Origin of the sequence: Streptomyces sp. NPDC047917 (assembly GCF_043204345.1) — a bacterium.
Lineage (GTDB): Bacteria > Actinomycetota > Actinomycetes > Streptomycetales > Streptomycetaceae > Streptomyces > Streptomyces sanglieri.
In genome coordinates this window covers 659,683-715,741 of the sequence record NZ_JBIDCA010000001.1, presented here as the reverse complement: position 1 = coordinate 715,741, position 56,059 = coordinate 659,683, and the positions used below count along the sequence as shown (strand labels likewise).

Annotated in this window: 51 protein-coding genes and 1 tRNA gene (2 of these 52 running past the window's edge); 27 read left to right on the top strand and 25 right to left on the bottom strand. The window is 70.2% G+C overall.

Going from position 1 to position 56,059, the window contains the following annotated elements; all coding sequences use genetic code 11:
- The 3 genes in view from ACGF8B_RS03190 to ssd are tightly spaced (at most 14 nt apart) and all read right to left on the bottom strand, a layout consistent with a single transcriptional unit that may run on beyond the window.
- On the bottom strand, positions 1-435 hold the 5' portion of the coding sequence (locus ACGF8B_RS03190) for a type II secretion system F family protein (protein ID WP_392734234.1). It extends 429 nt beyond the left edge of the window; 435 of the gene's 864 nt are visible here — the first part of the coding sequence; the start codon lies at positions 433-435; its stop codon lies beyond the left edge, outside the window.
- A 14-nt stretch (positions 436-449) separates the two neighbouring features.
- Positions 450-1,598, bottom strand: a complete 1,149-nt coding sequence (locus tag ACGF8B_RS03185) for a TadA family conjugal transfer-associated ATPase (RefSeq protein WP_392734232.1) — start codon at positions 1,596-1,598, stop codon at positions 450-452.
- A complete protein-coding gene (gene ssd, locus ACGF8B_RS03180; protein WP_392734470.1) occupies positions 1,595-2,656 on the bottom strand; it encodes a septum site-determining protein Ssd in 1,062 nt (353 codons plus the stop codon). Before ssd ends, ACGF8B_RS03185 begins: the two co-directional genes overlap by 4 nt.
- Before the next feature lie 566 nt (positions 2,657-3,222).
- Here ssd and ACGF8B_RS03175 point away from each other — a divergent pair.
- A complete protein-coding gene (locus tag ACGF8B_RS03175; protein WP_392734230.1) occupies positions 3,223-4,059 on the top strand; it encodes an HAD family hydrolase in 837 nt (278 codons plus the stop codon).
- A gap of 634 nt (positions 4,060-4,693) precedes the next feature.
- Here the strand turns inward: ACGF8B_RS03175 and ACGF8B_RS03170 are convergent.
- The gene (locus tag ACGF8B_RS03170) at positions 4,694-5,518 is read right to left on the bottom strand and encodes an oxidoreductase (protein WP_392734228.1); all 825 of its coding nucleotides are present in this window, start codon (positions 5,516-5,518) and stop codon (positions 4,694-4,696) included.
- A 102-nt stretch (positions 5,519-5,620) separates the two neighbouring features.
- Here ACGF8B_RS03170 and ACGF8B_RS03165 point away from each other — a divergent pair, with 102 nt between their 5' ends.
- Positions 5,621-6,616 (top strand): ATP-binding protein, encoded by a 996-nt coding sequence (locus tag ACGF8B_RS03165; protein ID WP_392734226.1) that lies wholly within the window; start codon positions 5,621-5,623, stop codon positions 6,614-6,616.
- Positions 6,617-6,796: 180 nt separating this feature from the next.
- On the opposite strand, the gene ACGF8B_RS03160 is transcribed toward ACGF8B_RS03165, so the two are convergent.
- Positions 6,797-8,272, bottom strand: coding sequence for a hypothetical protein (locus ACGF8B_RS03160; protein ID WP_392734225.1), 1,476 nt, complete (start codon positions 8,270-8,272; stop codon positions 6,797-6,799).
- Between the two features lie 283 nt (positions 8,273-8,555).
- On the opposite strand from ACGF8B_RS03160, the gene ACGF8B_RS03155 reads away from it, so the two are divergent.
- From ACGF8B_RS03155 to ACGF8B_RS03130, 6 genes are all read left to right on the top strand, one after another.
- Positions 8,556-11,441, top strand: a complete 2,886-nt coding sequence (locus tag ACGF8B_RS03155; protein ID WP_392734223.1) for a SulP family inorganic anion transporter — start codon at positions 8,556-8,558, stop codon at positions 11,439-11,441.
- A 255-nt stretch (positions 11,442-11,696) separates the two neighbouring features.
- Positions 11,697-13,664 (top strand): acetate--CoA ligase, encoded by a 1,968-nt coding sequence (gene acs, locus ACGF8B_RS03150; protein ID WP_392734221.1) that lies wholly within the window; start codon positions 11,697-11,699, stop codon positions 13,662-13,664.
- A gap of 223 nt (positions 13,665-13,887) precedes the next feature.
- Positions 13,888-15,294 (top strand): Na+/H+ antiporter NhaA, encoded by a 1,407-nt coding sequence (gene nhaA / locus ACGF8B_RS03145; RefSeq protein WP_392734219.1) that lies wholly within the window; start codon positions 13,888-13,890, stop codon positions 15,292-15,294.
- A gap of 47 nt (positions 15,295-15,341) precedes the next feature.
- Positions 15,342-15,875, top strand: a complete 534-nt coding sequence (locus tag ACGF8B_RS03140) for a phage holin family protein (protein WP_392734217.1) — start codon at positions 15,342-15,344, stop codon at positions 15,873-15,875.
- A complete protein-coding gene (locus tag ACGF8B_RS03135; RefSeq protein WP_392734215.1) occupies positions 15,872-16,999 on the top strand; it encodes an alpha/beta fold hydrolase in 1,128 nt (375 codons plus the stop codon). The genes ACGF8B_RS03140 and ACGF8B_RS03135 overlap by 4 nt, the downstream gene beginning before the upstream one ends.
- Positions 17,000-17,105: 106 nt before the next feature.
- Positions 17,106-17,309 (top strand): hypothetical protein, encoded by a 204-nt coding sequence (locus ACGF8B_RS03130; protein ID WP_266690092.1) that lies wholly within the window; start codon positions 17,106-17,108, stop codon positions 17,307-17,309.
- A 155-nt stretch (positions 17,310-17,464) separates the two neighbouring features.
- On the opposite strand, the gene ACGF8B_RS03125 is transcribed toward ACGF8B_RS03130, so the two are convergent.
- The 3 genes from ACGF8B_RS03125 to nth all read right to left on the bottom strand — a co-directional run bounded on the left by ACGF8B_RS03125 (position 17,465) and on the right by nth (position 20,548).
- Positions 17,465-18,670 (bottom strand): MarP family serine protease, encoded by a 1,206-nt coding sequence (locus ACGF8B_RS03125; protein ID WP_392734213.1) that lies wholly within the window; start codon positions 18,668-18,670, stop codon positions 17,465-17,467.
- Between the two features lie 88 nt (positions 18,671-18,758).
- The gene (locus tag ACGF8B_RS03120) at positions 18,759-19,646 is read right to left on the bottom strand and encodes an NUDIX hydrolase (protein WP_392734211.1); all 888 of its coding nucleotides are present in this window, start codon (positions 19,644-19,646) and stop codon (positions 18,759-18,761) included.
- A 107-nt stretch (positions 19,647-19,753) separates the two neighbouring features.
- Positions 19,754-20,548, bottom strand: a complete 795-nt coding sequence (gene nth / locus ACGF8B_RS03115; protein WP_392734208.1) for an endonuclease III — start codon at positions 20,546-20,548, stop codon at positions 19,754-19,756.
- Between the two features lie 361 nt (positions 20,549-20,909).
- On the opposite strand from nth, the gene ACGF8B_RS03110 reads away from it, so the two are divergent.
- Positions 20,910-21,584: a Crp/Fnr family transcriptional regulator gene (locus ACGF8B_RS03110; RefSeq protein WP_014046869.1), complete on the top strand. Its 675-nt coding sequence runs from the start codon at positions 20,910-20,912 to the stop codon at positions 21,582-21,584.
- A 123-nt stretch (positions 21,585-21,707) separates the two neighbouring features.
- Here the strand turns inward: ACGF8B_RS03110 and ACGF8B_RS03105 are convergent, their stop codons facing one another.
- The 4 genes from ACGF8B_RS03105 to ACGF8B_RS03090 all read right to left on the bottom strand — a co-directional run bounded on the left by ACGF8B_RS03105 (position 21,708) and on the right by ACGF8B_RS03090 (position 24,318).
- Positions 21,708-22,538 (bottom strand): MBL fold metallo-hydrolase, encoded by an 831-nt coding sequence (locus ACGF8B_RS03105; protein ID WP_392734207.1) that lies wholly within the window; start codon positions 22,536-22,538, stop codon positions 21,708-21,710.
- Positions 22,535-23,473, bottom strand: coding sequence for an NUDIX hydrolase (locus ACGF8B_RS03100; RefSeq protein WP_392734205.1), 939 nt, complete (start codon positions 23,471-23,473; stop codon positions 22,535-22,537). The genes ACGF8B_RS03105 and ACGF8B_RS03100 overlap by 4 nt, the downstream gene beginning before the upstream one ends.
- Positions 23,474-23,689: 216 nt before the next feature.
- Positions 23,690-24,160: a RidA family protein gene (locus tag ACGF8B_RS03095; protein ID WP_093900512.1), complete on the bottom strand. Its 471-nt coding sequence runs from the start codon at positions 24,158-24,160 to the stop codon at positions 23,690-23,692.
- Positions 24,160-24,318 (bottom strand): DUF4177 domain-containing protein, encoded by a 159-nt coding sequence (locus ACGF8B_RS03090; protein WP_003967454.1) that lies wholly within the window; start codon positions 24,316-24,318, stop codon positions 24,160-24,162. The genes ACGF8B_RS03095 and ACGF8B_RS03090 overlap by 1 nt, the downstream gene beginning before the upstream one ends.
- A gap of 83 nt (positions 24,319-24,401) precedes the next feature.
- On the opposite strand from ACGF8B_RS03090, the gene ACGF8B_RS03085 reads away from it, so the two are divergent.
- Positions 24,402-25,388 carry an ArsA-related P-loop ATPase gene (locus ACGF8B_RS03085; RefSeq protein WP_124719561.1) on the top strand — a complete coding sequence of 329 codons (987 nt, stop codon included), beginning with the start codon at positions 24,402-24,404 and terminating at the stop codon, positions 25,386-25,388.
- Positions 25,385-26,926, top strand: coding sequence for an ArsA-related P-loop ATPase (locus tag ACGF8B_RS03080; protein ID WP_392734202.1), 1,542 nt, complete (start codon positions 25,385-25,387; stop codon positions 26,924-26,926). The genes ACGF8B_RS03085 and ACGF8B_RS03080 overlap by 4 nt, the downstream gene beginning before the upstream one ends.
- 13 nt (positions 26,927-26,939) lie before the next feature.
- Here ACGF8B_RS03080 and ACGF8B_RS03075 read toward each other — a convergent pair whose 3' ends face one another.
- Positions 26,940-27,290 carry a WhiB family transcriptional regulator gene (locus ACGF8B_RS03075; protein WP_176740522.1) on the bottom strand — a complete coding sequence of 117 codons (351 nt, stop codon included), beginning with the start codon at positions 27,288-27,290 and terminating at the stop codon, positions 26,940-26,942.
- 387 nt (positions 27,291-27,677) lie between these two features.
- On the opposite strand from ACGF8B_RS03075, the gene ACGF8B_RS03070 reads away from it, so the two are divergent.
- Positions 27,678-29,924 (top strand): transglycosylase domain-containing protein, encoded by a 2,247-nt coding sequence (locus ACGF8B_RS03070; RefSeq protein ID WP_392734200.1) that lies wholly within the window; start codon positions 27,678-27,680, stop codon positions 29,922-29,924.
- A 113-nt stretch (positions 29,925-30,037) separates the two neighbouring features.
- Here ACGF8B_RS03070 and ACGF8B_RS03065 read toward each other — a convergent pair whose 3' ends face one another.
- Positions 30,038-30,502, bottom strand: a complete 465-nt coding sequence (locus ACGF8B_RS03065) for a GatB/YqeY domain-containing protein (RefSeq protein ID WP_124719564.1) — start codon at positions 30,500-30,502, stop codon at positions 30,038-30,040.
- Between the two features lie 79 nt (positions 30,503-30,581).
- Here ACGF8B_RS03065 and ACGF8B_RS03060 point away from each other — a divergent pair, with 79 nt between their 5' ends.
- The 10 genes from ACGF8B_RS03060 to ACGF8B_RS03015 all read left to right on the top strand — a co-directional run bounded on the left by ACGF8B_RS03060 (position 30,582) and on the right by ACGF8B_RS03015 (position 41,057).
- Complete coding sequence (locus ACGF8B_RS03060) at positions 30,582-31,520, top strand: metallophosphoesterase (protein WP_392734198.1); 939 nt, start codon at positions 30,582-30,584, stop codon at positions 31,518-31,520.
- A gap of 123 nt (positions 31,521-31,643) precedes the next feature.
- Positions 31,644-31,717: transfer RNA gene (locus tag ACGF8B_RS03055), tRNA-Pro, on the top strand.
- A gap of 872 nt (positions 31,718-32,589) precedes the next feature.
- Positions 32,590-32,940, top strand: coding sequence for an urease subunit gamma (gene ureA / locus ACGF8B_RS03050; RefSeq protein WP_342286028.1), 351 nt, complete (start codon positions 32,590-32,592; stop codon positions 32,938-32,940).
- Positions 32,941-32,949: 9 nt separating this feature from the next.
- Positions 32,950-33,564: an urease subunit beta gene (locus ACGF8B_RS03045; protein ID WP_392734196.1), complete on the top strand. Its 615-nt coding sequence runs from the start codon at positions 32,950-32,952 to the stop codon at positions 33,562-33,564.
- A gap of 30 nt (positions 33,565-33,594) precedes the next feature.
- The gene (ureC, locus tag ACGF8B_RS03040; protein WP_392734194.1) at positions 33,595-35,493 is read left to right on the top strand and encodes an urease subunit alpha; all 1,899 of its coding nucleotides are present in this window, start codon (positions 33,595-33,597) and stop codon (positions 35,491-35,493) included.
- Between the two features lie 8 nt (positions 35,494-35,501).
- Positions 35,502-36,155 carry an urease accessory protein UreF gene (locus tag ACGF8B_RS03035; protein ID WP_392734192.1) on the top strand — a complete coding sequence of 218 codons (654 nt, stop codon included), beginning with the start codon at positions 35,502-35,504 and terminating at the stop codon, positions 36,153-36,155.
- A gap of 25 nt (positions 36,156-36,180) precedes the next feature.
- On the top strand, positions 36,181-36,924 hold the full coding sequence (gene ureG, locus ACGF8B_RS03030) for an urease accessory protein UreG (RefSeq protein ID WP_392734467.1): 744 nt from the start codon (positions 36,181-36,183) through the stop codon (positions 36,922-36,924).
- Positions 36,921-37,802, top strand: a complete 882-nt coding sequence (locus ACGF8B_RS03025; RefSeq protein ID WP_392734190.1) for an urease accessory protein UreD — start codon at positions 36,921-36,923, stop codon at positions 37,800-37,802. Before ureG ends, ACGF8B_RS03025 begins: the two co-directional genes overlap by 4 nt.
- Before the next feature lie 359 nt (positions 37,803-38,161).
- Complete coding sequence (locus ACGF8B_RS03020; RefSeq protein ID WP_392734188.1) at positions 38,162-38,656, top strand: hypothetical protein; 495 nt, start codon at positions 38,162-38,164, stop codon at positions 38,654-38,656.
- 1,594 nt (positions 38,657-40,250) lie between these two features.
- A complete protein-coding gene (locus ACGF8B_RS03015) occupies positions 40,251-41,057 on the top strand; it encodes an SGNH/GDSL hydrolase family protein (protein WP_392734186.1) in 807 nt (268 codons plus the stop codon).
- On the opposite strand, the gene ACGF8B_RS03010 is transcribed toward ACGF8B_RS03015, so the two are convergent.
- Both ACGF8B_RS03010 and ACGF8B_RS03005 read right to left on the bottom strand, forming a co-directional pair.
- Positions 41,027-41,881: an MFS transporter gene (locus tag ACGF8B_RS03010; protein WP_392734466.1), complete on the bottom strand. Its 855-nt coding sequence runs from the start codon at positions 41,879-41,881 to the stop codon at positions 41,027-41,029. The two genes, ACGF8B_RS03015 and ACGF8B_RS03010, sit on opposite strands and share 31 nt — an antisense overlap.
- Positions 41,827-42,570: an MFS transporter gene (locus ACGF8B_RS03005; RefSeq protein WP_392734184.1), complete on the bottom strand. Its 744-nt coding sequence runs from the start codon at positions 42,568-42,570 to the stop codon at positions 41,827-41,829. Before ACGF8B_RS03005 ends, ACGF8B_RS03010 begins: the two co-directional genes overlap by 55 nt.
- Positions 42,571-42,648: 78 nt before the next feature.
- Here ACGF8B_RS03005 and ACGF8B_RS03000 point away from each other — a divergent pair, with 78 nt between their 5' ends.
- A complete protein-coding gene (locus ACGF8B_RS03000; RefSeq protein WP_392734183.1) occupies positions 42,649-43,209 on the top strand; it encodes a winged helix-turn-helix transcriptional regulator in 561 nt (186 codons plus the stop codon).
- A gap of 217 nt (positions 43,210-43,426) precedes the next feature.
- Here the strand turns inward: ACGF8B_RS03000 and ACGF8B_RS02995 are convergent, their stop codons facing one another.
- Positions 43,427-43,816 carry a nuclear transport factor 2 family protein gene (locus tag ACGF8B_RS02995; RefSeq protein WP_392734181.1) on the bottom strand — a complete coding sequence of 130 codons (390 nt, stop codon included), beginning with the start codon at positions 43,814-43,816 and terminating at the stop codon, positions 43,427-43,429.
- A gap of 41 nt (positions 43,817-43,857) precedes the next feature.
- Positions 43,858-44,694, bottom strand: coding sequence for a class I SAM-dependent methyltransferase (locus tag ACGF8B_RS02990; RefSeq protein WP_259927911.1), 837 nt, complete (start codon positions 44,692-44,694; stop codon positions 43,858-43,860).
- 70 nt (positions 44,695-44,764) lie between these two features.
- Between ACGF8B_RS02990 and ACGF8B_RS02985 the strand changes: the two genes are divergently transcribed.
- Both ACGF8B_RS02985 and ACGF8B_RS02980 read left to right on the top strand, forming a co-directional pair.
- Positions 44,765-46,648, top strand: coding sequence for a S9 family peptidase (locus ACGF8B_RS02985; protein WP_392734179.1), 1,884 nt, complete (start codon positions 44,765-44,767; stop codon positions 46,646-46,648).
- A gap of 146 nt (positions 46,649-46,794) precedes the next feature.
- Positions 46,795-47,631 carry an SURF1 family protein gene (locus ACGF8B_RS02980; protein ID WP_392734177.1) on the top strand — a complete coding sequence of 279 codons (837 nt, stop codon included), beginning with the start codon at positions 46,795-46,797 and terminating at the stop codon, positions 47,629-47,631.
- A gap of 158 nt (positions 47,632-47,789) precedes the next feature.
- Here ACGF8B_RS02980 and ACGF8B_RS02975 read toward each other — a convergent pair whose 3' ends face one another.
- The 4 genes from ACGF8B_RS02975 to ACGF8B_RS02960 form a co-directional block, all read right to left on the bottom strand.
- Positions 47,790-48,785: a hypothetical protein gene (locus tag ACGF8B_RS02975; protein WP_392734175.1), complete on the bottom strand. Its 996-nt coding sequence runs from the start codon at positions 48,783-48,785 to the stop codon at positions 47,790-47,792.
- Positions 48,786-49,252: 467 nt separating this feature from the next.
- Positions 49,253-49,828, bottom strand: coding sequence for a SigE family RNA polymerase sigma factor (locus tag ACGF8B_RS02970; RefSeq protein ID WP_392734173.1), 576 nt, complete (start codon positions 49,826-49,828; stop codon positions 49,253-49,255).
- 368 nt (positions 49,829-50,196) lie between these two features.
- Entirely contained in the window at positions 50,197-51,261 is a 1,065-nt protein-coding gene (locus ACGF8B_RS02965) for an aspartate-semialdehyde dehydrogenase (RefSeq protein WP_392734170.1), read from the bottom strand.
- Positions 51,258-52,529, bottom strand: coding sequence for an aspartate kinase (locus ACGF8B_RS02960; protein ID WP_266915004.1), 1,272 nt, complete (start codon positions 52,527-52,529; stop codon positions 51,258-51,260). The genes ACGF8B_RS02965 and ACGF8B_RS02960 overlap by 4 nt, the downstream gene beginning before the upstream one ends.
- Positions 52,530-52,802: 273 nt before the next feature.
- On the opposite strand from ACGF8B_RS02960, the gene ACGF8B_RS02955 reads away from it, so the two are divergent.
- The gene (locus ACGF8B_RS02955; protein ID WP_392734167.1) at positions 52,803-53,096 is read left to right on the top strand and encodes a hypothetical protein; all 294 of its coding nucleotides are present in this window, start codon (positions 52,803-52,805) and stop codon (positions 53,094-53,096) included.
- 13 nt (positions 53,097-53,109) lie between these two features.
- On the opposite strand, the gene ACGF8B_RS02950 is transcribed toward ACGF8B_RS02955, so the two are convergent.
- From ACGF8B_RS02950 to ACGF8B_RS02940, 3 genes are all read right to left on the bottom strand, one after another.
- A complete protein-coding gene (locus tag ACGF8B_RS02950; RefSeq protein ID WP_266731732.1) occupies positions 53,110-53,769 on the bottom strand; it encodes a DUF5063 domain-containing protein in 660 nt (219 codons plus the stop codon).
- Positions 53,770-53,936: 167 nt separating this feature from the next.
- Positions 53,937-54,536 (bottom strand): recombination mediator RecR, encoded by a 600-nt coding sequence (recR, locus tag ACGF8B_RS02945; RefSeq protein WP_124719582.1) that lies wholly within the window; start codon positions 54,534-54,536, stop codon positions 53,937-53,939.
- Between the two features lie 53 nt (positions 54,537-54,589).
- A complete protein-coding gene (locus tag ACGF8B_RS02940; protein ID WP_072487886.1) occupies positions 54,590-54,925 on the bottom strand; it encodes a YbaB/EbfC family nucleoid-associated protein in 336 nt (111 codons plus the stop codon).
- A 369-nt stretch (positions 54,926-55,294) separates the two neighbouring features.
- On the opposite strand from ACGF8B_RS02940, the gene ACGF8B_RS02935 reads away from it, so the two are divergent.
- Positions 55,295-56,059: the 5' portion of an SLATT domain-containing protein gene (locus ACGF8B_RS02935; RefSeq protein WP_392734464.1), read on the top strand. The gene runs 30 nt beyond the window's last position; 765 of the gene's 795 nt are visible here — the first part of the coding sequence; its start codon is at positions 55,295-55,297; the stop codon falls past the right edge of the window.

Below are 56,059 nucleotides of genomic sequence, written 5' to 3'. Positions count from 1 at the left end.
CACCTCGGTGCCACGCAGCGCCACCAGTAACGCCTGCCCGGGTTCGTGTCCGGCCCGCAGCTCGCCCACGACCGCACCGCACAGCGCCACCACTCCGGCCGCCCGTCGCTCCCGTTCCTTGCCCAGAGCCCGCCCGCACAGCCACCTCCGCACCAGCGGCACGGCCGCCGCCCCGGCCAGCAGCGGCAGCACCGACTCCCCCAGCACGGCGACGAGCAGCGCCACCGGGACGCAGAGCCACTCCCGCCGCTCCGCCGACCACTTCCGCAGCCACACCCCGGTCCGCTTCCAGCGCGCTCGCAGCGAGGGCCGGACGGCCTCGTCGACGAACAACACCCGGGCCCTCCGCCGCCCATGGTCCTGTGCAACAGCCAGCCAGGTCGCCACCCCGGCACACAGGGCCGCCGCACAACTCATGCCGGCCGACAGCCCCATCGGCGCGCCACCGGTCACAGCGCACCCCCGATCAGCGACCGCAGCCGCTCCCAGCCCCGCTCTTCTACGAATCCTTCGGCGCCCCAGCGCAGCGCGGGTACGGTCACCACCAGCCCTGCCGCGTCCCGCTCCAGAACCTGCACCTCGGCGATCCGCCGCTGCCCGGCCCGGTCCCGTACGAGATGGACCACCACCGACAGCGCGGCCGCCAACTGGCTGTGCAGCGCGGTCCGATCGAGTCCCGCCGCCGTCCCCAGAGCCTCAAGCCGGGCCGGTACGTGCTCGGCCGCGTTGGCGTGAACCGTCCCGCACCCGCCCTCATGGCCGGTGTTCAGCGCGGCCAGCAGCTCGGTGACCTCGGCGCCGCGCACCTCTCCGACCACCAGCCGGTCGGGCCGCATCCGCAGCGCCTGCCGCACCAGGTCCCGGAGAGTCACCCGGCCCGCACCCTCCTGATTGGCAGGGCGCGACTCCAGGCGCACCACATGCGGATGGTCCGGCCGCAACTCCGCCGAGTCCTCGGCGAGCACGATGCGTTCCCGCTCCCCGACCGCACCCAGCAGACTCGACAGAAGCGTCGTCTTCCCGGCCCCCGTACCTCCGCTGATCAGGTACGAGACCCGGGCCTCCACCAGGGCCCGCAGCAGCCGGTCGCCGCCCGGTGGCACCGTCCCCGCGGCGACCAGCTCCGCCAGCGAGAAGGCCCTGGGTCGAACCACCCGCAGCGACAGGCACGTCGAGCCGACCGACACCGGGGGCAGCACGGCATGCATTCGGGTGCCGTCCGGCAGTCTCGCGTCCACCCAGGGGCGGGCGTCGTCCAGCCGCCGCTCCGCCACGGCGGCCAGCCGCTGCGCCAGCCTGCGCACCGCGGCGGCGTCCGTGAAGGTCACCCCCGTGAGTTCGAGGCCCCTGCCCCGGTCCACCCACACCCGGTCCGGTGCGGAGACCAGCACATCCGTGACCTCCGGATCGGCGAGCAGGGGCTCCAGAACTCCGGTCCCGACCAGCTCGCCGCGCAACTCGTCGGCCGCACCGAGCACTTCGGCGTCCCCGAGGAGCCGCCCCTGGGCCCGAAGCGCGGCCGCGACCCCGGCCGGTGTCGGCGCGGTACCGCTCTGCGCGAGCCGCTGCCGTACGGCGTCGAGCAGCGTCTCCGTCATGACGCACCCCCACCGGCGCGGCCCCCCGCGCCCTCCGGGGCGAGCGCCCGCTCCCAGAACGCCGCACAGAACCTGGCCAGCGGACCGCGCGCACTGCCGCCCGGGGGTGCTCCGTCGTCCTGGGCGGTCAGCAGCCCGGCGTCGAGCGGGAGTTCACCGGCGAGCGGGAGCCCCAGCGCCTGTGCCACCCATCGCTCGTCGAGGCCCGCCGCGTACGGCCCGCGGGGCACCACTCGCAGGTCGTCCAGGATCATCCCGGCCATCGACGCGACCCGCTTGGCCGCCGCGACCGCGCGGAGCTCCCCCGGCACCACCAGCAGCCCGAGGTCCAGCTGCGCGAGCGCCTCGGCCACCGATTCGTCGACCCTGCGCGGCAGATCGACGACCACCACCCCGCCGAGCCTGCGTGCGGCGGCCAGCACGGCCCGTATGGCCTGCGGCGGGATGACCACCCAGTCGTCTCGGCCCCAGCTGAGCACCCGTAGTCCGTGCAGCGTCGGCAGTGACTCCTCCAGCGCACCAGCGCCGACCCGCCCCTTGGAATGGGCGAAATCCGGCCATCGCATTCCCTCGGCCCGTTCGCCCCCGAGCAGCACGTCGATGCCCCCGCCGAGCGGATCGCCGTCGATCAGCATGGTCCGCCGCCCGGCCCTGGCCGCCGTCACCGCGAGGGCACAGGCCAGCGTGGACGCGCCCGAGCCACCCCGGCCGCCGATCACTCCCACGGTGAGAGCCGGTCGGCCCACACCCTCCGCCGCATTGGCGATCTGGTCGACGAGCCAGCCCTCCGCATCCGGCAGCCTCAGCACATATTCGGCCCCGATCTCCACGGCCCGGCGCCAGACATCCGGTGCGTCCTGGTCCCGGCCGACGAGCATCACGCCCCGCCTGCGCACCGCCCCTCGGCATCGCCGGGCTGCGTCGTCGCCCACGAGGACCATCGGCGCCTGTTCCCAGGTGCCTCTGCTTTCGGGCGGCGAGTGATGAACTTCCGGCTCCGCTCCGGCGGCGGCACACAGCCGCAGCAGATCGTCGAGCAGTTCCACATCCTCGGTCACGATCAGCGGTCCGCCCCGCCGCCCTCCGGCGGCGGGCAGAGGATCCCGCGCGATGGACTCGGCCACGATCTCCACCCCCTTCTCACTGCACCTTCATCGCGGTTCGCGGTGATCTCGGAGTGTTCCGGGATCGGCGATTCCACAACCCGCGGACTTCGCGGCTGGAATCACCGTGCAGCGCTTCGGAAAATCGTGTGGATCTTGCTCAAAAACTGTGGACAACTCCACCGTTGTGAATAACTCCGTCGCTCATACCGGCGACTTCCGGAGTGCAGCACTTCCGCTACGCACCGTGACGAGTCATGGTGGTGGGGGACGGAACGAGAAGCGGGCCGTCGCGACCGAAACGGAGGCGGAATGCTTGATTCCGAACGACAGAAACGCGTCCGGACATGCGACGACCCCCGCCGGGGGGGAGAGCGGGGGTCGTCCCCACGGCCGACTCGGGGGGGGAGGAGCCGGACCGGGTTAGCACGGTCGCGAACGATCCGTGACTTCCATGGTGTACCCGAGAGCCTTCTCAGGCAAACCCACGCGCCAGAGTTTACGCCGAATGGCGTCCGCCTATGCTCTGCCTTGTGGAAAACCGCTTCTTGCCGCGCACAGCCGCCTTCTTTGACCTGGACAAGACGGTCATTGCGAAGTCTTCGACGCTGACCTTCAGCAAGTCCTTCTACCAAGGCGGACTGATCAACCGCCGCGCTGTACTGCGCACCGCGTACGCACAGTTCGTGTTCCTTGCCGGGGGTGCAGATCACGATCAGATGGAGCGGATGCGGGAATATCTCTCCGCACTCTGCAAGGGCTGGAACGTCCAGCAAGTGAAGGAAATCGTCGCCGAGACCCTGCACGAGCTGATCGACCCCATCATCTACGACGAAGCGGCGACGCTCATCGAGGAGCATCACACCGCCGGGCGCGATGTGGTGATCGTCTCGACCTCGGGCGCCGAGGTCGTCGAGCCGATCGGCGAGCTGCTCGGTGCCGACCGGGTCGTCGCCACCCGAATGGTCGTCGGTGACGACGGCTGCTTCACCGGCGAAGTCGAGTACTACGCCTACGGGCCGACGAAGGCCGAGGCGATCAGAGCCCTCGCGGTGTCGGAGGGGTACGACCTCTCGCGCTGCTACGCCTACAGCGACTCCGCCACTGATGTACCGATGCTGGAGTCGGTCGGCCATCCGCACGCGGTCAATCCGGATCGCGCCCTACGGCGCGAGGCGACCGTCCGGGAGTGGCCGGTTCTCGTCTTCGACCGGCCGGTCCGACTCAAGCAGCGACTGCCCGCGTTCTCGCTGCCACCACGTCCGGCACTGGTCGCTGCGGCAGCGGTGGGAGCGGCGGCCGTCACGGCGGGACTGGTCTGGTACAGCTCACGTCGCCGCGCCGCGGCCTCCGCCTGACGCACCCCCGGGCGGAGGAGTACGGAGCCCTCCGACTCGGCGGTCGGTGCGGAATATCCAACTCGCCCGTAATTGAACCCAAAAGTAAAGAAGTCGGGCCAGCACTACCGCTCACCCCGGCTCTGGAGTACAAATGACTCAACGGCCCGCGAGACCAAGGACATCCGAGAGGATTACCTGTAACGCAGAGACGGCCCCACGGACCGAGCATGAAAACCGAGCACCCACGCGACGTCGACCCGTCGATTACGGGCCAGCCGCACCAGGGAACGGGCAAAGCATCCCGACCTGATGGGCATATATCGAGGACGCATGGTAACTGGGTAGACATGCCAGCGGCGGTACCGAGGACGGTACCGCCGCAACCTTTTTCCCGGAGCAGTGATGCCAATCGGCTCATGAAGCCGATCGGCCGGTGAAGCCGATTCGGCAGGCCAATACAGCAAGTCGAGGCGATAAGTCGACTTGGCGAAGGCATTCGTGAAGTTACCGGGATGAAGTTACCCAGGTGGATTTATCTCGACGCGCACCGCGCAAGCGGCGCCGGCGGACTCGAAACCGGCGCCCGATCGGATCGCGGCCCGGGCCGCGATCCGGCCGTTCCCCATTGACCGACTTCCGCGCGAACGGGTTTCTACGCGGCGCCGCGCTGCAGCGCCTCGCACACCGCCGTCGACTCCCTGACACCCAGCTCCACGGAGCGTCCGCAGTGCGCGATCCAGGCGGCCATCCCCTCCGGCGTCCCCGACAGATAGCCCTCGAACGCCGCGATGTACGCCGCCCGCCCCTGCTCGGCATGCCCCACCTCGGCGGGGCAGATCGACTTGGGGTCGAGCCCGCTCCCGATCAGCACGATCCGCTCGGCGGTCCGCGCGACGAGGCCGTTGTACGACCCGAAGGGGCGCAGGGCCAGCAGTTCGCCGTGCACGACCGCCGAGGTCACCAGCGCGGGCGCCGAGGTGCCGGAAAGAATCAGCCCCGAAAGCCCCTCCAGGCGCCCTGCCACCTCGTCGGCGTCCGGCAGCGGCGCCTCGACCAGCGACTCGTCCACCGGCTCGCCCGCCAGCCTCGGCCGTCCGACGGCGTCGTCGGGTGCCGCTCCGCCGGCCGCGACCAGATGCAGCCGGGCCAGCACCCGCAGCGGTGACTGCCGCCAGATGGAGAGCAGTTGACCCGCCTCGGCGGTCAACCGCAGGGCCGCCCCGATCACGTGCGCCTCGCCGTCACCGCTGAAGTCGGTACGCCGGCGCACCTCCTCCAGGTTCCAGTCGGCGCCCGACAGCGCCGCCGAACCACGGGCACCGCGAAGTGCCGCTTCCGCGGTGACCTCATTGCTGCGGCGCCGCATGACGCGGTGACCGTAGACCCGGTCGACGGCCTTGCGTACGGAGTCCACCGCGTCGGCGACCCCAGGCAGGGCGCCCAGGGCGGCGAGCGGGTCAGGGGCAGTCGTACTCATAGGTAACGAGGCTACGCGTCCACCGCGCCGATACCGCCCGGGAGTGGCCTTCTTCACGAAGTGTGACAGCAGACCGCGATCGCGCCACTACCCTAGGTGAACATGAAGATCGCTTTCGTAGGGAAGGGCGGCAGCGGCAAGACCACGCTGTCCTCGCTCTTCATCCGCCACCTCGCAGCCAATGAAGCCCATGTCGTCGCGGTGGACGCCGACATCAACCAGCACCTCGGGGCCGCGCTCGGCCTCGACGACCAGGAGGCCTCCGCGCTGCCCGCCATGGGAGCGCATCTGCCTCTGATCAAGGAGTATCTGCGCGGCAGCAATCCCCGCATCGCCTCCGGCGAGACGATGATCAAGACGACTCCGCCGGGCGAGGGCTCGCGGCTGCTGCGGGTCGTCGAGGACAACCCGATCTACGACGCGTGCGCGCGCACGGTCCGGCTCGACGACGGGGAGATCCGGCTGATGGCCACCGGCCCGTTCACCGAGTCGGATCTGGGCGTGGCCTGCTACCACTCCAAGGTCGGCGCGGTCGAACTCTGCCTGAACCATCTCGTCGACGGTCCCGACGACTATGTCGTCGTCGACATGACAGCGGGTTCGGACTCCTTCGCTTCGGGGATGTTCACCCGCTTCGACATGACGTTCCTGGTCGCGGAGCCGACCCGTAAGGGCGTCTCGGTCTACCGCCAGTACAAGGAGTACGCGCGGGACTTCGGGGTCGCCCTGAAGGTCATCGGCAACAAGGTGCAGGGCGAGGACGACCTGGAGTTCCTGCGTGCCGAGGTGGGCGACGACCTGCTGGTCAGCGTCGGGCACTCCGACTGGGTGCGTTCGATGGAGAAGGGTCGCCCCGCTCGCTTCGAGCTGCTGGAGGCGGACAACCGGATGGCGTTGCAGGCGCTGCAGAACGCCGCCGAGGACTCGTACGAGCAGCGGGACTGGCAGCGCTACACGCAGCAGATGGTTCATTTCCATCTGAAGAACGCGGAGAGCTGGGGCAACGAGAAGACGGGCGCCGATCTGGCCGCCCAGGTCGACCCCGCCTTCGTTCTCGACGAGCGGTACGCGCAGGACGGCGCCGCTCAGCCCGCCTGAACCTCGGTACCCCGCCGGGCCGTCGGCGCCGCCGGACGGACTCGCTCCGCCCGACGTGAGCCGTCGTGCCCCCGAGCGCCGGACAGGATCGGTTCCTCCACCCGTCCGGCGCTCGACGCACGGCCCCTGCCCGTCCGGTCCGGCGCATGACGTGCCGGCCATGCCCGAAGTCCGCGCGGCTCAGCGGCCGGACTTGCCCCCGCCGGGGCCCGCGTGGGCCTTGTCGGCGCCCGTGGTCCGGCCGGTTCCGGAAGTTTCCGCTCCGTCGAGGAACGCGGTCCATCCCTTCTCGGGCGCCTGGCCGACATCGAGCGTGCCGAGTTTCGCCAGCGTCGCCGGGTCCTGGGCGTCCAGCCAGTCGGCCAGTTGCCGGAAGGAGACGCAGCGGACACCCGCCTTGGTGCAGACCGTCGCGATGGTGTCCTCGACGGCACGCATGTAGGTACCGCCGTTCCAGGACTCGAAGTGGTTGCCGATGATCAGCGGGGCACGGTTGCCGTCGTACGAGCGGTCGAAGGCCTGGAGCAGGCCGTCACGCATCTGGTTGCCCCAGTACTCGTGCATGTCCGGGTCGCCCTGCGTCGTCGTACCGGACTGGTTGAACATGAAGTTGTAGTCCATCGACAGGGTCTCGAACTCGCGGCCCGGCACGGGCACGAGCTGCATCGAGAGGTCCCAGACACCGTCCTTCTTCTTCGGCCAGACCTGGTTGTCGACCCCACTGGAGTCGTAGCGGAAGCCCATCGTCCGTGCCGCTGCCACCATGTTCTTCTGCCCTTCCAGGCAGGGGGTGCGGCCACCGATGAGTTCCTTGTCGTAGTCGAAGGGGAGCGGCTTCTCCTCTTCGAGGCCCGGGTCGTTGGTCTTCCAGTTCTTCACGAAGGACTTGGCCTGACTGATCTCGGCCTTCCACTGGTCGACGGACCAGGTTCCGACGCCGCCCTCGGGGCCGCAGAAGTGCCCGTTGAAGTGGGTGCCGATCTCGTCACCGTCCTCCCAGGCCGCGCGCACCTGGGTGATGGTGTCCCGGATTCCCTTGGTGTCGTTGAAGCCGATGTCGGAGCTACCGGCGTTGTGCTTCGGCGGGTCGTAGAGCTCCCGCTTGTCCTCCGGCAGCATGTACACGCCGCTGAGGAAGTACGTCATGTTCGCGTGGTACTTCCTGCCGACCTCACGGAAGTGCGAGAACAGCTTCTGACTGTCCTCACCTGCGCCGTCCCAAGAGAACACCACGAACTGCGGGGGCTTCTGACCGGGCGCCAGACGCTTGGCCACGGGCTGCTTCGGCTGACTGCCGGTGAACGCGGTGGATCCGTCGCCGATCAGCCGGAAGACACTGCCGGGCGCGGCGGGGGCCTTGAGAGCCTCAGGGGCCTTCTTCTTCGGGGCGGGCGCCTTCTTCGCCGCCCCCGGACCGGCGGCACCGGCACCTCCGCCGGAACCGGAGGAGCACCCGGCCACTCCCGCGGTCAGCGCGACGGCCACGACCCCCAGGGCGACCCGCCCGACAGCGACCCTCGCCGCAACGGCCTTCCTCGCTACGGCCTTCGTCGCGACACCCTCCTTCGCGACCGTCCTCGTCGCGACCACCTTCGTCGCGACGACCTTCTTCGTAACGGCTCTCTTCGCAGCGACTCTCCTCGTGGCGGCCATCATTTGCCCACCTCTTCCTTGCAGGTAATTTGCGTCGAAGTGCCGACACGGCGCGGTCAAGTTCGCACGCGGTCCGGTCGAGGTCGATGCGACATACCGAATGAAAAGATGCTTATTCACCTCAATGGGTGATCACATGGCCCATTTGATCGCAAGTGTGGACGCATGTCTTTACTCTCCATTACGATCTGTTTACTGAGAGTTGAGAAATCCCGCCGCTGCACGCCGTGACCCACGGCCGCGTCCCCACATTCCGCGACCGCGCTGCCCCGGAGGAGACGGGAACATGTCTGCTTGCGTCCCCACTCGTCACAACCACCCATCCCGCAGTTCACGTCCACCACGCGCCTCGGGAGTGAAGCGACCACACAGCCCGCCGCCACCGCGCGGCGGTCGATTCCGTATCGCGGGCGCCGATCTGTCCGCATCGATCACGGTCTTCCTGCTCGCCGTCCCCATGTCGCTCGGCCTCGCCGTCGCCATGGACGCCCCGCTGGAAGCCGGCCTCATCTCCGCCGCGATCGGCGGCATCGTCGCCGGGCTGCTCGGCGGCACCCCACTCCAGGTCAGCGGCCCGTCCGCCGGACTGACCGTCGTCACAGCCGAGTTGATCCAGATCTACGGCTGGCGCACCACCTGCGCGATCACCATCGGTGCCGGACTCCTCCAGATCCTGCTCGGCTCCCTGCGGGCGGCGCGCAGCGCTCTCGCCGTCAGCCCCGCCATCGTCCACGGCACCCTCGCCGGCATCGGCGTGGCCATCGCGCTCGCCCAGCTGCACATCGTGCTCGGCGGATCGCCGCAGAGTTCAGCCGTGGCCAATGCCCTGGCACTCCCCGACCAGTTGGACCGGGTGAGCCCTGCTGCCCCACTCATCGGCACGCTGACCATCAGCGTCCTGATCCTTTGGCCCCGGATCCCGGGCCGGATCGGCAGATCCGTACGACGGATTCCGGCCGCCCTCGCCGCGGTGGTGACCGCTACGGCGGTGGCTGCGATGGTCGCGCCCGGTATCGCCCGGGTCGATCTGCCGTCCTGGCGCTCGCACGCCCTGCCGGAAATGCCGCACGGACCCGTACTCGCCCTGGCCACCGCTGTGTTCACGGTGATGCTGGTGGCCAGCCTGGAGTCACTGCTCGCTGCGGTGGCCATCGACAAGCTGTCGGCCGACCGCACCGCCGAGCAGACGGCCGCCCGGCCCGGGGCCGGCACGGCACCGCCGCCCACACCGACCACACCCGCACTGGCGCTCGCGCTCCCGTCCGGGACATCGGCACCAACCGCATCTCTCGCCCTGCCCGCCAGACGCTCCGACCTCGACCGGGAGCTGCGCGCCCAGGGCATCGCCAACACGCTGTCCGGGCTGGTGGGCGGGCTGGCCGTGTCCGGTGGTGCGGTGCGCAGCTCGGCGAACGTGCGCGCCGGGGCGACCGGTCGCGCCTCCACCGTGCTGCACGGCGTCTGGGTGCTGCTCGCCACCGGGCTGCTGGTCACCGTGCTGGAGTGGATCCCGCTGGCCGCGCTCGCCGCGCTGGTGATGATGGTCGGCATCCAGATGGTGAGTTTCGCCCACATCCGCAACGTCCATAAGCACCGCGAATTCCTGGTGTACGGGGCGACGATCACCGGCGTGGTCCTCTTCGGCGTACTCAAGGGCGTGGCGATCGGCATCGCGGTGGCGGTGGCGGTCGCCCTGCACCGGCTGGCCCGGACCAGGATCACGGTCACCGATCAGGGCGGCCGGCATCTGGTCGTCGTACGGGGCCAGTTGACGTTCCTCGCGGTGCCCCGGCTCAGCCGTACGCTCGGCCAACTGCCCCAGGACGGTGACGCCGTCGTCGAACTGGACGGCTTCTTCATGGACCACGCGGCGTACGAGGCGATCCAGGGCTGGAGCACGGCCCAGACCGCCCATGGCGGCAGGGTCGTGTTCACCGGCAGGTCCGGTGGCCGGATCGCCGAGCCCGCCTCGGCGGCGCACTCCTGTTGCCGCCCCTGGACTCCGTGGCGCAACCACCACTGCCACGACCAGCCCGGCCGTGCGCCGGAAGCAAGCCATGACCTCGGCCCCGGCCCCCGCCCCGGCCCCGGCCCCGGCCCCGGCCCCAGGCTCCGACTCGGACTCGGACTCGGTAAACGGTCCACCGGCACCGGCCGCAGCCGCCGCGCCGCCCGTGTCGGCAGCGCTGCCGACGTCGGCAGCGCCGGAAGCATTGCCGACACCAGCAACACCGGCAGCGCCGATCACAGCGGCCCCACCGGCCGCGATGCCAACTGTCCAGCCCACCACCCCGTCGGCCACCCCGCATCCCACGACGCGAGCCATGACACGACCACCGACAACCCGAGCAACGCCCCCACCCACACCCCTGACCTCACCTCAGCCCCCACCCACACCCCTGGCCTCACCCCAGCCCCCACCCCCGCACCGGTTCCCGAGGCCCCCCGCCCGACCGGCGGCAATCGGCTGATCAGCGGTCTGAGTTCGTTCCAGCGCAACACCGCTCCGCTGGTGCGCGACGAACTGGCCCGTCTGGCCGTCGAGGGTCAGCGCCCGTCGCAGCTCTTCATCACCTGCGCCGACTCCCGCCTCGTCACCAGCATGATCACGGCGAGCGGCCCCGGTGACCTGTTCACCGTGCGGAACATCGGCAATCTGGTGCCCCTGCCGGACGCCGAATCCGGGGACCACTCGGTGGGTGCGGCGATCGAGTACGCGGTGGATGTACTGAAGGTGGAGTCCATCACCATCTGCGGGCATTCCGGCTGCGGAGCGATGCAGGCGCTGCTCGGCGGCGAACCGGACCGGGATGCTCCGGCCACGTCCCTGTGGCGGTGGCTGAGACACGGGCTGCCCAGCCTGAAGCGGATGGCGTCCCGGCACCACGCCTGGGCCCGGATCTCCGGGCGGCTGCCGACCGACGCGCTGGAGCAGCTCTGCCTCACCAATGTGGTCCAGCAGCTGGACCATCTGCGGGCACACGAATCGGTGGCCCGGCGGCTCGCCGAGGGCACGATCCGACTGCACGGCATGTACTTCCACGTGGGCGAGGCCCAGGCCTATCTGCTGACCGAGGGTGCCAGCAGCGGGCTGGAGCTCGACGAGGTCTTCGACCGCGTGGACCCCGGCGACACTCCCGGTTCCGGCGAGTTGGAACGCACCGGCGTCTGAACCTCGTTCGCCCCCGGTCCGTGAGACCTTGTGGTCCTGCCTCCCCGCTGCGGCGCGGCGCATTGCACCGCTCCGTGTCGCTCTGCGGCGCATTGCACAGCTCCCCGCACTGTGCCGTACCGCGTCGCGCCGCACGTGGACGCGGGGCCGTGTCTCCATACACGAGACACAGGTCTAAACCAATTCCGGGCAGGCACTTGTCACCTGGCCTTTGGCCTGATGAGCTATGCCCGGGACACAACGGACACCCTGGGAATGGGAGATGTCGTGAGCAACGAAAGCTTGGCCAATCTGCTTCGTGAGGAGCGGCGGTTCGCACCGCCTGCCGATCTGGCCGCGAACGCCAACGTCAAGGCGGAGGCGTACGAGCAGGCCGAGGCGGACCGGCTGGGCTTCTGGGCCGAGCAGGCCCGTCGCCTGACCTGGGCCACGGAGCCGACCGAGACGCTCGACTGGAGCAACCCGCCCTTCGCGAAGTGGTTCGCGGACGGCAGGCTCAACGTCGCGTACAACTGCGTGGACCGTCATGTCGAGGCGGGCAACGGCGACCGGGTCGCCATCCACTTCGAGGGCGAGCCCGGCGACAGCCGCGCCATCACCTACGCACAGCTCAAGGAAGAGGTCTCCCGCGCCGCCAACGCGCTCATCGAGCTCGGTGTCGGCAAGGGCGACCGGGTCGCCGTCTATCTGCCGATGATCCCCGAGGCCGCCGTCGCGATGCTGGCCTGCGCCCGCATCGGCGCAGCCCACTCGGTGGTCTTCGGCGGCTTCTCCGCCGACGCCATCGCCGCCCGCATCCAGGACGCGGACGCCAAGGTCGTCATCACCGCCGACGGCGGCTACCGCCGGGGCAAGCCGTCCGCGCTGAAGCCCGCCGTGGACGACGCCGTCTCCCGTATCGACAGCGTCGAGCACGTCCTCGTGGTCCGGCGCACCGGCCAGGACACCGCATGGACCGAGGGCCGCGACGTCTGGTGGCACGAGATCACCGGCCGGCAGTCCGCCGAGCACACCCCCGAGGCCTTCGAGGCGGAGCAGCCGCTCTTCATCCTCTACACCTCCGGCACGACGGGTAAGCCGAAGGGCATCCTGCACACCTCCGGCGGCTACCTCACGCAGGCGGCGTACACGCACAACGCGGTCTTCGACCTCAAGCCGGAGACCGATGTCTTCTGGTGCACCGCCGACATCGGCTGGGTGACCGGCCACTCGTACATCGTCTACGGCCCGCTGGCCAACGGTGCGACGCAGGTCATGTACGAGGGCACACCCGACTCCCCGCACCAGGGGCGCTTCTGGGAGATCGTGCAGAAGTACGGCGTCACGATCCTCTACACCGCGCCGACCGCGATCCGCACGTTCATGAAGTGGGGTGACGACATCCCCGCCAAGTTCGACCTGAGCAGTCTCCGGGTCCTCGGTTCGGTCGGTGAGCCGATCAACCCCGAGGCGTGGATGTGGTACCGCAAGCACATCGGCGCCGACAAGTGCCCGATCGTGGACACCTGGTGGCAGACCGAGACCGGCGCGATGATGATCTCGCCGCTGCCGGGCGTGACGGAGACCAAGCCGGGCAGCGCCCAGCGCGCCCTGCCCGGTATCGCGGCCACGGTCGTCGACGACGAGGCCAACGAGGTTCCCGACGGCGGGGGCGGCTATCTCGTCCTCACCGAGCCGTGGCCGTCGATGCTCCGCACCATCTGGGGCGACGACCAGCGCTTCATCGACACCTACTGGTCGCGCTTCGAGGGCAAGTACTTCGCGGGTGACGGTGCCAAGAAGGACGAGGACGGCGACATCTGGCTGCTCGGCCGGGTCGACGACGTGATGCTCGTGTCCGGGCACAACATCTCGACCACCGAGGTCGAGTCGGCACTCGTGTCACACCCGTCGGTCGCCGAGGCGGCCGTGGTCGGCGCCGCCGACGAGACGACCGGCCAGTCCATCGTCGCGTTCGTGATCCTGCGCGGCACGGCCGAGCCCTCCGACGAGCTGGTCGCGGAGCTGCGCAACCACGTCGGTGCCACGCTCGGCCCGATCGCCAAGCCCAAGCGGATCCTGCCGGTCGCCGAGCTGCCGAAGACCCGCTCCGGAAAGATCATGCGGCGTCTGCTGCGGGACGTCGCCGAGAACCGCGAGGTGGGAGACGTCACCACCCTGAGCGACTCCTCGGTGATGGACCTGATCCAGGCCCAGCTGCCGTCGTCCTCCTCCGAGGACTGATCGGCAGGCTGAGCAGTACGTCCCCGAGGGGCATCCGGCAACGCGCCGGATGCCCCTCGGACATTTAAGGTGAAGATCACCGGATACAGCCCCGCACGCCCCGGGTACAGTGACTGCTGCGTCAACAAAACAATAAGAAAACTCCACAGGGGTGCCGGGAAGTCTGGTCGGCAAGTGCATCAGCCATGCCATCGCTGCCGTACCGACCCGGAGGTCCCCACTCGTGGCCGCGCCCACCCCCGCACCCCCTTCGCCCCGCCGCACCCTGCTCGGACGGCTCTCCCTCCCCGAGCGGAACTACCTCGCGGAGGCCCTGCGCACCGAGACCGTGGGCGGGGTGATCCTGCTGGTCGCAGCGGTTGCCGCGCTGGTGTGGGCGAACACCTTCGGCTCCAGTTATGCCTCGGTCAGCGACTTTCACTTCGGGCCGGATTCGCTGGGCCTCAACCTCTCCGTGGCGCACTGGGCGGCCGACGGGCTGCTCGCGATCTTCTTCTTCGTCGCGGGAGTCGAACTCAAGCGGGAACTGGTCGCGGGGGAACTGCGCGACCCCAGGGCGGCCGCCCTCCCGGTCGTCGCCGCGCTGTGCGGAATGGCGGTTCCGGCCGTCGTCTACACGCTGGTGAACGTGGTCGGCGGAGGTTCGACGGACGGCTGGGCCGTCCCCACCGCCACCGACATCGCCTTCGCGCTCGCCGTCCTCGCGGTCATCGGCACCTCGCTGCCGAACGCGCTGCGCGCCTTCCTGCTGACCCTGGCCGTGGTCGACGACCTCTTCGCGATCCTGATCATCGCGATCTTCTTCACCGAGCAGATCAACTTCACGGCGCTGATCGGCGCCTTCGTCGGCCTGGCCGTCTTCTATCTGCTGCTGCGCAGGAACGTGCGCGGCTGGTACATCTACATACCGCTCGCCCTGGTCATCTGGGGCCTGATGTACAACAGCGGCATCCACGCCACGATCGCCGGCGTCGCCATGGGCCTGATGCTCCGCTGCACCCGGCGGGAGGGCGAGAACCACTCGCCCGGCGAGCACATCGAGCACCTGATCCGCCCGCTGTCGGCCGGTCTCGCCGTGCCGCTGTTCGCCCTCTTCTCGGCCGGGGTCTCCCTCTCCGGAGACGCGCTGGCGGATGTCTTCACCCGGCCCGAGACGCTCGGTGTCGTCCTGGGCCTCGTCGTCGGCAAGACCGTGGGCATCTTCGGCGGTACGTGGCTGGCCACCCGATTCACCAAGGCGGAGCTGAACAAGGAGCTGGCCTGGGCCGATGTCTTCGCGGTCGCCTCACTCGCCGGCATCGGCTTCACCGTCTCGCTGCTCATCGGCGAGCTGGCCTTCGCCGGCGACGAGACAACGATCAACGAGATCAAGGCCGCCGTGCTGATCGGTTCCCTGACGGCCGCCGTGTTCTCCGGTGTACTGCTCAAACTGCGGGTACGTAGACACCGGGAGCTGCACGAGGCGGAGGAGCTCGACGAGGACCAGGACGGGGTGCCCGACATCTACGAACAGGGCGACCCGGCGTACCACCTGCGGATGGCCGCGATCCACGAGAAGAAGGCGGCCGAGCATCGCCGCCTTGCCCAACTGGCGGGGGCGGCGAGCAACGAGCCGGACAGTCCGGCATGATCTGACACCAGATGTGTTCAGCAGCAGGACTGGAGAGGGAGTCAGGGATGAGCGACCCCGGCAACAACGCGGGCAGCGCCGACCGCAGTCTCGGGCAGCTGGTCGCCTCGGCGACGGCGGAGATGTCCGCGCTGGTGCATGACGAGATCGCCCTGGCCAAGGCCGAGGTCCGGCAGGACGTCAAGCGCGGGGCGATCGGCAGTGTGGCGTTCATCGTCGCGGGCGTACTGCTTCTGTTCATGATGCCGATGCTGAGCTTCGCGGCCGCCTACGGAATCCACAACCTGGGGATGGGCCTGGCGTGGTCGTTCCTGATCGTGGCCGGCGGGTTCTTCCTCCTGGCGGTCCTGCTGGGGCTGATCGGCCGGCTCAAGTTCAAGAAGGTCAAGCCGCCGGAGAAGTCCATCGCCTCGGCGAAGCAGACGGCCGCCGTGCTCCAGGGCGTCAAGCCGCACCCGCGGCCCGCCGTCCCGGCAGGAACGAGCCTTCCGGCTGCCTCCGGCAGCACGCTGACGGGCAAGGCCATCGAGAAGGCTCCGGTCCAGGACAAGGGCTCCTCTGTGGCACGCTCGTCCACATGACGGTCCCCGATTCCAGCGCATTCGGCCCGGTAGGCCCCGTAGGCCCGGAAGGTCAGGCATCCCCTGCGGACAGGGGCGACCGGGCAGGCTCGGGCAGCACCTCAGGCCCTGCGAACTCACCCGACTCGACCGGCCCGGCCACCCCGACCGGCCCGGCCACCCCGACCGGCCCGACAGGCTCGACCGACGCACCCGTCCCGGCGGCCTCCGGTGGGCCCGTGCGGATCGACGGGCCGTGGACCCACCGGGACGTGGCGGCCAACGGCGCCCGTTTCCACATCGCCGAGCTCGGCGATGGGCCGCTGGTGCTGCTGCTGCACGGCTTCCCGCAGTTCTGGTGGACCTGGCGCCACCAGCTCACCGCGCTGGCCGACGCCGGCTTCCGGGCCGTGGCGATGGATCTGCGCGGGGTCGGCGGCAGCGACCGTACGCCCCGGGGTTACGACCCCGCCAACCTGGCGCTCGACATCACCGGCGTGATCCGCTCGCTCGGCGAACCGGACGCGGCCCTGGTCGGCCATGACATGGGCGGCTACCTCGCCTGGACCGCCGCGGTGATGCGTCCGAAGCTGGTGCGCCGCCTCGTGGTCTCCTCGATGCCGCATCCGCGCCGCTGGCGTTCCTCGATGCTCTCCGACTTCGCGCAGTCCCGGGCCGGCTCGTACATCTGGGGCTTCCAGCGACCGTGGGTTCCGGAACGTCAGCTCGTCGCGGACGACGCGGCGTTGGTCGGCCGGCTGATCCACGAATGGGCGGGCCCCCGGACCCCTGAGTTTCCCGACGACGCGACGGTGGACGTCTACCGGCGCGCGATGTGCATCCCGTCGACGGCGCACTGCTCGATCGAGCCGTACCGCTGGATGGTGCGGTCCCTCGCCCGTCCGGACGGCATCCAGTTCAACCGGCGGATGAAACTGCCGGTGCGGGTACCGACTCTGCATCTGCACGGTTCACTCGATCCGGCGATCCGTACCCGAAGCGCGGCGGGGTCCGGCGAGTACGTCGAAGCTCCCTACCGTTGGCGACTTTTCGACGGTCTGGGGCACTTCCCCCACGAGGAGGACCCGGACGGGTTCTCGGCCGAACTCATCAACTGGCTCAAGGATCCGGAGCCCGACCGGTAGCCGCAGAGGCACAGTTGTCCGTCGAACGGCCAATTGCCCGGCGCATAGGCCAATTGGCTGACGGATGGGCGGTTACCGACCATGAGGCACGGGCAGACGTCCCGGTATGGGCTGGACGCACGACTTCGGTGACGCAGCACGCAACCGCCGCTCGACCGCCACGGCGAGTCCGAGCACTCATGAGGGGGGCGGCCCCCAGGGCCGGGTGCACGATATGCAGGTTCTGCACGATCCCCGGCTCGGTATTCCGCGCATTCTGCGCCGCAGGGCCCGCTGGGTCTCGGCGCGGCTGCGCCATCCACGCGGATGATGTCCGCCCCGGTCGGCCGGTGAACGCTCACCGGCCGGGCGGGACTTCACCACACTTCTCCCGGTCTCGACGGGCCGCGCCTCGGTGACCGTGCCGGGCCCGTTTCTGACGCTCAGCGGGCACACCGCAGGCGCCCGGCGGACCTCAGCAGCCGCTCAGAGCGCGCACACCTGGCTGTCGACCTGCTGGTTGGCGGCGCGGCCGCGTGCGATGTCCTGACGGATCTCGTCCGCCGTCAGCGCGTACCCGGTGTCGGGGTCGTCGAGCGACTTGGCGAACACCACGCCGTACACCTCGCCCGCCGGGGTCAGCAGCGGTCCGCCGGAGTTGCCCTGGCGGACCGTCGCGTAGAGCGAGTACACATCGCGGTGGACGGTGCCCCGGTGGTAGATGTCCGGTCCGCCCGCGTTGATACGGCCCCGGACCCGCGCCGCCCGTACGTCGTACGAGCCGTTCTCCGGGAACCCCGCGACGATGGCGCTGTTCCCCGTCCGGGCGTCGCTGTCGGGGCCGGCGAACCGCAGCGGCTTCGCGTCGAGGTCCGGTACGTCGAGCACGGCGATGTCGCGCCGCCAGTCGTACAGGACGACCTTCGCGTCGTACACCCGGCCCTGGCCGCCGATCTGGACGGTCGGCTCGTCGACGCCTCCGACGACGTGCGCGTTGGTCATCACCCGGCGGTCGGAGAAGACGAAGCCGGTGCCTTCGAGGACCTTGCCGCAGCCCGGGGCCGTGCCGACGACCTTGACGATGGACTTCTTGGCGCGGGCCGCGACGGGGCTGCCCACCAGCGCCGGGTCCGGGGCCTTGACCTCGGTGATCGGCTCGTTGGCGAACGGGCTGAAGACCTGCGGGAAGCCGTTCTGGGCGAGGACCGAGGAGAAGTCCGTGAACCAGGTGGAGGCCTGCGCCGGCATCACCCGGGAGATGCCGAGCAGGACCGAGGAGCTGCGGACCTCCTTGCCCAGCGTCGGCAGCGTGGTGCCGGCCAGCGCGGAGCCGATCAGCCAGGCGACCAGCAGCATCGCGACGACGTTGACCAGGGCGCCGCCGGTGGCGTCGAGGGCACGCGCGGGCGACCAGGTGATGTACCGGCGGAGCTTGTTGCCCAGGTGGGTGGTGAATGCCTGGCCCACCGAGGCGCAGACGATCACGATGACGACGGCGACGACGGCGGCCGTCGACGAGACCTCGGAACCGTCCGTCAGCTGGTCCCACAGGATCGGCAGCAGATAGACGGCGACGAGGCCGCCGCCCAGGAACCCGAGCACCGACAGGATGCCGACGACGAACCCCTGTCGGTAGCCGATGACCGCGAACCACACGGCGCCGGCCAGCAGCAGGATGTCCAGCACGTTCACCGTCTATAGCCTCGCAGATTCGTCACCGGGCCCGTTCCTTCGGCTGGCTCCGGGCGGGGCCGGACAGCGCAGCACGGGAGTCAGACTGTCATGCGCGCCAGTCGAGCGGCACCTGCTTGGCCCTGTCCCAGGGGCGCTCCCAGCCGGCGAAGTGCAGAATCCGGTCGATCACCCCGGCGGTGAAACCCCAGACCAGGGCGGATTCGACCAGAAATGCCGGACCCCGGTGGCCGCTCGGGTGGACCGCGGTCGCGCGGTTGGCCGGATCCGTGAGATCCGCCACGGGAACGGTGAAGACCCGGGCCGTCTCACCCGGATCGACGACGCCGACCGGACTCGGCGAGCGCCACCAGCCGAGGACCGGTGTCACGACGAAGCCGCTCACGGGGATGTAGAGCCGGGGCAGCACGCCGAAGAGCTGGACCCCGCGCGGATCGAGACCGGTCTCTTCCCTGGCCTCCCGCAGGGCGGCCCTGAGCGGCCCCGTCGTCGCCTGGTCGCCGTCCTCCGGATCCAGGGAGCCACCGGGGAAGGAAGGCTGTCCGGCATGGGAACGCAAGCTTCCGGATCGCTCCATGAGGAGCAGCTCGGGGCCGCGCTCGCCCTCGCCGAACAGTACGAGCACGGCGGACTGCCGCCCGGCGCCGCTCTCCGGCGGCAGGAAGCGGCTGAGCTGGTCGGGCTCGATGGTCCGCGCGGCACTGGCCACGGGGTCGAGCCAGACGGGCAGCCCCTCGGTCGTGACGGCGATCGCGGCGTCCTCATCGCCGGCGGTCGTGGCCGCGGCCGCCGCGACCGCCGCAGCGGGGCTGACCGCAGCAGGGCCTGCCGCTGCCCTGCTTCCCGCTGCCGGGTTTCCCGCTGCCGAGTCGCCCGCGACGGGTGCGGTGGGTCTTGCGGCTGCGGGGCCGGTCACCGCCCGGTCCGCAGCCGCGGGAGCCGCTGCCGTATCCGTGCTCTGTTCGTGCGTCTTCATAGGCACCCCTCGTTTCACAACGCCTGTCATCACGCATTTCGTTCCGGCCGCTCCGGCCACCGCTGCCGTTCCGGCCGTCCCGTCCGCCCTGCGGCCGGTGTCGGGCGTCAGCCCGCCCCGAGGGCCGGAGCGGGCTTGCCCGGGTAGTCGGCGGGCGGGCTCAGCCGCTGGCCCGGCTGACCGCCCATCTCGTACTTCAGCAGCTTCCTGGCCTTTTCGGGGTCCGTCTCGCCCTCGCCGTACGCCGGGCAGAGCGGGGCGATCGGGCAGGCGCCGCAGGCGGGCTTACGGGCGTGGCAGATGCGGCGGCCGTGGAAGACGACCCGGTGCGAGAGCATCGTCCACTCGCTCCTGGGGAAGATCGTGGCGATCTCGGCCTCGACCTTCTCCGGGTCCTCCTGCTCGGTCCACTTCCAGCGGCGGACCAGCCGGCCGAAGTGCGTGTCGACGGTGATCCCGGGGACGCCGAACGCATTGCCGAGAACGACGTTGGCGGTCTTGCGGCCGACCCCCGGAAGCTTGACGAGATCGGCGAGCCGGCCCGGTACCTCACCGCCGTGGTTGTCCCTGAGCGCCACCGAGAGGCCTATCAGCGACTTGGTCTTGGCCCGGAAGAACCCGGTCGGCCGGATGAGCTCCTCCATCTCCTCGGGGACGGCGGCGGCCATGTCCTCGGGGGTGGGGTAGGCGGCGAAGAGCGCGGGAGTGGTCTGGTTGACCCTCAGATCGGTGGTCTGGGCGGAGAGGACCGTGGCGACCAGGAGCTCGAAAGGGTTACGGAAATCCAGCTCGGGATGGGCGTACGGGTACAGCTCGGCGAGCTCGCGGTTGATCCTGCGGGCGCGGCGCACCATCGCCAGGCGCGACTCCGGCTTCCATCCCGACCCTGCCGCGGCCTTCACCGTTGCCTTCGTGGCCGGCTCTGCCGACTTCCCCACCGACTTCCCGACCGACTTCCCCGTGGGGCGTTTTGTCGCTTTTTTCGGGCGAATCGCATCCTGTTCGCCCACAGCGGAATCACGGCCCTCCGACACCCCATCAGCCCCCTTGGCCTGCGCTCTCACCGGCGATCTGGACACCCGGCCAGCCTAGAGCCACGCACCGACATCTGCGCCCGTCACCGTGTATCCGCCCCCGATCGGCCCCCTGCCGCACGATTGGGCACGCCCGTGCGTCAAACTGGTTTGTGATCGATCGCACTGTTTTACCGTCCGGCATGATGGGGACCACGGTTCCCTGAACAGGCCGACAAGGAGAGAACTCGTGGACGACGTTCTGCGGCGCGCCCCGCTTTTCGCGGCGCTCGATGATGAGCAGGCCGCGGAGCTCCGCGCCTCGATGAGTGAGGTGACCCTCGCGCGCGGCGACGCGCTCTTCCACGAGGGCGACCCGGGCGACCGCCTGTACGTGGTCACCGAGGGCAAGGTGAAGCTCCACCGCACCTCCCCCGACGGGCGCGAGAACATGCTGGCGGTCCTCGGCCCCGGCGAGCTGATCGGTGAGCTGTCGCTCTTCGACCCGGGCCCCCGCACCGCCACCGCGACCGCGCTGACCGAGGTCAAGCTCCTCGGCCTCGGCCACGGCGACCTCCAGCCCTGGCTGAACGCCCGCCCCGAGGTGGCCACGGCCCTGCTGCGCGCCGTCGCCCGCCGCCTGCGCAAGACCAACGACCAGATGTCCGACCTGGTCTTCTCCGACGTACCGGGCCGCGTAGCCCGCGCCCTTCTCGACCTGTCGCGCCGCTTCGGCGTCCAGTCCGAGGAAGGCATCCACGTCGTCCACGACCTGACGCAGGAAGAGCTGGCCCAGCTGGTCGGCGCCTCCCGCGAGACGGTCAACAAGGCGCTCGCCGACTTCGCCGGACGCGGCTGGCTGCGCCTGGAGGCGCGCGCCGTGATCCTGCTGGACGTGGAGCGCCTGGCCAAGCGGTCCCGCTAGCCGGACCGGGGCCCCGGCCTCATCGGCATCCGTGCGCAAGGCCCCGCCATCACCCGGCGGGGCCTTGGCGCGTTCCCGCCCCGCCCACGTACGGCGGCCCGGGGCCCTGAACAACGGAAGACCCTAGATGAGCCCGTGCTCGCCCAGGTATTCCAGCTGGGCCAGTACCGAGAGTTCCGCGGCGGGCCACAGGGACCGGTCCACGTCCGCGTACACCTGCGCCACCACCGCCGACGCCGTACGGTGCCCGGCCTCGACCGCCGTCTCCACCTGGGCCAGCCGGTGCGCCCGGTGCGCGAGGTAGAACTCGACCGCGCCCTGTGCGTCGTCCAGCACCGGACCGTGCCCCGGCAGCACCGTGTGCACGCCGTCGTCGACGGTCAGCGAACGCAGTCTCCGCAGCGAGTCGAGGTAGTCGCCGAGCCGGCCGTCCGGATGCGCGACGACCGTGGTGCCGCGCCCGAGGATCGTGTCCCCCGTCAGCACCGCCCGGTCGGCGGGCAGATGGAAGGAGAGCGAGTCCGCGGTGTGCCCGGGGGTCGGTACGACCCGGAGTTCCAGGCCGCCGGTGGTGATCACATCGCCCGCGGTCAGCCCCTCGTCGCCCAGCCGCAGCGCCGGGTCCAGGGCACGCACCTTCGTACGGGTCAGCTCGGCGAACCGCGCCGCGCCCTCCGCGTGGTCGGGGTGCCCGTGGGTGAGGAGGGTCAGCGCGATCCGGCGGCCGGCCCGCTCCGCGACGTCGATGACGGCCCGCAGATGGGTGTCGTCCAGCGGGCCCGGGTCGATGACGACCGCGAGGTCCGAGTCGGGCTCGGCGACGATCCAGGTGTTGGTGCCGTCCAGCGTCATCGGCGAGGCGTTGGGGGCGAGGACGTTGACGGCGCGGGCCGTGGCGGGGCCGGACAGGACCACACCGCGCGGCTGTCCGGGCAGCGCTGCCGCATCGCTCATATGGATCCGCCTCCCGTGCCGCCGGAACCGTCACCGAAGCCGTCACCGGGGCCGTCGCCCGACGGCCCGCTCGGGATGTGCTTGGTGAACTCGTCGTGTCCCGGCCAGCTCAGCACCAACTCGCCACCCTCCAGCCTCGCCTGTGCCAGCACCGGCGTGAGGTCCTGGGAATCCGCCGCCTTCAGGGCCTCGGCGGCCGTCCCGTAGGGCCTCAGCGCCCGCAGCGTCGACACGGTCGGCGGCATCATCAGCAGCTCGCCCCGGTCGTACCCGTCGGCCGCCTCGCCCGGCTCGATCCACACCGTGCGGTCGGCCTCCGTGGAGGCGTTGCGGGTGCGCTGGCCCTCGGGGAGCGCGGCGACGAAGAACCAGGTGTCGTAGCGGCGGGGCTCGAACTCCGGGGTGATCCAGCGCGCCCACGCGCCCAGCAGGTCCGATCGCAGCACCAGGCCGCGCCGGTCCAGGAACTCGGCGAAGGACAGCTCCCGGGCGACCAGTGCCTCGCGGTCGGCCTCCCAGTCGGCGCCGGTGGTGTCGCTGACCACCGTGCCGGCGCTCGGCCCCGCGAGCAGGACGCCCGCCTCCTCGTACGTCTCCCGGACCGCCGCGCAGACGATGGCCTGGGCCTCGGCCGGGGTGGCGACGCCGAGCCGCCCGGCCCAGCTCTCCAGCGCGGGTCCGGCCCAGCCGACGAGCCGGTCGTCGTCGCGCGGGTCGACCCCGCCACCCGGATAGGCGTACGCCCCACCGGCAAAAGCCATGGAGGCCCGGCGGCGCAGCATGTGGACGGTGGGACCGCCCTCGGTGTCAGCGGCGGAGTCCCGGAGCAGCATCACGGTGGCGGCCCGCTTCGGGGTCGCGGCGCTCAGCTCACCTGCGGCGAGTGCCCGGATCCGGTCGGGCCATTCCGGTGGGTACCACTGACCATTGGACATGGCCGGAGGCTATCCGGAACCGCGCCGATGTTCGAGAGGTGCAGTGATCCGTACATGCCCCGTACACAGATGATCCCGCCCGGTCGTCGTGACCGGACGGGATCGAAGAGGTTCTGAACGAGACCGGAGAAGATCCGTCCGGGACCGGAGAAGATCCGACCGGGGCCGAAGAGGACCCGGACGGGATCGGGAAAGGTTGCGAAGGGAACGTACGGCTCAGGCCCCGACCAGCTCGACCTGGACCTCGACCTCCACCGGAGCGTCCAGCGGCAGCACCGCGACGCCCACCGCGCTGCGCGCGTGCACACCCTTGTCGCCGAGCACCGCGCCCAGCAGCTCGCTGGCGCCGTTGATCACGGCGGGCTGGCCGGTGAAGTCGGACGCCGAGGCGACGAAGCCCACGACCTTCACCACACGTGCGATCCGGTCCAGGTCGCCCGCGACGGACTTCACGGCGGCCAGCGCGTTGAGCGCGCAGGTCTTGGCCAGCTCCTTCGCCTCGTCGGGCGTGACCTCGGCACCGACCTTGCCGGTGACCGCGAGCTTGCCGTCCACCATCGGCAGCTGGCCGGAGGTGTACACGTACACCCCCGACTGCACGGCCGGCTGGTACGAGGCCAGCGGCGGCACGACGTCCGGCAGCGTCAGCCCGAGCTCGGCGAGCTTCGCCTCGACGGTGCCCGCCACTACGCCTTCTCCCGCTTCAGGTAGGCCACGAGCTGCTCGGGGTTGTTCGGGCCGGGAACGACCTGGACCAGCTCCCAGCCGTCCTCGCCCCAGGTGTCCAGAATCTGCTTGGTCGCGTGCACGAGAAGGGGCACGGTCGCGTATTCCCACTTGGTCATGGGCCCGACTGTAACGCCTGTGTAATCCCTGGCACGCGCAGCCTCGTGCGTAGCCTGCGGTGTGACTGGTTAGGCTCGAATACGTGAGCAGGTTCCAGGTCGTCAGCGGCAAGGGCGGTACCGGTAAGACCACGGTTGCCGCCGCTCTCGCGCTCGCCCTCGCGACCGAGGGCAGGCGCACTCTTCTCGTGGAGGTCGAGGGCAGGCAGGGCATCGCCCAGGTCTTCGAGACGGAGCCCCTTCCGTACGAGGAGCGCAAGATCGCCGTCGCGCCGGGCGGCGGCGAGGTGTACGCCCTCGCGATCGACGCCGAGCGCGCCCTGCTCGACTACCTCCAGATGTTCTACAAGCTGGGCAGCGCGGGCCGGGCGCTCAAGAAGCTCGGCGCGATCGACTTCGCCACCACGATCGCGCCCGGTGTGCGGGACGTACTGCTGACCGGCAAGGCCTGCGAAGCCGTACGCCGCAAGGACAAGCAGAACCGGTACGTCTACGACTACGTGATCATGGACGCGCCGCCCACCGGACGCATCACCCGCTTCCTCAATGTGAACGACGAGGTGGCGGGGCTGGCCAGGATCGGCCCGATACACAATCAGGCACAGGCCGTGATGCGGGTGCTGAAGTCCCCCGAGACCGCTGTCCATCTGGTGACGCTGCTGGAGGAGATGCCGGTTCAGGAGACCGCGGACGGCATCGCCGAGCTGCGCGACGCCGAGCTGCCGGTGGGCCGGGTCATCGTGAACATGGTGCGGCCCCATCTGCTGGACGAGGACACGCTGCGCACCGCTGCGGGCGGCCGCCGCAAGGAGATCGCCAAGGCGCTGACCCGGGCCGGGGTGACCGGCTCCGCGGGGCTGGTGCGCCCGCTGGTCGAGCAGGCGGCCGAGCACGCACAGCGGGTCGAGCTGGAGCGCGAACAGCGTGCGGTGCTCGCCGGCCTGGAGCTGCCCGGGTACGAACTCCCGCTGATCGGCGAGGGAATGGACCCGGCCGGTCTCTACGACCTGGCGACCGAGCTCCGCAAGCAGGGCGTGGGCGAAGGGGCGGGACAAGGGGTGGGGACATGACACAGCGCACGGGAACAGCCACGACGGACACGGCCGGGGCGACGGACACGGCCGGGACGACGGAGGACGGCCCCTCCCCGGACCCGGCGCAGGGCGCCGCGGCCGGGTCGGCGGAGAGCCTCCCCGCACCCGCGCTGGACACCGACGCGCTGCTCGACGACCCCGGCATCCGGATCGTCGTCTGCTGCGGTTCGGGCGGTGTCGGCAAGACCACGACCGCGGCGGCTCTCGGCGTACGGGCGGCCGAGCGCGGCCGCAAGGTCGTCGTCCTCACCATCGACCCGGCCCGCCGGCTCGCCCAGTCCATGGGCATCGACTCGCTGGACAACGTCCCGCGCCGGGTGCCGGGCATCAAGGGCGGGGAAGAGGCCGGCGACGCCGGGGAGCTGCACGCCATGATGCTCGACATGAAGCGGACCTTCGACGAGATCGTCGAGGCGCACGCGGACGCCGAGCGGGCCCGCGCGATCCTGGAGAACCCCTTCTACCAGTCCCTGTCGGCCGGTTTCGCGGGCACGCAGGAGTACATGGCGATGGAGAAGCTCGGGCAGCTGCGCGCACGCGACGAGTGGGACCTGATCATCGTCGACACCCCGCCGTCGCGCTCCGCGCTGGACTTCCTGGACGCACCGAAACGGCTCGGCTCGTTCCTGGACGGAAAGTTCATCAAACTGCTGATGGCCCCGGCGAAGATGGGCGGCCGGGCCGGGATGAAGTTCCTGAACGTCGGCATGTCGATGATGACGGGCACCCTGGGCAAGCTGCTCGGCGGTCAGTTCCTGCGCGACGTACAGACCTTCGTCGCGGCGATGGACACCATGTTCGGCGGCTTCCGTACCCGGGCCGACGCCACGTACAAGCTGCTGCAGGCGCCCGGTACGGCGTTCCTGGTCGTCGCGACACCGGAGCGGGACGCGCTGCGCGAGGCGGCGTACTTCGTGGAACGGCTGGCCGCGGAGGAGATGCCGCTGGCCGGTCTGGTGCTCAACCGGGTCCACGGCAGCGATGCCGCCCGGCTCTCCGCCGAGCACGCCCTGGCCGCCGCAGAAAATCTTGACGGGGTCGGCATTGTGGATCAGACGACCGGGAAGGCTGGACTTCGTGACCGGGCCGACCACTCGGTCGCTCCCGACTCCCCCGAAGTCGTTGCCACGCCCGGTTCCGCGCCGGACGCCGCCCCCGACGTCACGCCCGACAACTCCGAGCGCGAGGACACCGCCGAGCAGAAGAACACCGAGGACCACGAACCGACTGCTTCGGACCACGCGCCGGCAGCTTCGTACCATCGACCGACCACTTCGGACCGCGTGCCGACCGCTTCCGTCGAGGAGCTGACCGCTGGTCTGTTGCGGCTGCATGCTGAACGGATGCAGGTGGTCGCGCGCGAGCAGCGCACACGTGACCGTTTCACCGCGCTGCATCCCGAGGTCGCCGTGACCGAAGTGGCCGCGCTGCCCGGTGACGTACATGATCTCGAAGGGCTCAGGGCCATCGGAGACCGTCTCGCGACCGGTTCCGCCCCGGCCGGAGCTGCGTAACAACCCGCCGGTCCTATCCCACTGCGGCGTACCTCTCGTGCAGTTCGTCGTCGTCCAGTCCGATCGCCACGGGCAGGATGCCCGTGGACTGCTCGTACTCGCTGCGCGCGGTCTCCAGCAGCCGGCGCCAGGACGTGACGGTGGGCCGCCTGCGCAACAGTGCGCGGCGCTCCCGCTCGGTCATTCCGCCCCACACGCCGAATTCGACGCGATTGTCCAGCGCATCGGCCAGGCACTCGGTCCGCACCGGACATCCGGTGCACACCGCCTTGGCCCTGTTCTGCGCTGCCCCTTGTACGAACAGTTCATCCGGATCGGTAGTGCGGCAGGCTGCCTGCGCACTCCAGTCGGTTACCCAGCCCATCACGGCGCCGTCCTCTCCCGAATCGAGGCTCCCCCACGGCGGCAAGCGGCATATTCACCGCTGCCAGTTGAGGACGTTACGGAAGGTGGCGACAGCACAACACCCCCTTCGGGCCCAATCTTGAATGGCCCGAACGGACTATGCGTATCCGGCAGATCACCCAGGGGAGTGAGGCGAGGGCATACGCGACTATCCCGCCAGAATCGGGACAGTTCACCTGGATCACAACGGACGTTCAATGACACACGAGGCGAATTCGGGAGCACCTGAGGTCGTGGCCGGGACGAGCACGGGGGTTGATGCGGAACCGGACTGCTGTGACAGTTGAGAGCAGCTTAGGCCAAGGCATATACGTGTGTCCGGCGAATGAGAACGTAGGCTGCCCCCATGCCAAAGAAGCGCTCGGGCGGGGGTCTCTCGACGACCCAGCAGGCCGCCAAGTTCCTCGGTGTCGCCGCGCTCTCCGGAGTCGTGCTCGCGGGCATCGCGCTGCCGGCCGCCGGAGCACTGGGCCTCGCCACCAAGGGAACGGTCGAGGGATTCGACGAGATCCCGGCCAATCTGAAGACTCCGCCGCTGAGCCAGCGCACCACGATCCTGGACAGCAAGGGCGGAACGATCGCCACGGTGTACTCACGCGACCGCACGGTGGTCCCGCTGAAGAACATCTCGCCGTACATGCAGAAGGCGATCGTCGCGATCGAGGACGCCCGGTTCTACGAACACGGGGCCGTCGACCTCAAGGGCATCCTGCGCGCACTGAACCGCAATGTGCAGTCGGGCGGGACCGCCGAGGGTGCGTCGACCCTCACCCAGCAGTACGTGAAGAACGTCTTCGTGGAGGAGGCGGGCGACGACCCGGACAAGGTCGCGCAGGCCACCCAGCAGACGATGGGCCGCAAGGTCCAGGAGCTGAAATACGCGATCCAGGTCGAGGAAGAACTCGGCAAGAAGAAGATCCTGGAGAACTACCTCAACATCACCTTCTTCGGGCAGCAGGCCTACGGCGTCGAGGCCGCCTCCCAGCGCTACTTCTCCAAGTCGGCGAAGGACCTGACGCTGGAGGAGTCCGCGCTGCTGGCCGGCGTCGTGCAGTCGCCCAGCCGCTACGACCCGGTCAACGACACGGCCGAGGCCACCAAGCGCCGCAACATGGTGCTCCAGCGCATGGCGGACGTCGGGGACATCTCGCGGGCCCAGGCCGACAAGGCGAAGGCGACCCCGATCAAGCTCCGGGTCAAGAAGCCGAAGAACGGCTGTATCACCGCCGTCAGCGGCGCCGGCTTCTTCTGCGACTACGTACGCCACGTCTTCCTCACCGACCCGGTCTTCGGCAAGTCCAAGGAGGACCGGGCCAAGATCTGGAACCGCGGTGGCCTGACGATCCGGACGACGCTCGACCCGCAGTCCCAGCAGTCGGTGCAGGCCTCGATCAAGAGCCACGTCTACAAGTCGGACAAGGTCGCGACGGCCGTGACGCTGGTCCAGCCGGGCACCGGCAAGATCATGGGCATGGGCCAGTCCAAGCCGTACGGCTTCGGCAACAACGAGACCCAGTACAACTACTCGGTCGACAAGGCCATGGGCGGCTCCAACTACGGCTTCCCGACCGGTTCGACGTTCAAGCCGTTCGTCGCGGCGGCCGCCATAGCGCAGGGGAAGCCCGCGACCCAGGTCTATTCGTCGCCCTACGAGATGCCCTACCCGACGGTCCAGACCTGCGACAAGCCGTACGTGAACCTGAACGGCGAGCGGGTACCGAACGAGAACGAGTCGGAGCGCGGTCCGTACGCGCTGAAGGAGGCGATGGCGAAGTCCGTCAACACCTACTTCATCCAGATGGTGGAGGACATCGGCCTCTGCCCCGTGGCGAAGATGACCGACAAGCTCGGTGTGGTGCAGGGCAACGGTGAGAAGCTCCCCCAGTCCCCCGCCATCGCGCTCGGCTCCAAGGGGCTGTCCCCTCTGACGATGGCCAGCGCGTACGCCGCCTTCGCCAACCGCGGTACGTACTGCACGCCGATCGCCATGGAGTCGGTCAGCAAGGCCGACGGCACTACGCTGCCCGTGCCCAAGACCACCTGCTCGCAGGCGATGTCGCCGACCACGGCCGACACCATCAACACCCTGCTGCGCGGAGTGGTCGACTCCGGTACCGGCCAGGAGGCGGGTCTCCAGAGCCGCGACAACGCGGGCAAGACCGGTACGACCGACGCCCGGAAGAACGCCTGGTTCGTCGGATACACGCCGAACATGTCCGGCGCGGTCTGGGTCGGCAGCCCGTCCCAGAGCGTCGAGATGGAGCGCATCACGATCGGTGGCGTGTACCAGGACAAGGTGTACGGCGGGCAGGTCCCCGGACCGATCTGGCGTGACGCGATGACGGGAGCGCTCAACGGAGTCCCCGCCCCCGCCTTCAACACCGTCGACATCCCGGACCCGCCGAAGAGCGACGAGCGGGACAAGGACAAGGGCAAGGGCCACGGCCGGGACAGGGGCAGGCCCGGCGCCGGGGGCAAGAAGCCCGGTGACAAGAGCCCGTTCCCCGGCATCAGCATCTCGCCGGACCTGATCGGCGGGAACAACGGCGACGGTCACCGCGGCCGGACCACCGGCGGCACGCAGGGGCCCTGAGCCACCCGGCTCGACCCCGGAACGAGGGGGTGCCCGGATCGATCCCGATCCGGGCACCCCCTCGTGTGTTTCTGCCCCGCTCTACATCTGCCGCGGTCCCTGTCGCACAGGGCTCAGCCCGCGAGGAGCTTCTTCACCGAGGCGGCCACCCGGCCGCCGTCGGCGAGCCCGGCCACCTTCGGGTTCACGATCTTCATGACGGCGCCCATCGCGCGCGGTCCCTCGGCCCCGGCGGCCCTGGCCTCCTCGACGGCGGACGCCACGATCGCGCCCAGCTCTTCGTCGCTCAGCTGCTTCGGCAGGTACGCGTCGAGAATCTCGCCCTCCGCCTTCTCACGCTCGGCCTGCTCGGTACGGCCGCCCTGCGCGAAGGCCTCGGCCGCCTCGCGGCGCTTCTTCGCCTCCTTGGCGATCACCTTCTGCACCTCGTCGTCGGAGAGCTCGCGGGCCGTCTTGCCGCTGACCTCCTCCTTCGTGATGGCGGTGAGCGTCAGCCGGAGCGTGGACGAGGTCAGCTCGTCACGCGCCTTCATGGCCGTGGTGAGGTCTTCCTTGAGCTTGGACTTGAGCGTGGTCATGTGCTGATTGTGGCAGGTACGGGGCGACCGGCGCCCGCCGGTTTTCTGCCTGCCGCACAGTGTCTGCGACGATGGACGCATGCGCGCACGCTACGGAGTACCCCTGAAAGTCACGGCAGTCGGCGCGGCGATCGGCGCAGCCGGCATCGCCTACGCCGCCGGATTCGAGGCCCGCTCGTTCCGACTGCGACGGGTCGCCATTCCCGTACTCCCGCGCGGCGCACGCCCGTTGCGCGTGCTCCAGGTCTCCGACATCCACATGGTGAGCGGTCAGCGCAAGAAGCGTGCCTGGCTCCAGTCGCTGGCCGGCCTGCGCCCGGACTTCGTCGTGAACACCGGCGACAACCTCTCCGACCCCGAGGGCGTGCCCGAACTCCTCGACGCCCTCGGCCCGCTGATGGAGTTCCCGGGGGTGTACGTCTTCGGCTCGAACGACTACTACGGCCCCAAGCTCCGCAACCCCGCCCGCTACCTCCTCGAAAAGACCCGGGGCAAGCACGGCCTCAACGGGAACGCGCCCGCGGTCGGCGTCGTCCACAACCCCTGGGAGCCGATGCGCGACGCCTTCGACGAGGCGGGCTGGCTGGGCCTGTCCAACACTCGCGGCCGCCTCAAGATCGACGGTCTGGAGCTCGCCTTCACCGGCCTGGACGACCCGCACATCAAGCGCGACCGCTACGCCGAGGTGTCCGGCGGCCCCGAGACGGGCGCCGACCTCTCCATCGGCGTGGTCCACGCCCCCTACCTGCGCTCCCTGGACGCCTTCACCCAGGACGGCTACCCCCTGATCCTGGCCGGTCACACCCACGGCGGCCAGCTCTGCATCCCGTTCTACGGAGCCCTGGTCACCAACTGCGACCTGGACACGGACCGGGTCAAGGGCCTCTCCACCCACTCCGTCGACGAGCACCGCGCCTACCTCCACGTCTCCGCCGGCTGCGGCACCAACCGCTACACCCCGGTCCGCTTCGCCTGCCCGCCCGAGGCAACCCTTCTGACCTTGACCCCCCAGGACTGAGGACCCGCCCGGGGCGCCGCCCAGGGGCCCGGCCCTTCCCCCGCCGGCGGCGCAGAAACCGGATTTCGCCTGCGGGCGCGAGTGGGCTAAAGTAATCGATGTCGCCGGGAGACCGGCGGCGATCGGGGTGTAGCGCAGCTTGGCAGCGCGCTTCGTTCGGGACGAAGAGGTCGTGGGTTCAAATCCCGCCACCCCGACAGCTTAAATACCAGGTCAGGCCCGGTACTGAGAAATCAGTACCGGGCCTGACCTGCGTTGCGGGGCCGCCTTCTGGAGCCGTAGAGCAGCCGTGGAGGAGCCGCACGGCAGCCGACTTCGAGATCCGGGCCTCCAAGCTCTGCGTCCAGTCCTACGACGGCAGGCACGTCCATTCCTTCGGCGGCAGGCCTGTCCGGCCCATCGGCGGCAGGCATGTCCGGTGCTTCGTCAGCAGGCATGTCCGGTGCTTCGTCAGCAGGTATGTCCGGCCCATCGACGGCGGGCCCGGCCGGGCTGAATCCGGCGTCATGGAAATCAGCTTCCCGGCTCATCATTCCCCGTACGTCCCCGTCCCGTCCCCGTCCCGTCCCCCTTCCGGCGGTCGCCGGTTTCGTTCAAACGCTCGCGTCGGCATCCGTTTGAGGGGGGAGGAGTCAGTTGTGCGGCAGCGTCCCGGCCGGTCGCAGGATGATCGACTACGGCGCAGCGTGGCTCGGCCGGCGAACCGATGGTCCCGCCTCACTCCGCGGACTCGTATTCATCCCTGGATCCGGGAAAGGCCGCAGGCATTCCAGTCTCCGAGCAAGGTGCGCCCAGTCGTCCAGGTGGCAGGAGCCCGGCACGGCGGTGCGTGCCTCCGCGGGGTGCCTGCCGGAGCGGCGTCGCCCAGGAGGTGTCCCGGCGTGATCCGGCCGCGCCGAGCACGGGGCTCATGGCGCCGCGGTCCCGCGAGGGTTTCGCCGACGGAATCCGCACGCGCGTCGAGCCCCGCCGGAGCCGTCCTGGCGGCCTGTTCTTCTTCAGCCGGGTCCGGCCGATGCTCCTGACCCACCCGGGCCAGGGACGCCATCACCACCACCGAGGAGCACGGATGCACCTGATTCCCTCAGAGCAGGAAAAGCTGCTGCTGAGCGTGGCGGGAATGCTCGCCAGCTACCGCAAGGAACGCGGCATCAAGCTGAACTACCCGGAGGCCGTGGCCTACATCAGCTGCTGGGTCATCGAGGAGGCCCGGGCGGGTACCTACTCCGTCGACGAAATGATGAGCGACGCCACCATTCCTCTGCCCGAGCGGCAGGGCGACACCCAGGGCGAGGGAGAGAGCGTCCTGACGCGTGCCGACGTGATGGAGGGCGTGCCCGAGATGCTCGACATCCTGCAGATCGAGGCGACCTTCGCCGACGGCCGCAAGCTCGTCACCCTCCACAACCCGATCCGCTGAGGACGTCCCGTGCCCTACTTCCAGCCGCTGACCACACAGCCCTTCCCCGTCCCGCCCGAGCCGGTCGAGCGCCCGGTCGCACAGCCCGTCCCCTCGTCCCCCGGTTCCGGCCCGAGGCTCGAACAGCCTTCGCTCAAGCCGTCCGCCCTGGATCCGACGGCGGACTACGACTTCTCCGAGTACCCGGTCGGAGGCGTGTGGGTCAAGGAGCCCGACTCGAAGCATGTGCTCAACTCCGCGGGCGCGCAGGCGGTTGTGTACGTGATGAACGTGGGTGACCGCGACATCCAGATCGGTTCGCACATCCACCTGGCCGACGTCAACGAGGACCTGCTGTTCTTCACCGACGAGGAGGCGGTCGGCGAGGCCGAACGCGTTCTGGAGGACGAGGAATCGCCCTGGCCCGACCGGATCGCCGCTGTCCGCCGGTTGGCGCACGACCGGTCGAAGACGCCTGGTCGGGCCCCCTGGGGATTCCGTCTCGATGTCCCTCCGGGGGACTCCAAACGGTTCAGCCCCGAGTCCTCCCCCAGCGAGGAGATCGAAGTCGTGGCGATCAGCGGGCGGCGACGTGTTCCCGGTCTGCGCAAGGACAAGCAGCTCGGCGACATCTCCCTCGACTGACCGCCCCGTACTCCCAGCTGGAGGAATGCAATGACCACCATCACGCGCGCGGACTACGCGAAGTCGTACGGCCCGACCGTGGGCGACCAGGTCCGCCTGGGCGACACCAACCTCTGGATCGAGGTCACGCACGACCTCACCTTCGGCGGCGACGAGGCGATCTTCGGCGGTGGCAAGACCGTTCGCGAGTCCATGCTGCAGGGCACCACCACCAGCATCGGGGGCGCCCCCGACACCGTCATCACCAACGTGATCATCCTGGACGTCTCCCCCGCCCAGGAACTGGCCGGCCTCGTCCCCGGTGAGAGCGCCGGCCGGAGTGCCGTCGTGCGGGCCGACGTCGGTATCAAGGAGGGCAGGATCGCCGCGATCGGCAAGGCCGGCAACAGCGACGTCATGGACGGCGTCACCCCCGGGCTGGAGCTCGGTCCCTCCACGGACGTGATCTCCGGCGAGGGAAAGATCCTCACCGCCGGCGCCGTCGACACCCACGTGCACTTCATCTCCCCCTCGGCCGTCGTGGAGGCCCTGTCCACCGGGACCACCACCCTGGTCGGCGGCGGCGTGGGCCCCTCCGAGGGGTCCAAGGCGACCACCGTGACCCCCGGCCCGCGGCACCTGGTGAACCTGCACCGCAGCTTCGACGACCTGCCGGTCAACGTCCTGCTGCTGGGCAAGGGCAACACCGTCAGCAAGGACGGTCTGGACGAGCAGGCGTTGGCGGGCGCCGGCGGCTACAAGATCCACGAGGACTGGGGGGCCACCCCGGCGGCACTGGACGCCGCGTTGAAGGCCGGGGAGGACTGGGGTCTGCAGGTCACCCTGCACGCCGACTCCCTCAACGAGGCCGGCTTCTGCGAGACCACCCTCGCGGCCGTCGACGGACGCGGCATCCACGTCTTCCACGCCGAGGGCGCGGGTGGCGGGCATGCCCCCGACATCCTGAAGGTGGCCGCCGAGAAGAACGTCCTGCCCGCCTCGACGAACCCGACGCTGCCGTACACGGTGAACACGGTGGCCGAGCACATCGACATGCTGGCCTCCGCCCACCACCTCGATCTCCGCAACCCGAACGACCAGGCGTTCGCGGACTCCCGTATCCGCTCCACGACCATGTTCGCCGAGGACGTGCTCCACGACATGGGTGCCATGTCCATCACCTCGTCCGACGCCCAGGCCATGGGCCGCATCGGGGAGGTCGTGACCCGCACCTGGCAGGTCGCGCACGTCATGAAGGAATGGAGCCACAGGACCTTCCACGACGCGAACTTCTTCTACGGGCCCGAGCACGGGGAGGGCGACAACGCCCGCGCTCTGCGCTTCGTGGCCAAGTACACGATCAATCCCGCCATCGCCCACGGGATCGACGAGTACGTCGGTTCGGTGAAGGTGGACAAGCTGGCCGACCTGGTGCTGTGGGACCCGCGGTTCTTCGGTGTGCGGCCCGAGATGGTCATCAAGGGCGGCGCGATGGTGGTCGGGAACCTGGGCGACCCGAACGGTTCGGTGTCCGCCCCGCAGCCCACTCTCCTGCGGCCGGCGATGGCCGCCCCGATCGCCTCGCACCTGTCCTACGCGTTCGTCTCGGACAAGGTCCTCAACCCGCCCGCCGGCACCGACCCCTACAGCGCCGTGCGGGGCAAGGGCGTCTTCAAGGACTCGCTGAAGGACACTCTCGGGCTGCGACGTGAGCTGAAGGGCGCCAAGCCCGTCAAGGACGTCACGAAGAAGGACATGGTCTTCAACGACAAGCTCTTCGGGATCGACATCCATCCGGCCAGGTTCCGGATCGCGGTCGAGATCCCGGGAGTCGACCCTCAGCAGGGGCATCGCCTCACCCCGCACCCGGAGCGGGCGGGGTTCTGGCTCCTCGACCAGCCGGATCCGCCCGAGAGCCTGCCGCTCACCCAGCGCTACCTGCTGTTCTGAGACGCCCGGTGAGCGCCTCTTCGCTCCTGCTCGCCCTGCTGGGCGACGCCCGGCTGCCCTCCGGCGGGCACACCCAGTCCGCCGGCCTGGAGCCCGCCCTGCGGGCCGGTACGACATCGGCCGAGATTCCCGCCTACCTGCGTTCCCGCCTGCACACGGTCACCCGGGGGGAGGCGGGGACCGCCGTCGTCGCCCGTGCGGTGGCAGCGGACGGCGGCGATCTTGCCGCGGTCGAGGCCGCCTGGGCGGCCCGGACCCCCAGCCCGGCGCTCAGGGCCAACGGGCGGCGCCTGGGGCGCGGTTACCTGCGTGTCCTGCAGACGCTGTGGCCCGGCCCCCTGGACGCTCGCGCGCGCACCTGGTCGCGCCCGGTCGTGCTGGGGCTGCTCGCCCACCGCTCCGGGATGGACGCCGCCGACGTGGCCCGCCTGGTCGGCTACGACGACGTCCAGACCGTGACGGCGGCCCTGCTCAAACTCGAACCGCAGGACCCCCTGGTCGTCACCGGGTGGGTGAACGACCTGCTGCCGGAGATCGACCGGATGGCCGCTCAGGTCGCCCGGTTTCACGCCCCCGAACAGATCCCTGCCCACGGCGCCCCTCTCATCGAACGCTGGGCCGAGACCCACGACACCACCACAGAAAGACTCTTCAGTGCCTGAGAACACCACCGCCCCTGCCCGCGCCATGCGTCTGGGCGTAGCCGGTCCCGTCGGCACCGGCAAGAGCTCGCTGATCGCGACGCTGTGCCGGGCCCTGTCCGGCGAACTGAGCCTGGGGGTCATCACGAACGACATCTACACCGACGAGGACGCACGCTTCCTCAGGAGCGCCGGGGTGCTGGACCCCGAGCGGATCCGCCCGGTGGAGACGGGTGCCTGCCCCCACACGGCGATCCGCGACGACGTGACCGCCAACCTGCTGGCGGCCGAGGACATGGAGGCCGACTTCGGCCCCCTGGACCTGGTCGTCATCGAATCCGGCGGCGACAACCTCACCGCGACCTTCTCCCCCGCCCTGGTGGACGCCCAGCTGTTCGTCCTCGACGTCGCCGGCGGCGGTGACGTCGTCCGCAAGGGCGGTCCCGGCATCGCCCGCGCCGACCTCCTGGTGATCAACAAGACCGACCTCGGCCAGTACGTGGGCGTGGACGTGGAACGTATGACCCGCGAGGGCAGCGAGGCCCGCAAGGGATCCCCGGTGATCGCGCTGTCCCGGCACGACGAGACGTCCGTCCGGATGCTGACCGGCTGGGTCCGCGAGGCCCTCGCCCGGTACCGCACCGGTGATCACACCCCCGTCGACCCAGGCCCCATGGCCCCGCACTTCCACGCCGGCCGGGAAGACGGGGGCGGCCATCCGCACACTCACGCCGTCGGCACCGCCCACGCGCACGACCACGCCCCGACGAGGACCGGGCAGATCGCGTGACCGGACCCACCCGCCTGAGCGTGGCGCCCGCGACCGGCCGCAGCCGCGTCCACCACACCACCGGGCACCTGACGGTGCGGATCGTGGACCAGGACGCAGGCGGAGCCAGGGTGGGCCTCATCGCCACCCGGGCGCTGCTGCTGTCCGGTGACGACGTCCGTATCGAGGTGGACGTCGCGCCCGGCGCCTGGCTCGACGGGGTGGAGCCGACCGGCACGGTCGCCTACGAGGGCGACGCACCGTCGTCCTGGACGATCCACGCCACCGTGGGCGACGGAGCCGTCCTGACCTGGGCGGGCAGGCCGTTCGTGGTCTCGGACGAGATCGCCACCCACCGCAGCACCCGCATCCGGGTTCACGGCACCGGCAAGGTGCTGATGCAGGAGAAGGTCGTACTGGGTCGCGCGGGGCAGACGGGCGGGGACCTGACCACGCCCCTGGACGCAACCGACGACACCGGTCCGGTGCAGGTGGAACACCTGGACCTGGGCCGGAAAGCGCGTCGGATGCCGGGCATCTTCGGAAACCTCCGTTCCATGGACACGGTCACCGCCCTGGGATGGACGCCTGGACCTCCTGGTGAGCCGGAGGCGGGCACCACCGGGCCCGGGGAGACCTACTTCCCCCTGGACCGGTCCGGGGCCGTGCTGCGCTGGATGGGAATCGGCCGGTTCCGTGACCGGCTGTGCGATGCCGCCTTCACCGCCTGGCGCGAGGACGCCATGCGCGACTACCGGCACCAGCGCTCGGCGCGACACCCGGGGCACGCGGAGGAGTTCGTCCTCGGAGAGGGTGGTTGCAGCCCGGGCACGGACGCCACGGCATCCACGGCCGGGCGAGCCGTTCCTGCCCGGCGGTCCGTCACCTCCTCGGCCTGATGCCGCGGGCGCGGGACGCCCCGCACCGTGTGTCCCCGTGCCGGTCGGCACGGGGACTCGCCCCTTCCACAGGCCGCTCGGGCCGCACGGCCACACGGGCCACCAGGAAAGCCCCACAGCGCTTCAAGATATATCCACGATCCGTCATTTTTCTACATAAAGGAAACTTCGACAAAGATCATGGAACTCTTCCGAAATCCCTCACCGGAGGCGAATGCGCGAACACCAATTCGCCATTGCTCATTCGCGAACCCTTCACGTATGCTCATCCAGAATGCACCGACAGTTATCATTCTTAACACTGGGTAACTGTCGAATGATTTCACCGTCGTCCGCCCGGAAATCCAGAGGAGGACCGTATGCGAGACAGATCCAGACTCGCCACCATTCTCGGATCCGTAATTGCCGCCCTGGCATTGGGGATCGCCGTTCCCGGATCGGCGCAGGCCGCGTCCTGCAGTGGTTATCAGTGCGATGGCCACGATCCGAATATTCAGACGTGGCAGTCGGGCCCTGTCACCCCGTACGAAATCAACCTGGGCAGTTCGAACCATCTCGAATTGCGCTGGGGAAAGACGGACGGAGACCAGTACGGCTGGGCGCGCCTCGAATACTCCAGCATTCCGCCCGCCTACAACATCACGGTGGAGCGCTGCAACAAGGGCGGGGGGTCGTGCGAAACGGGCCTGGGCAAGAAGGCTGCGGGTGCGAGCGGCTGGACGGTGAAGAAGGCGGGCACGTCCAACACCTACACGACGTGGACGCCCATGTACTACAACCCGTCCACCAAGCAGGTGCGGGCATGCGTGACGCCCACAGCAGGAGGAACCAAGCGCTGCACGGCGTGGTACTGACGGGCAGACACCGGCAGTGAGCGGCCGGCCGGCCCTCTCGCCTCCTGGCACAACACACCGTGCCGCAGCCGGCTGCGGGAGAAGCCGCCGGTGAACCGCTCGGCGCAGTCACTGCTCGCTCGACCCCATGGGCGGCGTTCCGCTTCCGTGAACCCGGAGCAGGGCGCCGCCCATGCGCGCCGGGGTACTGCCGCGCAAGTCGCTGATCCAGACCTCCACGCACTGGGAGACGCGGCACTACGACTTGATCGACCAGGCCGTGGACCAGGCGGTCGCCGTTCCTCGCCCGGACCGCTGTGATCGCGGGCGCCACGGCGGCGGCATCGCTGCCCGGCCCTGCGCAAGGGCGATGTGGTCGGCTCGCGCGGGCCGAGCGCGGTGCGCGGGGGTCTGGCCAAGGCCAATCCGGCCTCCGGAACCGCCGTACAGATCCGGCCGGGCCACTACCCGCTCGGCACGAAGGGCGGCTTCTTCCCCCCAGCGTCGCAGCGCCGCCAGGACGCTGGCCCGCGAGCAGCAGGTCTCCTCATGGCCACGAGCGACAGCCGGGCCCGTACAGCGCTTGCTGTACGGGCCCGGCCTGACCCGGCCCGGCCCGGGGGGCGGGCCCGCACAAGACTCTCGGCCGGCGCCGCCTCCGGTCTGGCGACCTGGAGGAACAGGCGGGAACCGGGTGCGGCCGTGGGGAGTCGCATTCGCCGACCACCACCCGGAATGCACCTTTCCTGCCCACATGCGAGTCTGGTGATGGCCCATCGTCCGAGATCCGCAACAGGAGGCACGATCGTGGGCAAGAAGCAGAGTCGGCAGAACCGCGGTGCCCGCACCGGCGGCCACGAACGCAGCACTGCTCCGGAGACGAAGGAGCAGACACAGCCAACGGCAGCCCAGGACACGGTGCACGCGATCTCAGAACAGGTCTCCCACCGGAAGCAGCGGAGGTTCGGCCACAACTGATCCTCGGATAACCAGGACAACCGCCCTCTGCGGCGGCACCCACCTTGTGGGAATGCCGCCACAGAGGGCGGTTTCTGTTTGTGGGCACCCGCGGAGGGGCCGCGCCCGGGGAACCCACCCGAAAAGGCCCGCCCGAAAGGGCTGTCCGAAAGGGCCACCTGAAACGGCTGTCCGGGAGTGCTGCCCGAAGGGCCCGCCTTGAAGGGCTGTCCGGGAGAGCTGCCGAGTAGTACCGCCCATGCCCTGTCCATGAGGCTCATGGGCGCCGCGCGTGCCCACCCCGCGCACCGCCCGTGAGCCTCGCGGACCCCGGAGAACCCCCACGGCACCCCGGCACTCCCCCGCACTCCCCTCCGCCCCCGTTCACTCCCCTCCGCTCCCGTTCACTCCCCTGCGTCCCCCCTGCGTTCCCCTGCACTCATCCGGCGCGCCCACACCCGACCTCCCGCCGTCACACCACCCGTTCAGGGTGCGGCCGGAGGTTTATCTACGCGCGGAGCCATGACACCCGAACGATCATTCGGGCATATCAGACCAGTTCTTCCGCAGCTATTACCGGCCGGTACCGATAGCTGCTAGAAACGTGGCGCTCAATCAACCCCCCACCCACCCCCCACACTTCGGAGGGCTGACAGCCATGTCAGTACGGAGATTCTGGGCGTCCGCATCCACTCTGGTCCTCGCCGCCGTTGCCGCGCTGGGCGTCGCCCAGCCGGCCTCGGCCAACTCCTCGGCCGCCGCCGATGGTTACGTCGCCCTCGGCGACTCGTACTCCTCCGGCGTCGGCGCGGGAAGCTATCTGTCCGACAGCGGCGACTGCCGCCGCAGCACCAACGCCTACCCCTACCTCTGGGCGGCTGCGAACTCGCCTTCCTCCTTTGCCTTCGTGGCCTGCTCGGGCGCCACGACCAGCTCGGTTGCCGGCACCCAGCTGGGGGCGTTGAACTCGTCCACCGGCCTGGTCAGCGTCACCGCGGGCGGCAATGACGTCGGCTTCGCCGATGTCATGCAGGACTGCGTGCTGTCCGGTGAGGCCACCTGCCTCAGCAGCATCGGCTCGGCCGTCTCACAGATGCAGAACTCCCTGCCCTCCGGCCTGAGTTCGCTCTACAGCTCCATCCGGTCGCGCGCCCCGCAGGCCCATGTCGTGGTGCTGGGCTACCCGCGCTTCTACCAGCTCGGCGGCAGCTGCATCGCCGGACTGTCGGAGAAGGAGCGGACGGCGATCAACAATGCTTCCGACGTGCTGAACGGCGTCATCGCCAAGCAGGCGGCCGACGCCGGATTCACGTTCTCCAGCGTGGTCGACGAGTTCACCGGCCACGAGCTGTGCTCCGGTGACACGTGGCTCCACAGCGTGTCGATCCCGGTCTACAACTCGTACCACCCCAAGGCTGCCGGCCAGTCCGGCGGTTACCTTCCGGCCTTCCGCTCGGCCGCGTAGGACGCGGACGACGGAGGTGCAGAAAGTGCGGCGGGCTGCCGGGGATCGTTCCGGCCGTCCGCCGCACTGCTGCCACGGGGCGGTCGGGCGGAGGCAGACGCGGCGTCCGGCCGGTGCAGGGTCAGGGCGGTGAACGCGGCGAGTACGGCGGTGGCCGCGGCCACCCACCAGCCGTGGCGGAACGCGTCGAGGGCCGCGCCCGGCCCGTCCGGCGCACCGAGCAGTGTGACCATCAGCGCCACCCCCAGCACCGAACCCGTCTGGCGGGCCATCGTGGTGACGGCCGATCCGGTGGCGAAGCGGGTGGGCGGGAGGGCCGCCGCGGCCACGCCGACCAGGGTGGGCAGGGCGAGACCCACGCCGATGCCGGTGACCATCATGCCGGGGAGAAAAGCGCTCGCGTAGTGCGGAGCCGTGTCGAGCGCGACGGCCCACCAGGCGAGCCCGCAGCCGAACAGCAGGCAGCCGAGCGCCGCCGTGCGGCCCGCCCCGAGCCGGCGGACGAGCGGTCCCGAGAGGACGGCGAGCGCCGGCACGACCAACGGCCCCGGTGCGATGGCGAGTCCGGTACGGATCGCCGAGTACCCCCACACCTGCTGGCACCAGAGCACCGAAGTGAGCAGCATCGCCGCGAACGCGACGGTGAAGAGCAGTGCCGCGAGGGTGGCCGTCGCGAAGACCCGGGAACGCAGCATCGGCAGTTCGACGACCGGGGCAGGGTGCCGGGCGGACCGCATCCAGAAGCCCGCGGCGAGAACGGCCGTCGCGATCAGCGGAACCAGGACTCCGGGCGAACTCCAGCCCCAGGAATCGGCCTTGACCAGGGCGAGTGCCAGCGCGGCGATAGCGAGGGTGAGCAGCGCCGCCCCGACCAGGCGGGGAAGGGGCCCTCGCGGTGCGGGCGGGAATCGGGGAGCAGCCGGGCGCCCGCGAGCAGCCCGACCACGCCGACCGGCACATTGACGAGGAAGACCCAGCGCCAGTCGGCCTCCACGAGCACGCCCCCGACCACCGGACCGAGGCCGGCCGCGATGCCGCCGATCGCCGCCCAGCTCCGGATGGCCCTGGGGCGGCGCTCCGCCGGGGTGTTGACGAGCAGGAGTGCGAGGGAGGTCGGCATGAGCGCGGCGGCTCCCGCGGCCTGCAGCGCGCGGGCGGCCACCAGCCAGCCGACGCCCGGGGCCACGGCGCAGAGCGCGGAGGCGACGGTGAAGACCGCCAGCCCGAGGAGGAATCCGCGGCGGTGACCGTAGCGGTCGGCGAGCCTGCCCGCGACGACGAGCAGGGCGGCGAAGACGATCGCGTACGCGTTGAGCACCCAGGACAGCGAGGAGAGGGAGCTGCCGTCGAAGGCGTCGCCGAGGGCCGGGACCGCGACGTTGACGATGAACAGGTCGAGGTTCACGACGAAGACACCGGCCGCGATGATCCAGACGGAGGCACGGGACGCGGCGGCGGGAGGGGGAGCGGAAGGGGCCGGGGCGGCTCCGTGAGCGGCCGCCCCGTCGCTCACGGAGACGAGTGAGTTTGATTTTCCAACTATCATGGCGCAAGGTAGCGCCAGTGAGTTTGAGATGGCAACCTTGTGGTGATGAGAGCTGCACAGGAACCCCACGCCCGTACCGCCCCGACGGTCGCGCTGCCCGGTCGGCCCTGCTCGGCCGCCGCCGCGCTGCATGTGGTGGGTGAGAAATGGGCGCTGCTCGCGGTGCGCGAGATCTTCTTCGGCAACCACCGGTTCGACGCGATCACCCGTAACACCGGCGCGCCCCGTGACCGTCTCGCGGCGCGGCTGCGCTCGCTGGAGCAGGCGGGAGTGATCGAGCGGCGGCCCTACAACGAGCGCCCGCCGCGGTACGAGTACCACCTGACCGAATCCGGGCGCGATCTCGCGCCGGTGATCCGGGCCCTGCTGGACTGGGGCGACCGGTGGGTGCTGGAGGACCGGCCGGTGGTCATGCTCCACGAGCCGGCCACGGACGCCCGTACGCCCGGGGGTACGCAGCCGCCCGCGCACGCGCACGATCTCGACGCGGCGTGGATCTGCCGCACCTGCGGCGAGGAAGTCGTGATGAACACACTGGCGGTCGATGTCCGTGCCCCGGGGTGGGACCGCGCGGGCCCCAGGGAGCCTGGCCCGTCCGACGTCTGAGTACGAGGCCGATGCCTCGGCACACGGCCGGCGGGGAGCTGCCGGAAGACAGCGATCAGCCGGCGGGGGCTGCCGAAGACAGCGGTCAGCCGGCGGGGTGCCGAAGACAGCGATCAGCCGACGGAGGGCGGCAGACAGCGTTCAGTCGGCAGAGAGCAGCAGCCGGGGGTCAGCCGGCAGAGATCATCTGGCGGAGACCGGCCGACGGGCCGATGGATCAGTACCGCTCGACGAGGTGCTCCCGGCCCGCCGGGGGTTCGTACGGCTCGGGCCAGAAGTCGGTGATCCCGCTGATCCGCCCCGTCGCGTCGAACACGAAGAAGTGGACGGCGGGCAGCTCCTCGGCGCCGACCGTGAAGCGCGTACGGACGGCTGCCTGCCGTCCCTCACCATCGGCCACCACGCGCTCGACGAGAACCCGCCACTCCCCGGGGTACTCCCGGTTGAACCGCACGTACCGCTCCTTCCCGCGAATGCGCTCGCGGGTCTGCGGCAGGTCGTACAACACCTCGTCGGCGAGCGTCGCGGCGAAGGCGCCCCAGTCGCGGGCGTCGGCCGCGCTCCAGTACGTCTCCACCACGGCGCGCAGATCGGCAGTCGTTGTCATGGTTCCGAGTCTGAGCCCCACCACTGACAATCGGCTCCTGTTCAGGAATCGGCTGCCTTCGACGCCTTGATGGAGTACATCAGCGGAATGCGCGGCCGGTCCGCCGGGAAGCGGTAGAAGCCGTCGCTCTGCCGTTCCAGCGTCGGGAAGCGGGCGAAGAGCGAGGCGTCGTGCTCGTGCAGGAACTCGATCCGCAGCCCGGCGGCGGCCAGTGCCGACACCACCTCGCCGATCGGGTGCTGCCATTCGACGCTGCGGTTGTGGACGGTGGGCGCGTCGAAGTCCGCGTACGTGCCCGGCGTCTCGTCCACCCATGCGTCGCGGCTGAAGTAGTCGTGCTCGACCTTCGTCCCGGTGGCGTCGTCGAGGCAGTCCGTCATCGGATGGAATTCCGCGAGGTAGAGGAATCCGCCGGGCGCCACGAGCGATGCGGCGGTCTCGGCCCAGCGGCGGGTGTCGGGCAGCCAGTTCAGCGCGCCGATGCCGGTGTAGACGATGTCGTACGACGAGTCGGGGACGGCTTCCGCGGCATCGTGGACGTCGGCCGCGACGAACGCCGCCCGGTCCTGGCCGAACCCGAGCTCGCGGGCCAGGGCGCGCGCGGTCTCGACGGCCGGTTCGGAGAAGTCCAGCCCGACGACCTGTGCGGCGCCGTGCCGGGCCCAGGAGAGGGTGTCGACGCCGATGTGGCACTGGAGGTGCAGCAGCGACTTGCCCGTGACGTCGCCGACCTCGGCGAGTTCGAAATCGCGCAGGGCGTCCTTCCCGGCGCGGAACGATTCGAGGTCGTAGAAGTCGCTCGTGGCGTGTATCGGGACGCGCTCGTCCCAGTGCGCACGGTTTGCCTCGTGCCAGTCGGCAGGGGTCGGTACATGCATGCCCGGAGGTTATCCACAGGCTGAGGACGAAGCGAACGGATTGCCGGCGTTCCGACGCAGAATGGGGGACATGACTGAGATCACTGGCTCGACGACGGCCCCTTCCGCCCAGGACCCCGCTGCCGCGACGGCGGCCGCTTCCGCACCGGAGTGGGAGCAGCGCTTCCGGGCGCCACGGGTGTCGTTGCCCGACTGGGCGGAGGACGCCCCCGACCGTGCGCTGTTCGTCTCCAACGCCACGGGTACGTACGAGCTGTACGCGTGGGACCGCGCCACCGGCGAGCAGCGCCAGGTGACCGACCGGCCTAACGGCACGACGGGTGGGTTGCTGACGCCCGACGGGGAGTCGGTCTGGTGGTTCAACGACACCGACGGCGACGAATTCGGGGTGTGGATGCGCCAGCCGTTCCACGGTGGCCAGGACGGGCAGCCGGGTGACGAGCCGGCCACGCCGGGGCTCGGCGCCTCGTATCCGGCCGGGCTCGCGATCGGGCGGGACGGCACAGCGGTGGTCGGCCGCTCGACCGACGACGACGGCACGACGGTCCATGTCGTGCGGCCCGGTACGGCTCCCGTGGAGATCTACCGGCACCGCGAGTCGGCGGGTGTCGGTGACCTCAGCCATGACGGGGCGCTGATCGCCCTGGAGCACACCGAGCACGGCGATGCGATGCACTCCGCGCTGCGCGTGGTGCGGCCGGACGGGACGACGGTCGGCGAGCTGGACGACACCGAGGGGGGCACGAAGGAGCTGGGCCTGTCCGTGCTGGGCTTCGCGCCCGTGGCCGGGGATCCGCGGCTCCTGGTCGGGCACCAGCGGCGGGGCCGTTGGGAGCCGATGATCTGGGATCCGACGACCGGCGCGGAGACGGAGCTCGCGATCGATCTGCCCGGCGATGTGGTCGCCGAGTGGTATCCGGACGCCTCCGCGCTGCTGGTCATGCACGAGTTCGAGGCCCGCAGCGAGCTGTGGCGGTACGAGCCGGAGGCGGGCGGCGCGCCCGTCCGGGTGGAGACCCCCGCGGGTTCGGTGTCGGGTGCCACGGCCCGGCCGGACGGCACGGTGGAGTACCTGTGGTCCTCGGCCGCGCAGCCGCCCGTCGTCCGCTCGACATCGGGTGCGGTGGTGCTCGATCCGCCCGGCTTGAAGGCGCCGGCGTCCGTTCCGGTGGAGGACGTGTGGGTGGATGGTCCCGGGGGCCGCGTCCACGCTCTCGTCCAGCGTCCGGCCGCTCCGGCGGAGGGGCCGTTCCCCACCGTCTTCGAGATCCACGGCGGCCCGACCTGGCACGACAGCGACGCGTTCGCCTCCGGCCCCGCCGCCTGGGTGGACCACGGCTACGCGGTCGTACGGGTCAACTACCGCGGTTCCACCGGGTACGGCCGCGCCTGGACGGACGCGCTCAAGCTCCGGGTCGGCCTGATCGAGCTGGAGGACATCGCCGCGGTACGGGAGTGGGCGGTGAAGTCCGGTCTCGCGGACCCGGAGAAGCTGGTTCTGGCGGGCGGCTCCTGGGGCGGCTATCTGACCCTGCTCGGTCTCGGCACGCAGCCGGACGACTGGGCTCTCGGCCTGGCGGCGGTCCCGGTCGCCGACTACGTCACGGCGTACCACGACGAGATGGAGAACCTGAAGGCGATGGACCGCACGCTGCTGGGCGGCACGCCGGAGGAGGTCCCCGAGCGCTTCGAGGCGTCGTCCCCGCTGACGTACGTCGACGCGGTCCGGGTGCCGGTCTACATCTCGGCGGGCGTCAACGACCCGCGCTGCCCGATCCGCCAGGTCGAGAACTACGTCGACCGGCTGAAGGACCGCGACGCGGTGCACGAGGTGTACCGGTACGACGCGGGACACGGTTCGCTCGTCGTGGAGGAGCGGATCAAGCAGGTCCGACTGGAACTGGACTTCGCCCGGCGCCACCTGGCCACGGGAACGGACCCGTCCGCCGCGTAACGGGCAGACCGGCGGGCGCAGGGACGGGGCGGCGGGTCGAGGGCAAGGTCGGGGGGGCGGGTCGGAGCGGGGTGCGGGTCGGGGCGCACGGTCGTCAGTCGGCACCCCGCTCCGGGTGGCCGGAGCGGGGACCGTACCGTGGAGGGGTGTACCGGTTCCTGCTGACCCCGCGATGGTGGGGGATCAACCTCTTCGTCGTGCTGGCCATCCCGTTCTGCGTGTTCATGGGCACCTGGCAGCTCGGCCGCTTCGAGGACCGCGTGCAGACGCACGACGCCGCCGAGAAGCAGCCCGCCCCCGGCACCCGGCCCGCCAAGCCGATCGACGAGCTGCTGCCCGTCGACACGGTGACCTCCGGCCGCCCCGCCATCGCCACCGGCCGGTACACCGATCAGTTCCTGGTGCCCGGACGGAAGTTGGACGACAAGAGCGGCTTCTACGTCCTGGACATGCTCCGCACGGACAGCGGCAAGGCCCTGCCGGTGGTACGCGGCTGGCTGCCCGGCAAGCCCGGCCAGACCCCCGTGCCCGCCGCGCCGACCGGCGAGGTCACGGTGACCGGCGACCTGCAGGCGTCCGAGAACGCGGGCACCACGGGCGTCGAGACGACGGGCGGGCTCCCCGACGGCCAGTTGGGCATGATCAGCGCCGCGTCGCTGATCAACCTCGTCCCGTACGACGTCTACGACGCATGGGTGACGCTCCAGGACGCACCGGCCGGCCAGCTGCGTCCCGTACCGGCCGCCGCGGCGCAGGGCACCGGACTCGACCTGAAGGCGTTCCAGAACCTCGGCTACACCGGCGAGTGGTTCGTCTTCGCCGGGTTCGTGCTCTTCATGTGGTTCCGGCTGGTCCGCCGCGAAGCCGAGGCGGCGCGCGACCTGCAACTGGGCCTGGTGGAGGAAGCGGCAGCCGCTCCTGAGACGGAGCCCGGCAAGCACCCCGTGAGTACGGGAACGGGCGCGGGTACCGGCGCCGCCTGAGTCGCGGACGAGCCGACGACAGGGGCGACAGGGGCGACAGGGGCGACAGGGACACGATGAGGGGCCCGCCGGATCGGTGATCGATCCGGCGGGCCCCTCACGTCATGTCTCGGTCCGCCGCGCCCCGCCCCGTTGCCTCGTCCCGCCCCGCTGCCGCGTCATGTCGCGGGAGCCAGCACCCCGGTCCGGTAGATCGTGCCCGAGCAGGCGTTGGAGATCTTCGTCTCGGCGACCGGCGCCCCGGGCTCCGGCGTGTGCATCACCGCGACGCTGCCGTCCTGCGTACTGCCGCCGTCCTCGCTGCCGAACTGCGTGTCCGTCTCCGACGTCCCGTCGCTGCTCCCCGTACCGGCACCGGCCGCCGCCGCGCCGCTCGCACCGCCCGCGTCGTCGGTCGGCGTCGGGCTCGGCGAGCCGCCGACGGTCGGACAGGTGTCCTTCGGCACCCAGGCGAACTTCACCTCGTACGACATCGAAGGCTTCAGCAGCACCGTCCCCTGCTCCTGCGAGGGGTCGGGCAGTCCGGCCGCCGCATCGCCCGCGGTGTGCTGGACGACCGCGATCCGGGCCGGGTCGGCCGCGCCGATCGCCTGGAAGCCCACGCTGCCGCCGCTGCTCACCGAGCAGTCCGTGCCGGAGACGTTGGAGATCCGGAAGGTGCCGTAGACCGTGCCGTCGGCACCGGCCGCACCGGTCTCGGCCGAGGCGACACCGAGCTGTCCCGGGTCGCAGGTCCGCATCGCGACCACCGCCGAGCCGGACGGGTCGGCGACCCCGCCGGACAGGTTGCCGTCGGAACCCTGGCCACGGCTGTCGGAGGGGCTGCTCGTGCTGGTGGGATGGTTCCGGTCGCCGTCGGCCTGCCCATCGGTGTTGCCGCTGCTGTTCTTCCCGCCGGACTGCGAGTCGGTGTCGGTTCCGCTGCCGCCCTGCGCCTGCTCACCGTGCCCGGCTATCGCAGGGTTGGCGGTGTCCGAACCGTCGGAGTTCGCGACATGGACGAAGGCGGGGACCGCGGTGCCGATGAGCAGTGCCGCGGCCGCCAGCCCCACGACGGCCTGGCGTCGCTTGGCGCGCCGGGCGGGAACCGCGCGCTGGAGATGATCGAGCGTGCCGTCGCCGGGCTCGATGTTCCGGACGGCGCCCTGCAGCATGCGGCGCAGTGCGACCTCGTCGAAATCCGCGCCGCCACCGGCACCCAGGCCGACACCCGGACCGCCGTCCCGCCCGGTCTCCGTGCCGAAGAGGCTGCTCAGACTGCCGAGCCCGGCAGTCTCGTCGGCCTCGGAGGCCCGGCCGGCCCCGGAAGCCCTGCTGGTCTCAAAAGCCCCGCCGACCCCATCAGCCCCGCCAGGGACACCGGCCCTGTCGGTCCCGTCGGTCTCGTCGGTCTCGTCGGCCCCAGCCGCCCCAGCAGCCCCAGCAGCCCCAGCCGTTCCAGGGTCGTGGTTCACAATTCCGTTTCCAGTCCGGTCATTCCGACGCTCACGCCGATGCTCCCGTTCGGGACCGTTCTCGCCCCCGGGACCGTTCTCACGTTCGGGACCGTTCTCGTGCTCGGGACCGTTCTCACGTTCGGGACCGTTCTCGTGCCCGGGACCGTTCTCGTGCTCGCGCCGGCTCATACCTGCGCCTCCATCACGACGCGCAGCGCCGCGATCCCGCGGGAGCCGTATGCCTTGACCGAGCCCAGGGATATCCCGAGCGTCTCGGCCACCTGGACCTCCGTCATGTCCGCGAAGTAACGCAGCACCAGCACCTCCCGCTGGCGCCGTTGCAGCCCCCGCATCGCCTTGATCAGCGCGTCCCGCTCCAGCTGGTCGTACGCGCCCTCCTCCGCGCTCGCCATGTCCGGCATGGGCTTGGAGAGCAGCTTCAGCCCGAGGATGCGGCGGCGCAGCGCGGAGCGCGAGAGGTTGACGACGGTCTGGCGCAGATACGCGAGCGTCTTCTCCGGGTCACGCACCCGGTTGCGCGCCGAGTGCACCCGGATGAACGCCTCCTGCACCACGTCCTCGCAGGAGGCGGTGTCGTCCAGGAGCAGGGCCGCGAGCCCGAGCAGCGAGCGGTAGTGGGCCCGATAGGTCTCGGTGAGATGGTCGACCGTGGTTCCGGCAGCCACGGCCTCCTCAGCGCCCTCGCGTTGCGCGGGCAGCCGTGCGGGCCGCGCAGCGGGCATGGGCGCAATCACCGGCATACCGCCGGGTGCGCGGGGCCGTCGGAGCGGACGCACCGAAGCGCCGCGCAAGGGGCCCACCACCGTGATATCGAGAACCTCTGCCACGCCAGTTGGACACGTTCCCCCCCATCAGGGTTGTACGCGCGCGGCACCGCGTTCGCCGTCGTGCGACATGCCCTCATACGTACCTGCACTTCCCCGGATACCCTGAATGCCCCGAATTTTTCGCCCCGCCGCGCCAGAGGTGACCGCATAGACGCGTAGTCCCCGGTCAGCGGTTGCAACAGGCCGAAAGTCATCGTCGGATACCCCGACACCCCATCTCAAGAGGTTGAGACCTTCAACTTACTCACAGGACGTTCACAGAGAGGACAAAACAGGTTCGATCAGGACCTTGGGAACTCGGCGGCCACCGATTCGGCGATCTGCGCCACGTTCAGCGCCGCCCCCTTGCGGAGGTTGTCGCCGCAGACGAACAGCTCCAGACCTCGGGGATCGTCCAGTGACCTGCGCACTCGTCCCACCCAGGTCGGATCGGTGCCCACGACGTCGGACGGCGTCGGGAAGTCTCCCGCCGCCGGGCTGTCGTAGAGCACCACGCCCGGTGCCGTCGCCAGGATCTCGTGGGCCCGGTCGACCTCGATCTCGTTCTCGAACCGGGCGTGAACGGACATCGAGTGCGTCGCGATGACGGGTACGTACACGCAGGTCGCCGCGACCCGCAGGCCCGGCAGGTCCAGAACCTTGCGGCACTCCTCGCGGATCGCCAGTTCCTCGGAGGACCAGCCGTCCCCGGCCTCGGTGCCTGCCCAGGGCACCACGTTGAGGGCGACCGGGGCGGCGAAGGGACTGCCCTCGGTGTCCCCCAGGGCCCTGCGTACGTCACCCGGCTTCGTGCCCAGTTCCGTACCGGCGACCAGCGACAGCTGTTCGCGGAGCGCCGCGACGCCGTCCCGGCCCATCCCGCTCACCGCCTGGTAGGAGGAGACGACCAGTTCCCGCACACCGAACTCGGCGTGCAGCGCCCCGACCGCGACGATCAGCGCGAGCGTCGTGCAGTTGGGGCTCGCGACGATGCCGCGTGGCCTGATCCGTACGGCGTGCGGATTGATCTCGGGCACGACCAGCGGCACGTCCGCGTCCAGCCGGAACGCGGCGGAGTCGTCGATGACGACCGCGCCCTTGGCCGCGGCGATCGGCGCCCACTGCGCGGACACCTCGTCGGGCACCAGGAACAGCGCCACGTCGACGTCGTCGAAGACGTCCTCGGTGAGCTGGAGGACCTCGCTCTCCTCGCCGCGCACGACCAGCTTGCGGCCGGCCGAGCGCGGCGAGGCGATCAGCTTCACCTCGCCCCAGACGTCCGCGTGCTGCGAAAGGATCTGGAGCATGACGCCGCCGATCGCCCCGGTCGCTCCGACGACCGCGAGCGAAGGGCGGCGCGCGGTCATCGGCCGGTGCCCCCGTAGACGACGGCCTCGTCGGAGTCGCTGTCGAGACCGAAGGCGGTGTGCACGGCGCGCACGGCCTCGATGACGTCGTCGGCGCGGGTGACCACCGAGATGCGGATCTCGGACGTCGAGATCAGCTCGATGTTCACACCGGCGTCGGACAGCGCCTCGAAGAAGCCCGCCGTGACACCCGGGTTGGTCTTCATGCCGGCGCCGACCAGGGAGATCTTCGCGATCTGGTCGTCGTAGCGCAGCGACTCGAAGCCGATGGTGCCGCGGTTGCGCTCCAGGGCGTCGATGGCCTTGCGGCCCTCGGCCTTCGGCAGCGTGAACGAGATGTCGGTCAGACCGGTCGACGCGGCGGAGACGTTCTGCACCACCATGTCGATGTTGATCTCCGCGTTCGCGATGGTGCGGAAGATCGCGGCGGCCTCGCCCGGCTTGTCGGGAACGCCGACGACGGTGATCTTGGCCTCGGAGACGTCATGGGCGACTCCGGAGATGATCGCGTGCTCCACCTTCTGGTCCCCTTGCGGCTCGTTGCTGACCCAGGTTCCGCGCAGTCCGGAGAAGGACGAGCGGACGTGGATCGGAATGTTGTAGCGGCGTGCGTACTCCACGCACCGGTGCAGCAGCACCTTGGAGCCGGACGCGGCCAGCTCCAGCATGTCCTCGAAGGAGATCCAGTCGATCTTCCGGGCCTTCTTCACGACCCGCGGGTCGGCGGTGAAGACACCGTCCACATCGGTGTAGATCTCACAGACCTCGGCGTCCAGCGCGGCCGCGAGCGCGACGGCGGTGGTGTCGGACCCGCCGCGGCCGAGGGTGGTGATGTCCTTCTTGTCCTGGGACACACCCTGGAACCCCGCGACGATCGCGATGTTCCCCTCGTCCAGCGCCGTACGGATACGGCCCGGCGTCACATCGATGATGCGCGCTTTGTTGTGGACCGAGTCGGTGATGACGCCTGCCTGGCTGCCGGTGAACGACTGGGCCTCGTGGCCCAGGTTCTTGATCGCCATCGCCAGCAGGGCCATGGAGATCCGCTCCCCGGCGGTCAGCAGCATGTCGAACTCACGCCCGGCAGGGATCGGGGATACCTGCTCGGCGAGATCGATCAACTCGTCCGTCGTGTCGCCCATCGCTGACACCACAACAACCACCTGGTTGCCGTTCTTCTTGGCATCGACGATTCGCTTGGCGACGCGCTTGATGCCCTCGGCATCGGCTACGGAGGAGCCTCCGTACTTCTGCACGACAAGGCCCACGTGCGCTCCTCGCTCAGTCCATTACTGCGGTCGGCTCAGTTTAACGAGCAGTCCGGAATCGCCCCGCTGATACCACATGGTGAGATGTCCCGCTCAGCACGTGATCATCGGCGTGTCGCTCCGGACCGCTCGTACAGGTGTGCTGCCCGCCGAACCGGCTCGCATGCCGTATGTGGCCCAGCCCACACGCCTGGCGGCCCGGCTCCACGATTCACCGGCCCCGCACCTCTAGCGTGAACCGGAACCCGACCATCCGCCCGCCGGAGGCCCGCCATGCGCAAGCCACTGCGCGCGCTGCCCCTGCTCCTGGCCCTCGCCGCGCTCCCCCTGACCGCGTCCCCCGCCCATGCGGGCACCACCTGCTTCGCCACCCACGCCGACGCCCCGGTCTACGCGGGAGCCAACCCTGTCCCGACACCGTCCGACATCGTCGGCTACCTGGACCCGGGCATCCCGGTGAACGCCACCCGCCAGGGCGCGGACGAGCTGTGGCGCGTCTCGCGCACGGACGACGGCACACCGCTCGGCTTCATGCACGACGGCGACCTGCGGTGCGACGGGGGCTGAGCAGCCGTCCGCGCTACTGCACCGGCCGCAGCCCCAGAGGGCCCGCGATCTCCTCGGCCATCACCCGGCCGGCCTCCTCGGCGAGGTCGTCGTCGAGGGTTTCCGTGTCGGTGTCCAGGCCGTCCAGTTCCTGGAGGGGCTGGTTGAGCCGGATGTGGGCGATCAGGGACTGGAGGGCGCGCAGGGTGGCGGAGGCGGTGGAGCCCCAGTTGGAGAAGTAGGAGAACTGCCACCACCACAGGGCCTCGGTGGTGCGGTCCTCCTCGTAGTGGGCCAGGCCGTGGCGCAGGTCGGTGACCAGGTCGGCCAGGTCGTCGGAGATCCGGGCCGGGACCGGGGCCTTGCGGGGCTCGTACGGGTCGAAGACCTCGGAGTAGACGTCGATCGGCTCCAGCAGGGCGGCGAACCGCTCGCGCAGCCCGTCGGCGTCCGGCTCCGCGCCCAGGTCCGGCTCGTAGCGCTCGTCGGGGACGATGTCCTCGTACGCGCCGAGCCGGCCGCCCGCCAGCAGGAGCTGGGAGACCTGGAGCAGCAGGACGGGGACGGCCTCCTCGGGCTCCTCGACCTTGGACACCTCGGTGACCGCGACGATGAACGTCTTGATCTGGTCGGCGATCTGGACGGCGAAGTCGTCCGGGTCCTGCGTGACGGAGTTCAGCGTGGCGTCAGACATCGAGGGGACCTCCCGTGGGCACGGTCGCGAACGGTGAGTAGAACATAGCGTCGCTGAACGTAAAGCCGCCGTGAGTCGCGGGAACGGTCCTCGAAACGGTCACGGGAAGAACACCGGAAGACGTAAAGGCATCACACGTCGGGCAGGCGCCACGCATCGGGCCGGCATCACACATCGAGCAGGCGCCTCCCCTCGAAGGCGCGGCCCAGGGTGACCTCGTCCGCGTACTCCAGGTCGCCACCGACCGGCAGGCCGCTGGCCAGTCTGGTGACCCGCAGGCCCATCGGCTTGACCATCCGCGCCAGGTACGTCGCGGTGGCCTCGCCCTCCAGGTTGGGGTCGGTCGCCAGGATCAGTTCCGTGATCGAGCCGTCGGCGAGGCGGGCGAGCAGCTCACGGATGCGCAGATCGTCCGGGCCGACGCCCTCGATCGGGCTGATCGCGCCGCCGAGCACGTGGTAGCGGCCCCGGAACTCACGGGTCCGCTCGATCGCGACGACGTCCTTGGGCTCCTCGACCACGCAGATCACCGAGGGGTCGCGGCGCGTGTCCCGGCAGATGTTGCACTGCTCCTGCTGGGCGACGTTGCCGCAGACCGAACAGAACCGGACCTTGTCCTTGACCTCCAGGAGGGCGTGGGCGAGGCGCCGCACATCGGTCGGCTCGGCCTGCAGGATGTGGAAGGCGATCCGCTGCGCGCTCTTGGGACCGACGCCGGGCAGCCTGCCCAACTCGTCGATGAGGTCCTGAACCACGCCTTCGTACAACGGGAACGCCTTCCTTTCCTGTCCTGGGTAGCCGAGCCGGAGGGTTCAGCGGGTCAGAAGGGGAGGCCGGGCATGCCGCCCAGGCCCTGGGCCAGCGGGCCCAGCTTCTGCTGCTGGAGCTGCTGCGCGTTCTCGTTCGCGGCCTGGACCGCGGCGACGACGAGGTCCGCGAGCGTCTCGGTGTCCTCCGGGTCGACCGCCTTGGGATCGATCACCAGATTGCGGAGCTCGCCGGAACCGGTCACGGTCGCCTTCACGAGACCGCCACCCGCCTGACCCTCGACCTCGGTCCTGGCCAGTTCCTCCTGGGCCGCGGCGAGGTCCTGCTGCATCTTCTGGGCCTGCTGCAGCAGCTGCTGCATATTGGGCTGACCACCACCGGGAATCACGGTCACTCCTGGCAATTCGACGACAAAATGTTTCGGTACGCCGAGCCTACGTGGTCACCGGGCAGCTCGCCCCACCCACTGGCGCGCAACTCTTTCGAGTGAGTTTCAGGCAGCCCTTGCCAGCCTCCTATACCTGATCACAGGCTCCGCGCACCCGGGAATACCGCGTTTTCTACCCCATGGCCCACCATTCGGCGGTAGGAAGGGCGTGCGCATAGGTCACACAGGCGCACCGGTCGTCACGCAAGGTTACCTACGCGGGACTGTCGGCCACGCCGGAGAGCAGTGAGCACCCCGCCGTCGAAACCCGTCGCCGTTTCAGGCATCGCTACGCAGAATGCAGAGGAGTACCCGGTGAGTCAGCCGGAGATGCAGCCCGAAGGGCCGCCCCGCAACGAGCCCGGCCCGGCCGGCTCGGCCGGTTCCTCCGGTTCGGGCTCCGGCGCACGCGGCCGGGATACCCGGGGCGGGGGCGGCCGGGGCGGGGATCTGGCCGGTACGCCGTTTCCGCTCGGCGACTGGGGCGAACCCGCCGACCGTCTCGACGAGCTGTACCGCTGGGTCGAGGCCGACGCACTGCGCACCGCCGACTGGTACATGAACGACCGGGTGCGCAAGCGCCGCGGCGCCAGGGTGCTGCGGATCGGCACCGCGATCGGGACGGTCGCGGGCACCGCGCTGCCGTTGCTCGATCTGACCGGGGCGCTGCCCGGGGCGGCGGGCTGGGGCTACCTGTCGCTGCTGCTGGGCGCCGCGTGCATGGCGTGCGACCGGTACTTCGGCCTCACCTCCGGCTGGATAAGGAATCTCGCCACCGCCCAGGCCGTGCAGCGGCGCCTCCAGGTGCTGCAGTTCGACTGGGCGTCGGAGTGCGTACGGGAGGTGCTCGGCCCGACCGAGGGGACGGCCAGCGAGGCGGCCGAGCGGTGCCTGGGAGTGCTGCGGCGGTTCTCGGAGGACGTCACGGAGCTGGTGCGCACCGAGACCGCCGACTGGATGGTGGAGTTCCGGGCCGGTCCCGCACCGATGGGGATGCAGGCGCTTTCCTCGGGCACCGGGAACAGCGGGCGCTCGGATCAAGGGGTGCTGCCGGGGCGGTTCCCGCTCCAGACGATGACCCGGCCGAACATGCCG

Bases quoted from the DNA above. Each gene is read 5' to 3' on its own strand.
- ACGF8B_RS03185 (WP_392734232.1), bottom strand. From the start codon at position 1,598: ATGACGGAGACGCTGCTCGACGCCGTACGGCAGCGGCTCGCGCAGAGC.
- ACGF8B_RS03175 (WP_392734230.1), top strand. From the start codon at position 3,223: ATGCTCTGCCTTGTGGAAAACCGCTTCTTGCCGCGCACAGCCGCCTTC.
- ACGF8B_RS03170 (WP_392734228.1), bottom strand. From the start codon at position 5,518: ATGAGTACGACTGCCCCTGACCCGCTCGCCGCCCTGGGCGCCCTGCCT.
- ACGF8B_RS03165 (WP_392734226.1), top strand. From the start codon at position 5,621: ATGAAGATCGCTTTCGTAGGGAAGGGCGGCAGCGGCAAGACCACGCTG.
- ACGF8B_RS03160 (WP_392734225.1), bottom strand. From the start codon at position 8,272: ATGATGGCCGCCACGAGGAGAGTCGCTGCGAAGAGAGCCGTTACGAAG.
- ACGF8B_RS03155 (WP_392734223.1), top strand. From the start codon at position 8,556: ATGTCTGCTTGCGTCCCCACTCGTCACAACCACCCATCCCGCAGTTCA.
- acs (WP_392734221.1), top strand. From the start codon at position 11,697: ATGGGAGATGTCGTGAGCAACGAAAGCTTGGCCAATCTGCTTCGTGAG.
- ACGF8B_RS03140 (WP_392734217.1), top strand. From the start codon at position 15,342: ATGAGCGACCCCGGCAACAACGCGGGCAGCGCCGACCGCAGTCTCGGG.
- ACGF8B_RS03135 (WP_392734215.1), top strand. From the start codon at position 15,872: ATGACGGTCCCCGATTCCAGCGCATTCGGCCCGGTAGGCCCCGTAGGC.
- ACGF8B_RS03130 (WP_266690092.1), top strand. From the start codon at position 17,106: ATGGGCTGGACGCACGACTTCGGTGACGCAGCACGCAACCGCCGCTCG.
- ACGF8B_RS03120 (WP_392734211.1), bottom strand. From the start codon at position 19,646: ATGAAGACGCACGAACAGAGCACGGATACGGCAGCGGCTCCCGCGGCT.
- ACGF8B_RS03105 (WP_392734207.1), bottom strand. From the start codon at position 22,538: ATGAGCGATGCGGCAGCGCTGCCCGGACAGCCGCGCGGTGTGGTCCTG.
- ACGF8B_RS03100 (WP_392734205.1), bottom strand. From the start codon at position 23,473: ATGTCCAATGGTCAGTGGTACCCACCGGAATGGCCCGACCGGATCCGG.
- ACGF8B_RS03090 (WP_003967454.1), bottom strand. From the start codon at position 24,318: ATGACCAAGTGGGAATACGCGACCGTGCCCCTTCTCGTGCACGCGACC.
- ACGF8B_RS03080 (WP_392734202.1), top strand. From the start codon at position 25,385: ATGACACAGCGCACGGGAACAGCCACGACGGACACGGCCGGGGCGACG.
- ACGF8B_RS03075 (WP_176740522.1), bottom strand. From the start codon at position 27,290: ATGGGCTGGGTAACCGACTGGAGTGCGCAGGCAGCCTGCCGCACTACC.
- ACGF8B_RS03070 (WP_392734200.1), top strand. From the start codon at position 27,678: ATGCCAAAGAAGCGCTCGGGCGGGGGTCTCTCGACGACCCAGCAGGCC.
- ACGF8B_RS03065 (WP_124719564.1), bottom strand. From the start codon at position 30,502: ATGACCACGCTCAAGTCCAAGCTCAAGGAAGACCTCACCACGGCCATG.
- ACGF8B_RS03060 (WP_392734198.1), top strand. From the start codon at position 30,582: ATGCGCGCACGCTACGGAGTACCCCTGAAAGTCACGGCAGTCGGCGCG.
- ureA (WP_342286028.1), top strand. From the start codon at position 32,590: ATGCACCTGATTCCCTCAGAGCAGGAAAAGCTGCTGCTGAGCGTGGCG.
- ureC (WP_392734194.1), top strand. From the start codon at position 33,595: ATGACCACCATCACGCGCGCGGACTACGCGAAGTCGTACGGCCCGACC.
- ureG (WP_392734467.1), top strand. From the start codon at position 36,181: ATGCGTCTGGGCGTAGCCGGTCCCGTCGGCACCGGCAAGAGCTCGCTG.
- ACGF8B_RS03020 (WP_392734188.1), top strand. From the start codon at position 38,162: ATGCGAGACAGATCCAGACTCGCCACCATTCTCGGATCCGTAATTGCC.
- ACGF8B_RS03015 (WP_392734186.1), top strand. From the start codon at position 40,251: ATGTCAGTACGGAGATTCTGGGCGTCCGCATCCACTCTGGTCCTCGCC.
- ACGF8B_RS03000 (WP_392734183.1), top strand. From the start codon at position 42,649: ATGAGAGCTGCACAGGAACCCCACGCCCGTACCGCCCCGACGGTCGCG.
- ACGF8B_RS02995 (WP_392734181.1), bottom strand. From the start codon at position 43,816: ATGACAACGACTGCCGATCTGCGCGCCGTGGTGGAGACGTACTGGAGC.
- ACGF8B_RS02990 (WP_259927911.1), bottom strand. From the start codon at position 44,694: ATGCATGTACCGACCCCTGCCGACTGGCACGAGGCAAACCGTGCGCAC.
- ACGF8B_RS02985 (WP_392734179.1), top strand. From the start codon at position 44,765: ATGACTGAGATCACTGGCTCGACGACGGCCCCTTCCGCCCAGGACCCC.
- ACGF8B_RS02975 (WP_392734175.1), bottom strand. From the start codon at position 48,785: ATGCTGCAGGGCGCCGTCCGGAACATCGAGCCCGGCGACGGCACGCTC.
- ACGF8B_RS02970 (WP_392734173.1), bottom strand. From the start codon at position 49,828: ATGCCGGTGATTGCGCCCATGCCCGCTGCGCGGCCCGCACGGCTGCCC.
- ACGF8B_RS02965 (WP_392734170.1), bottom strand. From the start codon at position 51,261: ATGACCGCGCGCCGCCCTTCGCTCGCGGTCGTCGGAGCGACCGGGGCG.
- ACGF8B_RS02955 (WP_392734167.1), top strand. From the start codon at position 52,803: ATGCGCAAGCCACTGCGCGCGCTGCCCCTGCTCCTGGCCCTCGCCGCG.
- ACGF8B_RS02950 (WP_266731732.1), bottom strand. From the start codon at position 53,769: ATGTCTGACGCCACGCTGAACTCCGTCACGCAGGACCCGGACGACTTC.